Genomic DNA, 57,671 nt, shown 5'->3' with positions numbered 1-57,671 from the left:
GTACGCCGCCGTCGCGGGTTGCCTGGGCGCGGTGGCAGTTGCAGCGGGCGGCGGCCACTTCGGCACGGCGGCGCTGTCCGCCGCCATGTGCTATGCGCTGATCGCGGCGGGTGCCATCGGTCTCGGTCCGCTGTGGGCGGCGCAGTGGCTGCTCCGGCTGCCCGCCGCGGCGGCCGTCGGCCTGGTCGCGCTGGTGGCCCTGCCCGACTGGTGGCAGCGCGCCCGCCTCGACTCGCCAACGCACTGGTGGGCGTTCATCGCGCTGGCCGGGGTGGCGTGGGGATACCTCGTCATCGAGGGGCGGAACCACGGACTGTCCGCGTCGGCCTGCCTGCGCCGGTCCACCGGGGTGGCGGCCGTGGGGCTGGTACACGGCTTCCTGGTCAGCCTGATCGGGCTGGTGGTGGTCGCTCCCGCCTTCGCCGAGGAGGACGCGGCCCGCCCGCTGAGCGCACTTTGGACCGGGGCCGGCGGCGACCCGTGGGCGGTGCTGCTGCTGTCCAGTGCGTGGTGTCTGGCCATCGGGGTGTTCTCGCAGATCCTGTGGGACGACCGGCCCATCACGGCGCCGCTGCGGCACTTGTGAGCGGTCGAGCACGCGAGGGGCCATCAGGCATGTGCCAGGAAGGCCGGCGGACCAGGCCCGCTGGCCCACCGACCCGCTGAGGTCTAGAGGTGGTCGTGTTTGACGGCGGTGAGGAAGGCGGTCCACGCGGAGGTAGGGAGGGTGAGGTGGCCCTTCTCGGGGTGCTTGGAGTCGCGGAGGGCGATGGTGGTGGGGAGGTGGGCGTATTCGACGCACTCACCACCGTTGGTGCTATGGCTGCTCTTCGCCCATGCGTGACTCGCGCATTCGACGCAGTTCTCTCCGTGTGGGCCGCTGTAGCTGGACTTCGTCCATGCTGAGATGGCGCATTCCACGCACTCTGCTCCCTGCGCGGTGCTGTATGAACTCTTGACCCAGAGTGGCTGTCTCGTGTGGCGGGAAGCGTGCGGCTGTGTCATTGGACCTCTTAACCAAGCTGCTCGATGAGCCGCTGCATGAGGATGGTCGTCTGACTGGGGGAAGCGGACCAGGCCGCTGGCCCACCGACCTGCTGAGGTCTAGAGGTGGTCGTGTTTGGTGGCCGCGAGGAAGGCGGACCACTCGGTGGCGGGGAGGGTCAGGTGTCCCTTCTCGGGGTGCTTGGAGTCGCGGAGGGCGATGGTGGGGGGAAGGTGGGCACACTCAACGCAGTTGTCATGGTTCCCACTGTGACTGGACTTCGTCCACGTTGCGCTGGTGCACTCGATACAGTTTTCCCCGTGGCCGCCACTGTAGCTGGCTCTGGTCCATGCCGCGCTGGCACACTCGACACACTTGTCATGGTTTCCGCTGTAACTTGACTTGCGGAACTCCGGTTCGCTGCTCATACTCTGTCACTCTCTTGGGCTTTCATCAGTTCTGTAATGAACTCAACGGAACAGGACGGGGATAGGGCGGCGTTCTGGACGCTGCCGAAGACGACGTTGTAGCGGCGTAGCTCGTCTGGCTCTTCGGCTATCACCGTATCGGTAATGGTCTCCGAGTAAGCGATGCTGGGGTCCGCCGGATCGGGGAAGTCCAGGATGACGAATGTCGCCGCGGTGGCGGCGTGCGCCCCAGCGGAGAAGGGCAACACCAGAATCTCGATGTTGTCGCGAGTTGCCATGCGGATGAGATAACGCAGTTGAGCGTGCATCACGGCAGGTGTTCCGACCTGACGCCGCAGGGCGCCCTCATCGATGACAACCACGTACGTCGGTGGCTCCTGGTGTCGGTTAAGGATCTGCTGGCGCTGTATCCGCGCATCGACGAGCCTGGCGACGGTGTCCTCGTCTTGCACTTGCGCGCTTCGAAAGACCGCCGCTGCATACTCAGGGGTCTGCAAGAGCCCTGGAATCACCTGCACTTCGAAGTCACGGATCAGGGAGGCTTCCGCTTCGAAGTCGGGTAGTGCTCCCCGGAAGACGTCCCTGTACTTCGACCACCAGCCGCGCTGCTTCGCATCGCGGGCGAGGGCGTGCAGCCCGTTGCGTCGCTCCTGATCCTGCACGTTGTAGAGGTCGAGAAGCGCGTCGAGGTCGGCCGGAGATATCGACCGTCGCTGGGCCTTCTCATGCTTGATGATCGTCGAGTGTGCCCAGCCCAGCGCCTTTCCTGCCTGGAGCGACGTCATGCCTGCCGCTTCGCGCAAGCGTCTCAGTTCAGCGGCCAACCGGCGGCGACGGACGGTTGGGCTGTAGCTGCGCTGCATGTCCAAGATCCTAGGGGCAACCAATTTGCTCGGCACAGACTTCTTCGTTCCCTTGAAAATGGAAGTGTTCCAAGACATCATAGTTGAGCGGCACTGAGTCGTTTCTATTTGGTGGAACGGAACAAGAAGGGGTAATTGTGTCCAGTTTTGTAACTTTTAGTCATCGTTTGGCTACTATGTGTTGCGAATGGGTGGTGGATTGAGGTCATGACCCCCTTCGCGCTCAACACCGAGCACGTCCTCCCCGGCAACCTCACCGCGGTGCGCTCCGCCCGAGCGCTCGCCCGCGACGTCCTCACCGCCCACTACACCCCCGACCTCGTCGACACCGTCGCACTCTGCGTCTCCGAAGCCGTCACCAATGCCGTACAACACACCCGCTCCGGCGACCCCGGCGGAACCGTCACCCTGCGCTTCTACGCCCTCGGCGCCCGCACCGCCCTCCACGTCGACGTCCAGGACGACGGCCCCCTCAAGCCCGACGACCGTCCCGCCGTCTGCGACGCCGCCGCCGATCTGACCGCCGAGCGCGGGCGTGGCCTCTACCTCATCCACGAGCTGACCCGCTACTGGATGTACGTCCCCCGCCTCGACCACGGCTGCCTCTGCCTGACCTTCGACACCACCGAAGCGACCCGCCCGACGGAGGACCGTCATGAGATCCGGCGGTAGACCCGCCAGACCCCGCAAACCCCGCAGAACCCACCCCACCGGTCACACGTCGGCCCCGCCTCCACCAGGAGACGGGGCCGATTCGCGTTCTGGGTGTCGCCGGGCCGCTCAGACCACCCCGGCCGGGGCCAGACCCGCCGGGAGCCGGGCCGCTGCCGGGCGGTCCAGCAGGAACAGGGTGCGGGCCCGACCGTGCGCCCCCGCCGCCGGGACCTGGATCGGGCCGGCCTCGCCCAAGGCGAGGCGGACGGCGTCGGCCTTGGCCTCGCCCGAGCCCAGCACCCACACCTCGTGCGAAGCCTGGATGGCGGGCAGCGTCAGCGTCACCCGGGTGGGCGGGGGCTTGGGAGCGCCCCGAACCGCGACCACCGGGCGGTCCTCCTCGTGGACGGCCGGCAGCTCGGGGAACAGCGACGCGATGTGGGTGTCCGGGCCGACGCTGACCAGCGTCACGTCGAACTCCGGCACCGGGCCGTGCTCACCGAGCGCCGCGGCCGACGCCCGCAGCTCCTCGGCGTAGCGCTCGGCGGCGCCGTCCACGTCGTCACCGTCGGGGCCGTCGGACGCCGGCATCGCGTGTACCCGCGCCGGGTCCACGGCCACGTGGTCCAGCAGCGCGGCCCGCGCCCCGGTCTCGTTGCGCTCGGGATGGCCGGCCGGCAGGAAGCGTTCGTCGCCCCACCAGACGTCCAGCCGCCGCCAGTCGACGGCGTCGCGGGCCGGTGCCTTCGCCAGCTCCGCCAGCACCGCGGTGCCCATGCCGCCGCCGGTGAGCACCAGCGAGGCCGTGCCCCGCGCCGCCTGGGCGTCCACCAGGCGGGTGACCAGCCGGGCCGCCGTCGCCTTGGCGAGCAGGTCGGCGTCGGGGTGCACCACGACCGTCCGCGGCGACGGCGTCACGCACCCACCCCCGCCCGGTTCAGCAGGCTCGCCATGTGCCGGGCGGTCTGCTCGTAGATCTCGTCGGCGTCCAGCCGGCGCAGCTCCTCGGCGAGCGCCTCCGAGGCCCGGCGGCGCGGCAGCGCCACCTTCTGGTCGGGGTGGTCCGGCCGCGACAGCGTGGCCACCCGACCGTCCAGGCGGCGCACCGAGATGTCGCCGCCGCCGGTGATCAGCCGCACGCCGGTGATGCCCGGGCCGTTGGACTCCTTGCGTTCCACCGGCACGTCCAGCTGGTCCGACAGCCACGCGGCGAGCAGGTCGGCGCTGGGGTAGTGCGGCTCGGCGGTCACCTCGGCGGCGGTCACCCACGCCGACGGCTGGTCCATGGTGGAGGCCAGCAGCGCACGCCACGGGGTGAGCCGGGTCCAGGTCAGGTCGGTGTCGCCCGGCTGGTAGTGCGCGGTGCGGCTGAGCAGGTCGCCGACCGGGTCGGCGGCGCGCAGCGCGTCGGTGATGCGCCGCTGGGCCAGGCGGCCCACCGGGTCGGCCGCCGGGTCGGCCGGGCCGACCCCCGGCCACCACGCCACCACCGGCGCGTCCGGCACCAGCAGTGGCGTGACCACGGAGTCCGCGTGCTCGCCGAGCGGGCCGAACAGCCGCAGCAGCAGCGCCTCGCCCGGGCCGGAGGTGCCCGGCCGGCGGATCTCGGCGTCGATGGCGGGCTCGGCGTCGGGGTCGCGGCGGATCAGGGCCAGCACCCGGCTCGGGTGCTCCCGCCCGGCCTCGGTGGCGGCCCGCACCGCGTCGTAGTGGTCGGCCTCGTCGGTGACGATGACCAGAGTGAGCACCATGTTCATCGCGCCGCCGCCCACGCTGTGCCGCTCGGCGGCGAGGGCGTCGCTGATCTGCGCTGTCGTGGTGCGCGGAAGGTAGAGCGTCATCGGTGATCCTCCACGGTCCGGGCGGTGGAGCCGGTACGGGCGCCGCCCGGCGCCGTCCGGCGGGTGTTCGATCCGGGGACCGGCGGTCCTCCCCGGGCGCGCCGGCCCATCACGGCCGCCGCCACTGCCGCCCGTCGCGGGCCAGCAGCTCGTGTGCCGACGCGGGGCCCCACGTCCCCGACTCGTACTGCTCGGGCCGGCCGTTCTTGGACCAGAACTCCTCGATGGGGTCGAGGATCTTCCACGACAGTTCGACCTCCTCCTGGCGCGGGAAGAGCGGCGGGTCGCCGATCAGCACGTCCAGGATGAGCCGCTCGTAGGCCTCCGGGCTGGCCTCCGTGAAGGACTGCCCGTAGGTGAAGTCCATGCTGACGTCGCGGACCTCCATGGCCGCCCCCGGCACCTTGGAACCGAAGCGCAGCGTCACGCCCTCATCGGGCTGGATGCGCAGCACCAGCGAGTTCTGGCCCAGCTCCTCGATGTCGGTGTGGCTGAACACCTGGTGCGGGGCCCGCTGGAAGACCAGCGCGACCTCGGTCACCCGGCGCCCGAGCCGCTTGCCGGTGCGCAGGTAGAACGGCACCCCGGCCCACCGGCGGGTGTTCACCCCGAGCTTCATGGCCGCGTAGGTCTCGGTGGTGGAGTCCGGCGGGATGCCGTCCTCCTGGAGGTAGCCCACCACGGGCGCGCCGCCCTGCCAGCCCGCCGCGTACTGGCCGCGGGCCGTGCCCGTGGCGAGGTCGTCCGGCAGCGTGACGGCCGAGAGCACCTTCTCCTTCTCGGCGCGCAGCGCGTCGGCGCTGAACGAGACGGGCTCCTCCATGGCCACCAGCGCGAGCAGCTGGAGCAAATGGTTCTGGATGACGTCGCGCGCCGCGCCGATACCGTCGTAGTAGCCGGCCCGGCCGCCCACCCCGATGTCCTCGGCCATGGTGATCTGCACGTGGTCCACGTAGGACCGGTTCCAGATCGGCTCGAAGAGGGTGTTGGCGAACCGCAGCGCCATGATGTTCTGGACGGTCTCCTTGCCCAGGTAGTGGTCGATGCGGAACACCGACTGGGGCGGGAAGACGTCGTCCACCACCGCGTTGAGCTCGCGGGCGCTGTCCAGGTCGTGCCCGAACGGCTTCTCGATGACCACCCGGCGCCAGGCGTCGTCGGAGGACTCGGCCAGCCCGGAGCGCTTGAGCTGCTTGACCACCGTGGGGAACAGCTTGGGCGGCAGCGACAGATAGAAGGCGTAGTTGCCGCCGGTGCCGCGGTGCGCGTCGAGCTCGCGGACCGTGTCGGCCAGCCGGTCGAACGCGTCGTCGTCGTGCAGTTCGCCGGGCACGAACCGCATGCCCTCGCTCAGCTGGCGCCAGACGTCCTCGCGGAACGGCGTGCGCGCGTGCTGCTTGACCGCCTCGTGCGCCTCGGCGGCGAAGTCCTGGTGCTCCCAGTCGCGTCTGGCGAACCCGACCAGGCCGAACCCCGGCGGCAGCAGGCCGCGGTTCGCGAGATCGTAGATGGCGGGCAGCAGCTTCTTGCGCGCGAGGTCGCCCGTGACCCCGAACAGCACGAGCACGCTGGGGCCGGCGATGCGCGGCAGCCGCCGGTCCAGGAGGTTGCGCAGCGGGTTGGGGACCGCTCCCGGCATCACCGGTTCTTTCACGTCAACTCCCGTGTCTGGTTGGAGCGGGTGGGGTGGCCGCCGCGGGCCGGCCCGCGGCGGCCGGCGGTCAGGAGGCCGGCTCGGCCAGCGCCTGCCGGAGCCGTGCCAGGCCGGCCGCGCGGTCGCGCAGGTGCAGCCGGACGGCCGGGCGGCCACGGTCGCCCAGGGCACCGAGGTCGCCCAGCGCCTGCGCCATCTGGAGCCGGCCGAAGGTGTAGGGGCGGCCCGGCACCGGAAGGTCCGTCACGACGTCCCCGGTGATCTGGAGGAACACCCCGACGTCGGGTCCGCCCTTGTGGTACTGGCCGGTGGAGTGCAGGAAGCGCGGCCCCCACCCGAACGTCACCGGCCGGGACGTGCGGGCGGCGAGCGCGGGGCGCAGCTCCGCGGCGGCGGAGTCGCCCACCCGGTCCAGGTAGGCCAACACCGCGAGGTAGCCCGCCGCGGGCACCGCGCGCAGCAACGCCGTCAGCACGTCGCCGACGTCCTTGGCGCCCTCCAGCAGCGCGGTGTCCGCCGCGTAGACCTCGACCGCGCCGTCCACCAACAACGGTGTACCCGTGGGGAGCGGACCGTCACCCGCGCGCTCCAGCAGCGCCTTGGTGTTGTCCTTGGACTCCTGCACGTTGGGCTGGTTGAACGGGTCGATCCCCAGCAGCCGCCCGGCGATCGCCGTGGCGTACTCCCACGCCAGGAACTGCGCCCCCAGGGGGCCCGAGACGAGGGTGTCGGCCTGCTCCACGTTCGGGGTGCCCGACTCGGCGAACGCGACGAGATGGGTGTCGGGCCCCGGGGTGAAGCCGGGCGCCGCCACCGCCTCGACCACGACCGGGAGGAGCCCCCGGCCGCTCTTGCCGGTGGACTCGGCGACGAGCTGCTCGATCCAGTCGCCGAGGCCGACGGGAGCGGCGCCGGCGAGCACCACCTTGTCGTGCCCGGTGAACCCGCCCAGCGCCGCGCCCAGCTCCAGGGCAGGGTTGCCGTCCTCGGCGGCCAGGGACGGCACCAGCGCCTCGGCCTCGTCCAGCAGCGCCGCGACGTCCACGCCCGCCAGCGCGCTCGGCACCAGGCCGAACGCGGTGAGCGCGCTGTAGCGCCCGCCGACCTCGGGGTCGGCCAGCACGGTGGGGTACCCGCGCTCGGCGGCGAGACCGGCCAGCGGGGAGCCGGGGTCGGTCACCACGACGATCCGCTCGGCGGGGTCGATCCCGGCGTCCCGGAACGCCTGTTCGTAGGCGCGGCGATGGCTGTCGGTCTCCACCGTGCCGCCGCTCTTGGACGACACCACGAGCACGGTCGTGGCCAGCCGGTCGCCGATGGCCCGGCCGACCTGCTGCGGGTCGGTGGTGTCCAGGGTGGTGAGCCCGGCGCCGTGGGTGGCGGCGATGACCTCCGGGGCGAGCGAGGAGCCGCCCATCCCGGCCAGCACGACGTGGTCCAGCCCGGCGGCCCGCTTTTCGGCCACCAGACGGCCCAGTTCCGGCAGCAGCGCCCGCGAGGTACGCGGCAGGTCGACCCAGCCGAGCCGGATCGCGGCCTCGGGTTCGGCCTCCGGGCCCCACAGGGTGGCGTCCCGTGCGGCCAGCCGTGCGGCGACGCCGTCCTCGGCGAGGCGGGCCTTGGCCGCCTCCGCCGGGCCGCGGACCGCCTCGCGCAGCGTGACCGTGAGGTTCCCCGCGTGTACCTGATCACTGCTCAAAGCGACTGCTTCCCTTCTGCCTGTTGTGTTGTGGTCGCCGCCGGGAGCTATGCGTTGGCGTCGAGCTGCTGGGAGACTCCTTCGAGCAGTCCTTCCCAGGACTTCTCGAACTTCTGCACGCCCTCGTCCTCCAGCACCCGCACCACGTCGTCGTAGTCGACGCCGACCGCGGCCAGCGCGTCGAGGTCGGCCTGCGCCTGGGCGTATCCGCCGCGGACGGTGTCGCCGGTGATCTCGCCGTGGTCGGCGGTGGCGTGCAGCGTGGCCTCGGGCATGGTGTTGACCGTGTTCGGCGCGACGAGCTCCGTCACGTAACGGGTGTCGGAGTACTCGGGGTCCTTGACGCCGGTCGACGCCCACAGCGGGCGCTGCGGCCGGGCGCCGGCCGCGGCGAGCTCCTGCCAGCGCTGCGAGCCGAACACCTCCTCGTAGGCGGCGTAGGCCAGGCGCGCGTTGGCGATGGCGGCGCGGCCGCGCAGCTCGCGGGCCTCCTCGGTCCCGATCTTGTCCAGCCGCTTGTCGATCTCGGTGTCGACCCGGCTGACGAAGAAGGACGCGACGGAGTGGATCGCCGACAGGTCGTGGCCGTTGGCCCGCGCCTGCTCCAGGCCGGTCAGGAACGCGTCCATCACCGCACGGTAGCGCTCCAGCGAGAAGATCAGCGTGACATTGACGCTGATGCCCTCGGCCAGCGCCCGGGTGATGGCGGGCAGGCCCTCGGCGGTGGCCGGGATCTTGATGAAGAGGTTCGGGCGGTCCACCAGCCACCACAGCGCGCGGGCCTCGGCGACGGTGCGGTCGGTCTCGCGGGCCAGCCGCGGGTCGACCTCCAGGGAGACCCGGCCGTCCAGGCCGCCGGTGGCGTCGTACACCGGGCGCAGCACGTCGGCCGCCCAGCGGATGTCGTAGGTGGTGATGGCGCGCACGGCCTCCTCCACCGAGACTCCCCGGATGGCGAGGTCGTGCAGCTGCGCGTCGTAGGCGTCGCCCTCCTTGAGGGCCTTCTCGAAGATCGTCGGGTTGGACGTGACCCCGACGACGTCGCGCTCGCGGATCAGCTCGGCGAGGTTGCCGCCGCGAAGCCGCTCGCGGCTGATGTCGTCCAGCCAGACGGCCACACCCTCGTCGGAGAGGCGCCGCAGGGGGCGGTCAGAGTGCTCGGTCATGGTGATCTCTCCGTCGCGTATTCGGTCTCGTCCGGCGCGCGCCCGCATGCGACGCCCACCGAAGGCCGGAGGGCCCTCCCCGTCGGTGAAGGACCCTCCGAATAACCACTAGTTGCCGGTCGTTGTTCCGCTCTCGCCGCCCAGCCGGGCGATGCTCGCGTGGACCGCGGCGACCACCCGCTCCGGGGTGATGCCGAACTGCTCGTAGAGCGTCTGGTACGGCGCGGAGGCGCCGAAGTGCTCCAGGCTCACCGACTCGCCCGCGTCGCCGATCAGCTCGCGCCAGCCGAGCGCCACGCCGGCCTCGACCGACACGCGGGCCCGCACGTCGCTGGGCAGCACGGTCTGGCGGTAGGCCTCGTCCTGCTCGTGGAACCACTCCACGCTCGGCATCGAGACGACACGGGTGGGCGTACCCTCGGCCTCCAGCCGCTCGCGGGCGGCCAGCGCGATGGCGACCTCGCTGCCCGTGGCGATGATGATGGCCTGCGGCGTGCCGCCGTCGGCCTCGGCCAGCACGTAGCCGCCGCGCGTCGTGCCCTCGGCGCTGGCCAGCCGCTCACGGTCGAGGGTGGGCACGTTCTGCCGGGTGAGCGCGAGCGCGGCCGGGCGCTCGCCCTTCTCCACGATGGTGCGCCAGGCGACGGCGGTCTCGTTGGCGTCGGCCGGTCGGACGACGTCCAGGCCGGGGATGGCCCGCAGCGCCCACAGCTGCTCCACCGGCTGGTGGGTGGGGCCGTCCTCGCCGAGCCCGATGGAGTCGTGCGTCCACACATAGGTGACGGGGAGCTTCATCAGCGCGGCGAGGCGCACGGCCGGGCGCATGTAGTCGCTGAACACCAGGAAGGTGCCGCCGTAGGGCCGGGTCGGGCCGTGCAGCGCGATGCCGTTCAGGATCGCGCCCATGCCGTGCTCGCGGATGCCGAAGTGCAGGACGCGGCCGAACCGGTTGCCGGAGAACGCCTTGGTCGAGTACTCCTCCGGGATGAACGACGGCTCGCCCTTGGGCGTGGTGTTGTTCGAGCCGGCGAGGTCGGCGGACCCGCCCCACAGTTCGGGCAGCATCGGCGCGATCGCGCTGAGCACCTCGCCGCTGGCCTTGCGGGTGGCCATGCCCTTCTCGCTGGCCGGGAACACCGGGACGGCCTCGTCCCAGCCCTCGGGCAGCTTGCCGGCCGTGAGCCGGTCGAACAGCTCGGCGCGCTCGCCGGCGCCGGAGCGCCAGGCGGTGAGCAGCTTGTCCCACTCGCCGCGGGCGGCGCGGCCGCGGTCCACGGCGGCGCGGGCGTGCGCGAGCAGGTCCTCGGGCACGTCGAAGCGCTTGGCGGGGTCGAGGCCGAGGATGCGCTTGGTGGCGGCCACCTCCTCCGCACCGATGGCGGAGCCGTGGATGCCGCCGGTGTTCTGCTTGTTGGGCGCCGGCCAGCCGATGATCGTGCGCAGCCGGATGAACGAGGGCCGCTCGGTCTCGGCCTGCGCGGCCTGGATCGCGCGGTACAGCGCCTCGACGTCCTCGTGGTAGGAGCCGCCGGCCGTCCAGTCGATCTCCTGCACGTGCCAGCCGTAGGCGGCGTAGCGTGCGGCCACGTCCTCGGAGAACGCGATCTGGGTGTCGTCCTCGATCGAGATGTGGTTGTCGTCGTAGATGAGGATGAGGTTGCCGAGCTTCTGGGTGCCGGCGAGCGCGCTCGCCTCGTGGGACACGCCCTCCTGGACGTCGCCGTCGGAACAGATGGCGTACACGAAGTGGTCGAAGGGGCTCTCGCCGGGGGCGGACTCGGGGTCGAACAGTCCCCGCTCGCGGCGTGCGGCCATCGCCATGCCCACCGCGTTGCCGACCCCCTGGCCGAGCGGGCCGGTGGTCGTCTCCACGCCCGCGGTGTGCCCGTACTCGGGGTGGCCGGGGGTGAGGCTGTCCCACTGACGCAGCCGCCGGAGGTCGTCGAGGCTGAGCCCGTACCCGGCGAGGTAGAGCTGGATGTACAGGGTCAGACTGGAGTGGCCGCACGACAGCACGAATCGGTCCCGGCCGATCCAGGCCGGCCCGCTCGGGTCGTGCCGCATCACCTTCTGGAACAGCAGGTAGGCCGCCGGAGCGAGGCTCATCGCGGTCCCGGGGTGGCCGGAGCCCGCCTCCTCGACCGCGTCCATCGCGAGGGCGCGGACCACGTCGACGGCGCGTTGGTCCAGCTCCGACCAGTCGAGGGTCCTGGAGGTGTCGATGTTCACGCGGGCTCAGGGCTCCTTTCGCGCATCCAGGCCATTACGGGCGTGCCGCCCGCAGAACGTGAATGTCGGATCGTGGGTTGTGCGTCGGTCCGGTCCCGCCGGGGTGTGAGCGGCGCCGGGGCGGCCGGCCGGGGAGACCTGTCCGCCGGACCGTGCTCTCGCCTGACTCGACTGGTGGACTCGACGGGACGACCTTCTGTGAGCCTATCGTTCCGGCCAATCGTCCGGATGTCCGACGCGTCACGCCCGTGAGCTGGACGGGAGGAGCCGTGGCGCGCCGGGCGGGCGATCCCGGCCGCACGGAGCCCGGGACGGGGCGCGGGCGCCGGCACAGCTCAGCGTGGCTCCGCCGCGAACCGCCCCCCGGAGGGGACCGGGCGCGGCAAGTACTACAGTATGTCGTTGACCGGGTTTCGCGGAGCCCCGACGTGAGTCGTCGGGGCCGGTCCGCGCCCGGATGTGGCGAGCAGTGAAGTTTCCCTAAATTCTTCAGAGGTTCAGCGTGTCTGTGTCCGTAGATCGGATGTCTCCCGCCGCGCGTGCCGCGACGCGCGGACGACGGGCCGAGCGGCAGGTGGCCCAGGAGACGCGTTCGCGCGCGGTCGTCCGCGGCGCCGACCGGTCCGGCACGCGACGGCGCTGATGACGTTGCTGAACCGACCCCCGCACTCCGCATCGGCCTCGGCTGAGCCGGACTCCGGCCGCTCCGGCCGGCCGGCCTCGTTCGGCGACCACGTGCGCGCCTACGTCGCGCTGTCCAAGCCCCGCGTGATCGAGCTGCTGCTCATCACCACCATCCCGGTGATGTTCCTGGCGGCGGGCGGCGTGCCCCCGCTCGGCACCGCCGTGGCCACCCTGGTGTTCGGCGCGATGTCGGCGGCCAGCGCGAACGCGCTCAACTGCTACCTCGACCGCGATATCGACCAGGAGATGCGCCGCACCCGGCGCCGTCCCGCGGCCATGCAACTGGTCACCCCGCGCGGGACGGTGATCTACGGCCTGACGATGGGCGTGCTGTCCACCGTCGGCTTCGCCACCCTGGTCAACTGGCTGTCGGCCGCGCTGGCGCTGTTCGCGATTCTGTTCTACCTGCTGGTCTACACGCTGGTGCTGAAGCGCCGCACCGCGCAGAACGTGGTGTGGGGCGGGATCGCCGGCTGCATGCCGGTGCTGATCGGCTGGTCGGGCATCGCCAACTCGCTGGACTGGCCGCCCCTGGTGCTGTTCCTCGTGGTGTTCTTCTGGACCCCGCCGCACACCTGGGCCCTGGCGATGCGCTACCGCGAGGACTACGCGGCGGCGAACGTGCCGATGCTGCCCGTGGTGGCCGGCGACCGCCGCGTGGTGCTGGAGTGCGTGCTCTACAGCTGGGCGACGGTGCTGGTCTCGATCTCGCTGTGGCCGGTGGCCGGCACCACGCTGTTCTACCCGCTGGCCGCCGTCGTGCTCGGCGGGATCCTGCTCGTCCAGGCGCACCGGCTGCTCGCCCGGGTGCGTGCGGGCGTGTCCGGTGCGCAGCTGAAGACCATGGGCTTCTTCCACCTGTCCAACGCCTATCTCGCCCTGCTGTTCTCCGCGGTGACGATCGACCCGCTGCTCGCCGGCGTGCTCGCCTGATCCGTGCCCTTCGGCCCCCGCCCCGCCGGATGGCGGAGCGGGGGCCGTTCTGTCGCACAATGCCGGTATATCTGGCGCCATGTCCATGCAGACCTCTTCCACCGCGGAGATCGCCTGGGTCGACGGCCCGGACGGATACTCCCTCGGCCTGGACGGCGCCACGCTCGTGTGCCGCAACCCCAAGGGCCGGCAGCTGAAATCGGTCCCCAAGAAAGTGCGGGAATCGGCGGAGGCCGAGCAGCTCGCCGATCTCCTCCAGTGGCTGGAGCGCCACCAGCGGGAGTGCCGACGGCAGGTGGAGTCCTGGCTGCTCGGGTCGTTGCCGGTGCCCGCGGCCACCATCGCCGCGGTGTGGCCGGACCCGGCCTGGCGGGAACTGCTGGCCGACCTGTTCGCCGCCCCGGTGACCGCCTCCGGCGAACCGGACACCGGCACCGGCGGCTTCCTGCGCGGCGTGGACGAGCGGGGACGGCTCGGCGTCCTGGACCTGGACGCGGAGAGCGTCTGGCTGACCGCCGAGCGCGTGGTGGTCGCGCACCCCGCCCGGATCCCCGACCTGGAGGACGTCCGGGACTTCGCGCTGGAACTCGGCATCGAGCAGCGGGTGCCCCAGCTGACCCGCGAGGTGTACCACCGGCCCGGCGACCTGCCCCCGGACGCCACCAAGGTGACCACCTACGCCGGGGGCCGGTTCGGCGAACTCCGCGACGCCGTCGCCCGCGCCCGGCGGCTGGGCTTCGCGGTGCGCGGCGGTTACGCGGTGTGCCGCACCGTCGACGCCGGCCGGTACGTGCAGGCGCGGTACTGGCTCGGCTCCGACAGCCCCGACGCGCCCACGTCGACCGGCGACCTGCTCTGGGTGGACGCCGACGAGCGCCCCCTGCCGGTGGGCGAGGTCGGACCGGTCGCCTGGTCCGAGGGCATCCGCATGGCCGAGAGCATCCACGCCGGCGCCACCGGCAGCGGTGACAGTGAGGAGAACGCGTGACCACCACCGGCGACCGGCCCGCCTCGCCGCCGGCCGAAGCACTGCTCGACGCCGGGCTCGCCCCGCTCGCCGCACCGCACGCGGACACCGCGACCGACGAGGTCCGCGCCCGCCGCTACACCCACCCGGCGCTGCCCGGACGGTCGGTCGTCCGCCTGGCCGCCGACACGCTGGCTCCGGCCGAGGACGCCGCGATGCGGCACTTCGGCTTCGGGGAGCCCGAGACATCCGGCCCGCTCGCGCTCACCCGCCCCCGTGGACTGGGTTACCCGGAGTGGGCGCTCGTCCATGATCGCGGCAACGCCGGCCCCGCACTTGCGGCCGTGCGCCCGATGGAACGCGCCGCCAAGCTGGCGCGTTCGCGGCCCGGCGCTGCCGCCGAGGCGTTCGGCGAGATCGCCGTCACCCTGCCGCACACCCACCTGGCGGCCTTCTGGGAGCAGGCCGGCCGCGCTTTCCTGGCCGCCGACAGTCCCGGCCAGGCCAGCATCATGTTCGGCCGCGCCCGCGAGGCCGAACGTGTGTACAACATCCCCGTCGACGAGGCCACCCGCCGCGAGGCCGTCCTGGAGTTCGCGTTCGCCGGTGCGCTCAGCGTCAAGGCGCTCGCCGGGTACGTCACCGAACTCGCCCGCAGCTACGAGCCGGGCCCCGCCTACCAGCAGTTCCGGGAGCTGGCGCTGCGCCGGTCCCTCGGCGGCCTGCCGCCCTGGGCCGAGATGCCCGCGCAGCTGCGCTCCCTCGCTCGTGCCGCGGGCCGGGACGCCGCCGCGGAGGAGGAGCGGACGCTGCGCGAGCTGCTGGAGGTGCCCGCCACCGCCTCCGCACCCGCCGGGTTCTGGCGCAAGTGCCGCGCCACGCTCGTGGCGCTCGCCTCCGGCGACGCCGAGGTGCGCCGCATGCTGCTGCACCTGTTCCCCACCGCGGACACCGAGGGATTCCACGGCTGGTGGCTGGAGCTCCTGGACGACTGTGGCGCACTGGCGGACCTCGCCGACCCCGCGGCCGAGATCTCCGGGGGTGCGGCCGCGTGGCTGTCCCGCATGGTGGGGCACACCCGTAACGGGCGGGGGGCCGCCCCCGCGCGCCTGCACGAGCTGGTGCCCCGGATCGCCGGGCGGCTGGCCGCCGACGGCGTGCCGGTCCGGGTGGACGGCACCCGCGGCACCCGCGTCGGTCCGGTCGAGCTCGACCTGCTCGACCTGTGCCTGGCGCACGGTGTTCCCGTCGCGGGCCCGCGCGAGGGCCAGCGGCTCGAACTGGGGCACTGGCTGCTCGGCACCGGACGCGAGGCCGATCGCCGCGACCTCGCCGCCGTCGCGGCGGACCCGCGCTGGAGCCCCCTGCTGGTTCCGGCGGTGCGTTCCTACGCCACCAGCCACAAGGCCGACGCGCTTCTCGAACTCCCCGTCCTGCGCCCCCTCGCGATGGCCTACCTCGACGGGCTCATCGACCGTCTCTCGGGCGGCGGCGTGGCAGCCGCCCGAGAGACGCTGGAGACGCTCGGCCGGTCGGTCGGTCCTTCGGCGCTCGCCGGACTGCCCGGCCGCCGGGACGCCGTGGTGGCGGCCGACTACGCGCGGGTCCTCGCCCGCACCCTGCGCGCCGGCATCCTGGACGAGTACGGCTGGGAGGCGCTGGACGAGGCCGCTCGCGACCTCCTCGGCACCGGACCGCAACGTCCGGATATCACCGCCGTCGCCTCCTGGCCGGTGCTCACCCTGTGCACGGCGGCCAAGGCGATCGCGGTGGACGGCGGCGGCCGGGTGGCCGAGCACGCCCTCCGGCTGCCCGCGGACGCCCAAAGACCCGCGGCGGTGTACACCGGGGGCCGCTTCCTCGTCTGCTACACCATCGCCGGCAGGACGCACATGTACTGGTCGAGCGACCCCGGCACCGTCATCACCGAGCAGGACCGCGGCGCGGTCTACTCGTGGCAGGACCGGTGGCAGCGGGCACTCGGCGCGCCCCGGCTCACCACCGAGGGCGTCCGGTGGGCCGGCGGGCGGGCACTGTCCCCGGGGGAGCGGCCGGACGGGCGGGACCGGCACGTGCTCTCCGACGGCGCCACCTACTGGCGGGCCTCCGGCGAGAGCCGCGAGATCGATCCGGTCACCGGGGACGAGGGACGGGCCGGTCTGCCGGCGTTCCTGGCGGACCTCGCACTGCGGCCGGGGGAACGGCTGCAGGTCCACTGCTGCACGCTGGCGCCGCTGCCGAAGGGAGGCGAGGAGACTCCGCTCGGGCACGCGGACGGCCTGGTCGGGTTCGCCGTGCTCCGCGGCGGCACCGACGCCGGTGGCGAGGCCGCCTACCGGATCGTCGGCGTCGACGGGCGGACGGCCGAACTTCCGTGGAGCTTCCCGCGCGGGGTCGTCCCCGCTCCCTGGGGTGCGATGCGCTACCCGGGCGGCGGCGAGCTGGGGATCCTCTCGGGCACCAACGTCATCGTGCTGTACGCCGCCGACGGCTCCGGGCCGCTCTGGGACGCGCACCCCGGCCCCTACGACGACTACTGCGCCCAGCTGGGGACCCCGTTCCTGCCGGACCCGATGTTCTGGCACCACCTGCGGCCCCGCGACACCACGGCGTCGGCCGTGCTGCGCTCCGTCACCCGTGAGCAGGCCGCCGGGCTGCTGGAGACCGCGCGGGCCGAGATCGGCGAGGACCTGAGCACGACCCGCACGCCGGCCACGGCCAAGGCCGTCGCCGAGCTGCTGGGCGGCGACCCGCACCCGGGAGTGCTCGCGGGCGCGACCGGCGCGGTGGTGGCCACCGCTCGCGAGACGGTGCGGCACGACCGGTTCGTGCGCCGGCTCGCCGAGTCGGTACGCGGCGTCCAGGTGGACTCCGGGGAGCTCTGCGGGGCGCTCGGCGGGCTGATGGAGAACATTTCATGGGACCGGCACGACACCGTCCGGCAGATCGAGCACGTGCACGCCTTCCTGACCGGCGGGATCGACCCGGCCACCGCGGTGGACCAGCAGAAGAGCGGAGTGGACTGGACCGAGCTGCTGGGACGCGTCGGCGGCGCGGCCTGGCGGACGCTCGTCCCCGGCGTCAGCGAGCCGCAGCGCACCGCGCTGCGCGGGCTGCTCGACGCGTGGTCGGCCACCTGCTTCGCCGACCCCGGGGCGCGGCTCGCGCGTGGTCGCGTCTTCGCCGAATCGGGGGGCGACCACTACACGGCGGCCGTGGACCCGGCCGACCCGGAGCACCGCCGCGTCGATCTGGCGGTCGAGGTCGGTTCCGGGAACATGCGGACGTATCACGGGCACAACGGGTTCACGCGCCGGTACGTCGAGATCGGTTCCGGGGATCTGCCCGCGCCGCCGCGGCGTACGCTCGTGGACCGCGAGGAGATCGCGTTCAGGTGGGGGACCGCCGCGCAGCTCCGCACGCTGGTCGACGCGCTCGACGCGCAGGGGCCGCCGGAGTGGGACCTGGAAGCGGCGGGGGTGCTCGCCGAGCGAGCCGGGCTGTCCCCGGGCGCCGCCGCGCTGCTCCTGGCGGGCTGGCCGCAAGGGAACAAATGGGACGCCGACTTCTGCGGCAAGGAACTGCGCGGCGTCCTAGGGCTCACCACGGCCGAGGCGCAGGCCGCGCGCGACGAACTCGACCGGATCAGCGGGGCCGACCTGCTCGACCTGTACAGTGCCGCGCTTCCCGGCACGCCGGAGGAGATCGCCGAGCTGTGGCGGCCCGGCGGGCTGCGCGACCTGGCCGAGCGGCTCGCCACGGCGTGGGTCGAGCGATTCGGGCGCGGGACGCCACTGCCCACCGCGACCGTCGTCGCCGCGCAGAAGGTGCTCGGGCCGCGCGGCGTGCACCAGCGGCTGCGGATCGTGCGTTCCCCGGACGACACCGAGGCGCTGACCCGGGTCGGCCGTTCGTGGCCCGCTGTCGGCGACGACGGCCAAGTCGACCTCGACCGCGAAGGAGCGCCGCTGGAGGCCCCGCTCGTGGCCATCGCCGGCCTGCTGCCGTGGTGCTACGCCGAGTTGCCGGCCGCCGATCCGGTGCGCCTCGGTGTCCCGCGGACGCTGCACCTGCTGCGCGAGCGCCTGGCCGATCCGGAACTGCTGCTGGGAGCCGGTTGCCTGCGCTCGGGCAGCGAGCGGCGGAGCGTCGTCGAGGCGGCGTTCGGCACCACGCCCTACCGGGCCCCGGGCGGCGTGCGACTGCCCGACCCGTGCTACGACGACGGCCTCACCGTGCTCTACCTGGGGCGCGGGGACATCCGGCTGTGGTTCCGCCCGGCGCTGCTGGGCGACGACCGGCGCAGTCGGCTGCTGCGCGCCATGGTGGCCGACCACACGTGGGGAGGCCATCTGGACTCCGTCGACCTGGTGCGCAGTCCCGGATACGGCGCGATGGCCGAGCGGATCGCGGCGGCCCCGGACGACGGCTGCGACGCCGACCCCGCGGTCCGCGTACCCGGCCTGGTCGCCGAGACCGCCGCCGCGCACGGGATCTCGGCCGACGCGGCGCGACTGTACCTGCAACTGCTCGCGGTCCTCGAACCCACCGACCGCAAGGTGCGCGCCTGGAACGGCTGGACCCCGGCGCGGCACCGCACGGCCGAGGCGGAGCTGGTGGACGGAGGGCTCGCGGTCCGCGCCACGCGGTCCCGCGCCGGCCGCTCGCTCTTCCTGCCGGGCGGCTGGACCACCGCGAAGGCGCCGAACCTGCCGTTCGAGACGTGGAAGGCGCCGCTGTACGACCTGCGAGCGGACCCGGGCACCCAGCCTTCCGGGCCGCTGGAACGCTTCCTGCCGATGCGGCCGTACCCGGAGCTGTTCGCCGAGGCGGCGGAACGGGTGGCCGCGGGGGACGGGCCGCGTTAAGGCGGTGCTTCGGCCGGGACGGCGGACGAGGCAAGGCCACGCCCGCCGTCCCGGCCGGGCGTGGCCCGCGATGGCACGTGCGGTGGGAGCGCCGCCCGGCCGCGGGCCGCGGTCAGCCGGAGGTGAGGAAGTCCAGCACCGCCGGACCGGCGGTGTCGCGAAACTCCTCGAAGTAGGCGTGCCGGGCCCCCTCGATGAGGAACAGGCGCGCGCCGGGGATGCGCTCGGTGAGCGTGCGGGCGTTCACGGCCGGGGTGAGCAGATCCTCGGTGCCGTGCATGACGAGGGTGGCGGCGCGGATCGCCGGGAGGTGGTCCCAGGCGTCGTGGCGGGCGCTCGCGACCAGATGGCCGCGCCGCGCGTGCGGCGGGATGTCCGGGTCGCCGAGCGTCCCGTAGGGGCCCGGGTGCGCCGCCTGCCAGGCGGGGGTGTACATCAGGTCGATCAGCGCCCGCCGGGCCGCGTCGCGGTCGGGCGCCGCCAGCGACCTGCGCACCTCCATCGTCCGCTCGACGGCGTGCCGCCCGCCCGGCGAGGTGCAGCCGAGGACCAGCCGGCGGACCCGCTCCGGGTGGTGCACGGCGATCCACTGTGCGACCCGGCCGCCCATCGACGTGCCGTACACGTCGGCGCGGTCGGCACCGAGTTCGTCCAGCACCGCGACGGCGTCCTCGGCGAACAGCCGCGTGCTGTACGGCACGTCCGGCGCGTCGCTGTCCCCGGTGCCGCGGTAGTCGAGGGAGATGGTGGTGCGCGCCGCGGTGAAGTCGCCGCGCACGGAATCCCACCAGCGGTGGTTGTTGGCCTGTCCGGCGAGGAGGAGCAGGGGCGGGCCGGACCCCTCGGCCTGAAAGGCGATGTGCGCGCCGTCGGGGCCCTTCGCGAAGCTGGTCATCGCTCGGAGAGTGTAGAGGAGCCGCTTCTCCGGGCCGCGACCGGAGCCGAAGGGGACGGTGCTGTCGTCGGTGGCCGCTACCGTCGGCCCGGACGGATCAGGACAGCCTCCGTGGCGAGTGAACGGTTGATCAGTAGCCTCCGTGGCGAGTGAACGGCAGAGGACACCGTGCAGCAGACCCCCCAATCAGCCGAACGGCAACGCGCGGCCGTGCAGATCGAGCCCGCCGAGCGGCGGTACGCCCACGAGCTGGCGTTGCTCGCCGCCCACGACACCGGGCCCCGGCCGCCGGGCTGGCGGCTGACCCCACGGGCCGTGGTCACCTTCGTGGTGGGCAGCGGCGGGGAACGGCTGCGGCTCGCCGAGCCCGTCGACGGGCTGCCGGCCTCCCTGGAGATCACGCCCAAGTTCGTCGGCGACCGCGGCCTGGTGGAGCGCAGCGTGGTCACGCTCGCCGGCGAGCGCGGGCTGCTGCTGGTGGGCGAGCCGGGCACCGCCAAGTCGATGCTGTCGGAGCTGCTGGCCGCCGCGGTCAGCGGCAGCGGCACCCTCACCGTGCAGGGGACCGCCGGCACCACCGAGGAGCACCTGCGCTACGGCTGGAACTACGCGCTGCTGCTCGCCAAGGGGCCGACGCCCGACGCGCTCGCACCCTCGCCGGTGCTCACCGCGCTGCGCACCGGCCGGGTGGCCCGCGTCGAGGAGATCACCCGCTGCCTGCCCGAGGTGCAGGACGCGCTGGTGTCCATCCTCTCCGACCGGCGCATGGCGGTCCCCGAACTCGCCGGCCAGGACGGCGACGAGGCCGGGCACTTCCTCGCCGCGCCCGGGTTCAACGTGATCGCCACGGCGAACCTGCGGGACCGCGGGGTGTCGGAGATGAGCGCCGCCCTCAAGCGCCGGTTCAACTTCGAGGTCGTGCCGCCCATCGGCGACCTCGACGCCGAGGTCGAGCTCGTCCGCCGCCAGGCGGGCGCGGCACTGCACCGGCACGGTGCCGGGACCGCCGTGGACGACGCCGTGCTGGAAGCGCTCGTCACGGCCTTCCGCGACCTGCGCTCCGGCCGGACCGCCGAGGGCTGGCCCGTGGACCGGCCGACCACCGTCATGAGCACCGCCGAGGCGGTCAGCGTCACCACGTCGCTGGGCCTGCAGGCCGCCTACCTCGGCGTCGCCGACCCACTGTCGCTCCTGCCCGGCTACCTGCTGGGCACCGTGCGCAAGGACGACCCCGATGACCAGGGCCGGCTGCTGGCCTACTGGGACGGCACGGTGCGGCACCGCGCCGAGAGCGGCGCCCGGCTGTGGCGGCGGCTGTACGAGCTGCGGCACGTCCTGGGCGAGGGCGTTCCTGGAGAGTGAGCAGGAGGGGGCCTTGGACCCGGGGCTCTGCTCAGCCGGGCACCCGGACGGTCTTGGGTGTCCGTGTGCACCGCGTTCCCACCACGCCCGGCGCCGGCGGGACCCGCCCGTGTCCGGGAACGTGGAGACGCTTTCCGCGCGCCGCGGTCCCCGGGTCCGGCCGGGCCGTCCGGCGTCCCGCACCACCACCCTGGAGGCGGTGCCGCCCGGTGCCCGAGAGCGCGATTCCGCAGCGCACCCACTCGAACATGCCGACGATCACGCGCGCGACCTTGGAGACGAACAGGTGAACACCCCGGCGGACACACACCCGGGTCCGGCCGACGCCGTCCGGAAACCCGAAGACGGGCCGCTCACGGGCGGCCCCGACCCGGACGCGGCGGTGGACGCGCTCGTGGACTGCAGGCTCCCGCTGCTGATCGGCGTCCGGCACCACTCCCCGGTGCTCGCGGCGGCGATTCCGGAACTGCTCACGGCGGCCGATCCCGACGTCGTCTGCGTCGAGCTTCCGCTGGAGGCCGAGCCCTGGCTGCCCTGGCTCGCCCACCCCGACACGGTGGCGCCCGTCGCGCTGGTCGTCGGGCATGCCGAGGGCGGAACACCCGCCTTCTACCCGTTCGCCGATTTCTCGCCGGAACTCGCCGCCGTGCGGTGGGCCGCACGGCACGGGGTCCCGGTGCGCGCCATCGACCTCCCCGCCGGCGTGGCGGTGCACGGCGAGCCGGTCGCCCGGAGCGACCGCGCCAGCGGGCCGCTCGCCGCGGTCATGCGCGCCCGCGGCGTCACCGACGCCGAGGAGCTGTGGGACCGCATGGTGGAGGGGCCCGCCTACGGCGTCCACCCCGGCCGGATCCGCCGGGCCGCCCTCGCCATGGGCTGGCTGAACCGCTGCGACGAGCGGCTGCGCGGCGGTGTCACCCCACGCGACCTGGTGCGCGAGGCGTGGATGCGCCGCCGCCTGGCGGAGATCACCGCCGAGACGGGGGCCCGGCGTCCCGTGGCGGTGGTCGGATCCTTCCACGCAGCCGCGCTGCTGCCCGGCGTCGCCGACGCCGCGACGGCGGAGGAGCTGCCCCCGACGGCGGATGTGCCGGTCCCCGAGCCCGGCAGCCACCCGGCCACCGGCGTGACGACCGCGCTGATCCCCTACACGTTCGGCCTCCTCGACTCCCGCTCCGGCTACCCCGCCGGCATCCGCGACCCCGAATGGCAGCAGGACGTGTTCGCCGCCGGCGGGCGGCCGGACCTCGTCGAGACGGCCGCGGCCCGGCGGGCGGCCGGCATCGCCGCGCGGCTCCGCGCGGACGGGCACGTCGCCGGAGTGCCCGACACGGCAGCGGCGTTCCGGATGGCCCGGGACCTGGCCGCACTGCGCGGGCTCGCGGCACCCGGCCGCCGCGAACTCGTGGAGGGGCTGACCAGCGCGCTCGCGCAGGGCGAACCGCTCGGCCGCGCCCGCGCGGTCGCCCGTGCCGCCCACCAGGAGCTGGTCGGCGACCGGCGCGGCGCGCCCGCTCCCGCGGCCCCGGCCTCGGGGCTCCGCCGGCACGTCGAGGCGCTGCTCGCCGAGCTCGGCCTCCCGGGGCCCGGCGACCGGGGCGGCGAGCGGGAACTCCGCCTCGACCCGCTGCGGTCCGACCGCGACCGTGCCCGGCACATCGCGCTGAGCCGGCTGCGCGCGGCCGGAGTCGGCTACGCCGAGGAGCGCTCGCTCTCCGGGGTGGGCGGCGCCGAGGCCCTCGGCCGGGACTGGCGGGCCGCCTGGCGGGCCACCACAGCGGCGACCCTCGAACTGGCCGCCTGCTACGGGGTCACGCTGGAACAGGCCGCCCACGGCAGGCTCGCCGCGCAGGCCCGCGCCGACACCGGCACGCCGACCGGCGAACTCACCCCCGAGGCCGCCGGCCGGCTGCTGACCTCGGCGGCGGAGTGCGCGCTGCCCGGCCTCGTCGCCGGCCTCGTCGAGCGCATCGACACCGAGGTGCTGCCGCGCGCCGGATTGTCCGACGCCGTCGACCTGCACGACCACGTCGAACGCATCGTCTCGGGGCAGGTCCCCGGGATGCGCCGGGGAACGGCCGCCGGATCGGCGGACCCGCCCGGCCGCGAGGCGGATGACACGGCGGCCGGCGGCCCGGCCGCGCCGTTCACGGCGCTCGACCGGTTGCGTTCGCGGCTGGTGGAGTCCGCGGTGGGCGCGGTGGCCGGGGTGGCCGGCTCCACGGATCCGGCCGACGCCGCCGCGCTGCTCCGGGTGGTGCGGCTCGTCCAGAGCCAGGCCGACCGCCCGGGCGCGGTGGGCGCCGAACACCTGCTGTGGCGGCTGAACCGCCTCGCCCGCGACGGCGGCCCGCTTGCCCAGGGCGCCGGCGCCGCGGCGCTGGTCCTCATGGACGGCCTGCCCCGCGCGACCTTCGGCGCCCGCCTCGCCGGGTGGCTGGACGCGACCGACACCGCGCGATCCGGTTCCGCCACGGACGGGGGCAGCGGCGGCGCGGCCCTCGCCCACCGGCTGGCCGGCGCGCTCACCGTCGCGTCCCCGGTGATCGAGGGGGACCCGGGTGTCCTCGACCTGCTAGCGGCCCGGGTCGAGCACTGGCCCGACCCCGGCTTCCTCACCCGGCTTCCGGCGCTCCGCGACGGCTTCGAAACGCTGTCGACGGCCGCCCGCGACCGCTTCCTCGCAGCGGTGGCCGACCGCCTCGGCACGATCGACGAGGTCGACACCGACGTCACTCCCGAGCAGCGCGCCGCGTGGGCCGCCGCCGACGTCGCCGCCCGGGCGGCCGTGGAGGCGCTGCTGCCGGGCTTCACGGCCGACGCCGAGCGCGCCGCCGACGGTGCGGCGGGGTCGGTGCACCCCGACCCGCTGGCCGACCCGGACGCCGGGCACGACAATGCGGCGCCCAGGCGGCCCGGCGGCCTCGGCACAGCGGAACCTGGCCTAGGCGCGGAGGCGGTTCCGGCCGGGGGACCGCCCGATCGGCCGAACCGAGCGGACGAGCCGGTCCTGCGGCCGGATGAAACGGTCCTGACCGACGGCCGTGCCGAAGGGCTGGACGCCCAGCGGGCGGCCCGCCCCGGTCCACCCCCGCCGGGCCGCGGCGCGGAGGGCACCGGTGAACCGAAGCCGTCCGGCACGGGACGCGTGGCCGCTGCGTCGGCCCGCATCACCCCGGACTCGCAGGCCGGGCCGGTCGGTGGGGCAAGGACCGCGTCGGACGGAGGGCTGGAGCCCCGAGGCGGACATCCGGCCGACGACGCGGATGGCCCGCTGGAGGCGCTGCCGGGGGACAGCGGCCCGAGACGCGCAGCGGGTCCCTTGACACCCGCCGCCCCGGAAACGGCGGTGGGGGAGATGGGTCAGGAACCGGACGGGCCGGACGGCCCGCCAGGGGCGGAGCCGGGGGAAGAGGTCGCGAGCGAGCGGGTGACCTTCCCCGTCGGTGGCGGCGATCCGGCGGTCACTCCGGTGGTAGCGGCGGGAACCGGCGGGACTCCCCTCGGCCGCGAATCTCACCGGCATGCGCCGTCGGTGGCCGCGTCGAAGACGGCGGTGGGAGAGACGGCGCAGGAGCCGGACGGAGCGGGCGGCCCACCGAGGGCGGTGCCGGGTGAGGAGGAGCTTCCGGCCCGCCGGGCGGCCTCCCGGACAGGTGACAGCGGTCCGGCCGCCGCCCTGGCCGGAGATCGGACGGCCGGTGACGGGACGGCCAGGCGGCGTCCCGGACCCGATGTTGTCTCGCGGACCACGTCGGCCATCTCCCCGATCGACCGGTGGCGGCTCATCCTCGGCCGGCAGCGCGAGCGGACCTCCGGAATCGCGTGGCGGGCCGGTGCCGCGCTGGACGAGCTGTACGGGAACGGCCATGGCGAGGGCTCGCGCGGGAGCGGCGGGCTGCCGACGGGTACCCGCGGCGGGACGGAGGCGCCCCGCCCCGCCGCCCGCGAGTGGGCGGCGGAGCTGGAGGCGGTGTTCGGCAGCCGGGTCCGCGAGGAGGTCCTCGGCCGCGCGGCGGCGCGCGGGCGTGTCGACGCCCTGCTCAGTCTGGACCCGGAGCGGGTCACCCCCTCCGTCGACCTGCTGGAACAGGTACTGGCGCTGCGCGGTGCGCTGCCCGAGTCCCACCTCGCACGGCTGCGCCGCCTGGCGGACCGGCTGATCCGGCGGCTCACCGCCGAACTCGCCCGCCGGATGCGTCCCGCGCTCTCCGGCCTGGCGGTGCCGCGCCCCACCCGGCGGCCCGGTGGCCCCATCGACCTCGGGCGGACGGTGCGCGCCAACCTGCACACCGCGCGTCCCGGGCCGGACGGCACCCTGCTGCTCGTCCCGGAACGGCCGCTGTTCCGCACGCGCGCGCGGCGCAGCGCGGACTGGCACGTGCACATCGTCGTGGACGTGTCCGGGTCGATGGAGCGCTCCACCATCTACGCGGCCCTCGTCGCGTCGATTCTGCACGGCCTGCCCGCGCTCAGCGTGTCGTTCACCGCCTTCTCGACCGAGGTCATGGATCTGACCGACCGGGTGCCCGACCCGCTCGGCCTGCTACTGGAGGTCTCGGTCGGCGGCGGCACCGACATCGGCGCCGGCCTCGCCCACGTCCGCGGCCGGGTGCGCGTGCCCAGCCGCAGCATCGTCGCGCTGATCACCGATTTCGAGGAGGGCGGCCGGCTCGCCCGCACCCTCGCCGAGGTCCGCGCCCTGGCGGAAAGCGGCGCGCACCTGCTCGGACTCGCCGCCCTGGACGGCACCGGCGCGCCGGTGTACAACCGCGCGATCGCCGAACGCTTCGTCGCGGCGGGCATGCCGGTGGCCGCGCTGTCCCCCGAGGAACTGGCCGGATGGATCGGCGAGAAGGTGCGCGGGTGACGCGCGTGTTGCCCGGCGCCCGGTCACACACCGGTCCGCGTCGGTTCAACGGCGGCCGGGAGAGGTTCTTCCTCCCTCCCCGGAGCAGCCGCGCCACCTCACAGCCGGGTGCACAGCCAGCGCAGCGAAACGCGTGCCAGCGCGGCCATCGCGTGCGCCAGCCGCCGGCCGGCCGCCGGGCCCGCCGACGTGGCGGCGCGGAGCAGGAAGCCCGCGTGCAACGACGGCATCTCGTTGATCCGGCCCGGATCGAGATCACGGGTCAAGGGATGGCCGTCGGCGATCGCCCGCGGATCCACGCCGCCGAGCGAGGCGCCGGAGATCAGCGTGACCGCAGCGCAGTGCGTGCGCCCGACCCACGCGTGCGGCCAGTCGCCGACGTAGGCCCGATCCGCCGTCACCAGAACGTTGAAGGGGTACAGGTCCCCGTGCAGGAGTGTGTCACCGGCCAGGACCGCATTCTCCTCCAGAGCCACGAGAAGGCCGATGTGGTCCTCCGCCCACGATGACAGAGCCGCCAACCCGGCGGCGCCCGGCGCGTCCGCGAACTTCGGCCACCCTCCGAGACGCGGCCCGCGCAGGAGCCCCCCGTCGACCGGTGACGGAGTCAACGCCTCCGCGAGATCACTGATCGCCGTGAGTATCGCGTCCTGTTCGGTACCCCGCCACGGCTGGGCGGGCAGCCGCCCGGGAACCTCTTCGAACACCAGCGCCACCCAGTCCCCGTCGTCGCGCATCCAGCAGGCGCGGCACCGGCGCTCCGCTCGGCATCCTGCCGGAGACGACGATCTCCCGGCGGTGGAAGTCCGCCACCGCCGGGGCCGTGCGTGGGTCGGCGGCCTTGACGAAGACGCACCGGCCGTGGGCGACGCGGGCGGCCAGACCGTCGGAGAAGCCGCCGGGCCGGCTGATCGCCTCCACGACGCTGCCGCCGAGCAGCCGCTCGATCGAGGCCGCTGCGTCCCTGGGCGGCTCCGCCCAGTCGATCCGACCACTGCCGGTCGCCCGGACGCGCCCGAATCCGGCGGCTCACGTGTCATGGCCACCTTGAAGATGACGGAACTTCGTGATGGCGGCGGAATCCACGTGGCGCGAAGGGCATCGGCGCCGACCGCTCGCCTCCCCGGGCGGCCATCATCTCGCGAAGAGTTCCGGCAGGTGATGACGCCCAAGCCTGGGTGGCGGCCTGAGCGGGGCAAATCGCGTGTAACGCCGGTCGGCATGGCAGCGGCCGCATGCTGCCGATGAGATGCCCAGCAGGGGAGCCGTCAAGGTCGGGCGGTTCGTCGGATCGGACGAGGCCGTCGGCGTCGGACACGGCGGCCTCCGGGCATATGCCCGCCTCCGTGAACGCGGAGCGGCCGATGCCCGGCCGCGTTGCGGTGCGCGGGATCGTGCCCCGATCTCCGGTCGCCGGTCCCCGCGAACCGCATGATGCGCGCCTTTTCCGGGTTCGCGGCCTGCCGGGTCCACCAGGCGCGTGGCTCCTTCGTCGTGACGGAGGTTCGTACGCTGCGATGAGGCCCATGAGGGCGGGTGTCCGTCGGAGTCGCTCGCTGACGCCCCGGGTGGCCGTCATCTCGCGTAGGTGATGACGTCCATGCCCGGGGGCTGCACGCTGCCGATGAGATGCCCAGCAGGGCAGCCGTCAAGGTCGGGCGGTTCTCGGAGACGGCGGCTTCCGCTTCCGGGCGGGTGATATGCCTGCCTCCGTGAACGCGGAACACGGACCCGGCCGCGTCGTGGTGCGCGGGGTGCCCTGACCCCCGGTCCCTGCGAATCGCATGATGCGCGCCTTTTTCCGGTGCTCGCGGCCTGCCGGGCGCACCGGGCGCGCGGCTCCTTCGGCACGACGGTGGTTCGGATGCTGCGATGAGATCCGCGAAGGCCGGAGGCCGTCGACGCTGCCCGCCGACGTCCCGGGCGGCCATCATCTCGCGGGGAGCCCTATGACCACTGCTCGTGACTGTCCTCGGTGTATCGTCGCCGGGCTGTTCTTGGACGTGCTCGTCACCTTCCCGCGCGCGTGGTGGCGTCCACGCCCCTGGAGCAGCAGGGCCACCGCCCGGGCACCCCGATCACAACGAACCTCATGATGTGCGACTTCTCCCGATGCTCGCGGCCTGTCGGCCCGTCGGCCGCATGGCTCCGGAATGACGGAGGTTTCTACGCTGCGATGAGTCCGTGAGTGCCGGGGTCCGTCGGCGCTGCCCGCCGATGTCCCGGGCGGCCGTCATCTCGCGGGGAGCCCCATGACCGCTGCTCGCGACGGCCCGCCGTGTATCGTCGCCGGGCCACTGCTCGACACCACCCCGCACCTGTGGTGACGTCCAGGCCGCTGGAAAAGCCGTGCGGTACGGCCACCGCGAACCGCGTGACGTACGATGCTCGCCGCCTAGCGCGGCCGGGACCGGCGTGCGGCGGCAATACCCGGCCGGTCCGCCCGGCACGGAGCGCAGCCGCCGATGAGATCCGCGAAAGCGGAAACCGTCGCCGCCACCCGCTAACCTCCCGGGCAGCCGACACCCCGCGGAGACCTACATGACCGCCAGCCCCGACCGCCCGCGTATCGCCGCCGGACTGCTCGCCGGACTGCTCGCCGCCGCCCCGGCGCGGGTGCGCCGGCGGCTCGACGCCGAACCCGACGTCGCCGAGGGCTGGGAGTGGCGGCGGGAGGGCGACGGGTGGGAGATCGCGGCCGGCGCTGAAACGGTGCGGCTGGCCGGGGCGCTGCTCACCGGGACGGAGCAGGTCTGCTGCGGCTGCCTGCTGAGCCCGCGGTGCCTGCACCTGCTGGCGGTCCTCAGCGTCCTGGAGGCGGCGGAGCAGGCCGCCGACGCCGCCGCCGAACCGTCAGGGGACGGCGCGGCGGATTCGGCCGCCCCGGCCGGTCCGGTCGCGCCGCGGCTGGACACGGCCGTCGACCTCTCCGCCGACGCGCTCGCCGCCGCCCGGCTGGCCTGGGAAGCCGCCGCCGATGTGCTCGCTACCGGCGTTCGCGCCACCGACTCCCTGCATCGCGCGGAACTCCTGCGCGCCTCCGCGCTCTCCCGCGCCGCCCGCCTTCCGCGGCTCGCCGCCCTCTGCGCCGCGGCCGCCACCGGACTGCGCGACCAGCCCACACCCCGGTTCTCGCTCGACGGCCACGCCGCCACGCTCGCCGAACTCCTCGACGTGGCGTGGCGGCTGGGCGGCGGTCCGGACCGGCCGCGGCCCGCCCCCACCCGGGCGGAGGTCGGCACCGGGCGGCGTGACTACGCCGAACTCGGCTCCCTCAGGCTGTACGGGCTGGCGAGCGAGAGCGTCGTGACCCGCTCCGGTTACGCGGGCGTGGTCAGCCACGTCGTGTCGGCGGACGGCGACGGCTCACCCGTGCTGTGGCGGATCGGCGACGTCGTCCCCGGGCGCGCGGACCGGGTGCGGGCGGTCTACCGGACCGGGGTCGCCTTCGGCGGGCTCTCGCTCGCGCACCACGAACTCGGCAGAACCGGGGTGTTCGCCCAGCGGGTCACCGCCAGCCCCGACGGACGGCTCGGTTCCGGCACCGGAACCACCGCGAGCGGTTCGGCCGGAGTGACCTGGTGGCAGCCGCCGCTCACGGAGCTGTGGACGGAGCCGCTCGCGGCCCAGCTGACCCGCGCGCTGGCGGCCGTCGCCACCCCGGGCGGCCGGACCGGCGCCGACCTGCTGTTCCTGGACGCCACCGTCGCCGGTTCCGGCGACCACGGCGAACTGCTCGCCGTCGAGGGCGGCACCAGCCGGGTGCTGCGCACTCCGCCACCGGCAACGCTGCACCGCACGCTCGCCGCCAACCTGACCCGGCTCGCGGCGCTGCCCGGACTGCCGCTCCGGCTGGTGGCGCGGCCGGTGCGCGGCCGACCGGGGCTGATCCGTCCGGTGGCGGCCGCCGTGCCCGCCGGGCAGCGGCTTCCCGCGGCGTGGGCCGGCCGGATCAATCTCGACCTCGACGAGATCGCCGCCGGTCACCTGACCGCGCCCGCCGGACGGGCGGCGCCCCCGCCTCCCGCACACTCCGCCCCGGACGCGGGGGCGCCGGTCGAGCCGCCGCTCGACCGCTACGAACGCACCCTCCGCCGGCTCGCCGAGGGCGGTCGCGCCGCCCTCATCGGCGCCGGCGCCACCGCCGCCCGGCTGCGCCGCGCGCATCTGCCCACCGCCGCCGACCTGCTGGCCGAACTCGCCGCCGCGGCGCGCGAGCGCCGCCGCACCGCGACGGGAGAATCCGTGGCCCCCGGCCCCGACCGGCTGGCGCTCGCCTGGCTGGCGGCCATGACCTACGCCGACGCCGCCCGCGCGTCCCTCGACCAGCGGGCGTGGCTGGCGGTACCGGCGTAGCCGGCGCCGCCGGAGCCTCCCGCGCGGCCACATCCGGCCATCCGCCGGTGTTTCGGGCCTGCCCGGGCGTGTTTGCCGTGGCCACCGGCCGTCCCCGCTGTCACGTGAGTGGGCGACCCGTTACGCTCATGGGCTATGCCCGCTCTTGACACGAAAGCGATCCTGGAGGGGCGCAAGCCCGGCCGCCACTCCGTGGGATTGATCATCGGCATCACGATCAGCGTGCTGTGCGTGATCGTTATGCTCGCCTACCTGCTTCTGGGTGGCCTGGCCGGTGGCGGTGCCACCGGCGCCCTCGGCTTCGTCATCAGCCTGGTCGCGGCCATCATCCCGGTCACCATCCTGATACCGCTCATCCTGCTGCTGGACCGGCTGGAACCCGAGCCCGGCTCCATGCTGCTGTTCGCCTTCCTCTGGGGAGCGGGCGTCGCGGTGCTGGTCTCGCTCATCCTCAACACGATGGGCATGGAGCTGTACACAGTGCCGCTCTTCGGCGCCGATCTGGGCTCCTACCTCAGCGCCGCCGTCGGCGCGCCGCTGGTCGAGGAGAGCGCCAAGGGGGTCGTCCTGCTGCTCCTGCTCTGGCGGCGGCGGCACGAGATCGACTCCTACACCGACGGCGTCGTGTACGCCGGGATGGTCGCCACCGGGTTCGCCTTCACCGAGAACATCTCCTACTTCCTCAGCTCGTTCTTCGAGCAGGGGGTCGGCGGCCTGGTCTTCACCTTCGTGCTGCGCGGTCTCATCGCCCCCTTCGGCCACCCGCTCTACACGGCGATGATCGGCCTGGGCGTCGCCCACGTGGCCATCAACCGCGGCGCGGCACGGTTCTTCGCCCCGGTGGCCGGCTGGTTCGCCGCGATGCTGCTGCACGGGCTGTGGAACGGCTCCACGATCTTCGGCTACCTCGGCCTGGGCGTCGCCTACGTGGTGCTGTTCTGCGTGCTCGTCTCGCTGATCGGCATCGCGGTGCAGGACCGCCGCCGTCAGGTCTCCGCGATCTCCCGCTACCTGCCGCCCTACATCCCCACCGGACTGGTCACCCCGGCCGACATCCAGATGCTCAGCTCGATGGGCGGCCGGCGGCGCGCCCGCTCCTGGGCGCAGCGCACCGCCGGTCAGCGCGGGCGCAAGGCGATGGAGGACTACCAGCTGGCCGCGACCGAGCTCGCGCTGCTGCACCAGCGGCTCGACCGCGGCGTGGCCCGGCCCGAGTGGTGGCACCGCCGCGACTCGTTCCTGGCCCTCATGCACGTGGCGCGCGAGGCGTTCATGGGCCGCGTGCAGCAGCCGGTGGCCCCGGTCTGGGCCTCGGCGCCGACCGACTCCGGCTTCCTGAAGCGGTCGGACTTCGCGCACGTGATCGAGCGCGCCCAGGCGCAGCGTGCGGCGGGAGGAGCCCCGCACCCCGGTCCGGGCCAGCAGCCGCCGGCTACCGGGTGGCCGCCTCCCCAGCAGCCGCCGCAGCCGCCGAACCGGCCGCCGGGGTGGTGACGCGCACCCGTTCCGCGGTGCCGAAGTACACCCGCAGGATCGCGGCCCACACCAGCATCGATCCGAGCACGTGCAGCACCACCAGCCATTCGGGCAGTGCCAGCAGGTACTGCACGTAGCCGACGACCCCCTGACCCAGGATCGCGGCGACCAGCAGCCACGCCTGGTTGCGGAGCGGACGCCCGGCGCCGGTCCGGATCAGCAGGACGACCAGGGCGATCGCTCCCAGGACGGTGAGCCACGCCAGGGCGGAGTGCAGCCGGGTCACCGCGACCAGGTCGAATCCCCAGCGCGGCGCCTCGGCGTCGCCCCCGTGCGGGCCGGTACCCGTGACCACGGTGCCGGCCACCAGCAGCAGGAATCCCACGCCGACCATGGCGGCGGCTACCCGGCGGACCAGCGGGGAGACGGTGAGCCGCAGCTCTCCCTCAGGCTCGCGGCAGCGCACGTAGAACGCCATGGTCAGGACCACGACCAGCGTCGACAGCAGGAAGTGCGCCCCCACCGACGCCGGATGCAGGTCCGACCACACCGTGATGCCGCCGACCACGCCCTGCCCCAGCACGCCGAGCGGGATGATCGTGGCCAGCCGCAGCAGGTCCCGCCGCCGCGGCCGTAGCCGCAGCGTCGCCACGAACACGATCACCCCGACGGTGAGCACCAGGAACGTGAGCATCCGGTTGCCGAACTCGATCGCGGCGTTCAGTGCCGCGTGCTCGACCCCGAGCGGGACGTAGCTGTCCGGAGTGCAGCGCGGCCACTCCGAGCACCCGAGACCGGACGACGTCACCCGCACCGTTGCCCCGGTCACCGCGATACCGGCGTTGACGACGACGTTGCCGAGCGCCCACCAGCGCAGCGACGCCGTCGTCGGCTGCCAGATCGTCCGCGCCAGCGCGACGAGCGCCAGCACGCCCGCGGCGGCGAACACGATCTGCCACGCCCACAGCGGCAGGTTGAGGATCTCGATGCTGTCCTGCGCGGCTGCGGACGCGCCCGTGACCACGGTCGGAGAGGGGATGCCGTTCATACGACAGATCGTAGTAGGTCCCTCCGGGACGGCCCGGTGACCCCACCGAGCGCGACGACGTGCGGTGACTCCGGGCCGGGCCAGCGAAACGGCGCCGCCTTGTCCGGCAACGCCGCTTCGCAGGGACCCCTGCGCTTCGCAGGGACCCCTGGAAGTATTTCGCTGGAAGAACGATTCCGGCCCGGACATTTCCGCGCCGCCGCCGCTACCGGTCCGTCCGGGTCGCTCCCACGCTGGCCGCCACCACGCACGCCACCGCGGTCCACTGCCAGAGCGAGAGGAACTCGCCCAGCACCACCAGCCCGACCAGCGCCGCCGCCGCGGGTTCCAGGCTCATCAGGATCCCGAAGACGCGCGGCGGCATCCGGCGAAGCGCCTGCATCTCCAGCGTGTAGGGGACGACCGAGGACAGCAGGCCGACCGCCAGGCCGAACAGCAGCAGCCGCGGATCCAGCAGAGCCGTGCCGCCCTCCGCGATGCCGGCCGGGGCGATCAGCAGCACCCCGACCATGCTGGCGACCCCGAGTCCGGACGTGCCCGAGAACCGCTGGCCGGTCGCCGCGCTCAGCAGGATGTAGGCCGCCCAGGCCACGGCCGCCAGCAGCGCGAAGGCCACGCCCGCGGCCGTGATGTCACCGCCGTCGTCGAACCCCAGCAGCAGCACACCGACCGCCGCCAGCGCCACCCACACCAGGTCGATCCTGCGCCGCGACCCCAGCACGGCCACCGTCAGCGGGCCGAGGAACTCGATGGTGACCGCGATCCCGAGCGGGATGCGGGCGAAGGACTGGTAGATCGCGTAGTTCATGGTGGCCAGCGACACCCCGAACCCGACGACCACCAGCCAGTCGGCGCGGGTGCGGCCCCGCAGCGCCGGCCGGGCCAGCAGGAGGAGGAGCACCGCCGAGGTGAGCAGCCGCAGCCACACGACGGCGCTCGGCGGCAGGCTGTGGAACAGGTTCTTCGCGATGCCCGCCCCGAACTGCACGGACAGGATGCCGATCAGCACCATCCACGTCGGCGGAATCGCCGCGCCGGCGGTGCGCGCCGCCTCCGCGGTGCGCGGCAGCCACAACCAGAGGGATCGGGGGGAGCCGTTCGCGGCGGTGGTGACACTCACAACCGGTCATCCTACGAAGGGCGGCTTTTCGGGGCGAGGAGCCGACGGGTTCCCGGCGACGTGTTTCCGGGAAAGGTTGATCACACCCCTGGTGGGCCGGTGCCGCGCCGCCCGGTCGTACGCTCGACCGACCGCCCCGGCGCATCGCGCCCGAAGGAACGGAGACGAGAGGTCATGGCGTTTTCGGTGAACTCCGAGGTCGGCCGGCTCCGCCAGGTCATCGTGCACCGGCCCGATCTCGAACTGCAGCGGCTCACCCCGAGCAACAAGGACCGGCTGCTGTTCGACGACGTGCTGTGGGTCCAGCGGGCCCGGGAGGAGCACGACGCCTTCGCCGATATCCTGCGCGACCTCGGCGCACGGGTGCACGTCCTCCACGTGCTGCTGCAGGAGGTCCTGGAGATCCCCGAGGCGCGCAGCTACATCCTGGACCACGTCCTGGACGAGCGCTTCCACGGCCCGCTCGCCATCGACGCCGTGCGCGGCGCGCTCGACGCCATGGACGCCGTGACGCTGCGGCGCCACCTCATCGGCGGCATCACCAAGCGCGAGACGCTGGAACGCATGGCGGAGCCCAAGTCGGTGTGGTTCCACACCCTCGGCATGGACGACTTCGTCCTGCCCCCGCTCCCCAACCACCTCTTCACCCGCGACACCTCGTGCTGGATCTACGGCGGAGTCTCCATCAACGCCATGCGCAAGAAGGCGCGCATGCACGAGACCACCCACTACGAGGCCATCTACCGGTGGCACCCGATGTTCGCCGAGGCCGACTTCGAGGTCTGGAACCCGGGAAGCGCGTGGGCGCCGGCCACCATCGAGGGCGGCGACGTGATGCCGGTCGGCAACGGCTCGGTGCTGGTCGGGCTCAGCGAGCGCACGCAGCCGCAGACCGTGGAGATGCTCGCGCAGGACCTGTTCGCCCGGGGCGGTGCCGAGCGGATCCTCGGCATCTGGATGCCCAAGGCCCGCGCGGTCATGCACCTGGACACGGTGATGACGAACGTCGACTACGGGGTCTTCACCAAGTACGCCGGTCTCGGGATGCTGCCGTCCTACACCATCGAGCCCGGCGACAACGAGAAGGAGCTGAAGGTCACCGACCACCCGCCGGAGGAGATGCACCGCGCCATCGCCCGTGCCTGCGGGGTGGACGACATCAAGGTCCTCACCCCCACCCAAGACGTGTTCTCCTCCGAACGCGAACAGTGGGACGACGCCTGCAACGTCTTCGCGGTCGCGCCCGGAGTGGTGCTGTCCTACGAGCGCAACGACGCGTCCAATGCCTACCTCCGCAAGAACGGCGTGGAAGTGATCACCATCCGCGGCAGCGAGCTGGGCCGCGGCCGCGGCGGCCCGCACTGCATGACCTGCCCGATCGAACGCGACGGGTAAAAAGCGGCGAGCCGCCGAGCGTCCGGAGCCGTCAACGCCTCTGTGCGTAGCCTTTTCTGCGTCGGCGGTGGAGGGGAGCGAGAAGGTGAGCGCGACGGGAAACGCTGGCGGCGAGCCGCCGAGCGTCCGGAGGCGTCGACGCCGATCGCCGGAGGCTGGTTCGCGTTGGCGGTGGAGGGGAGCGAGATGGTGAGTGCGACGAAGGAAACGTCACGGCCGGTCAGGTGGTCTTCCCGCTGCCCTTGCAGAAGTAGCACCTGCCGCCGCCGTTCGGGTCCTTCCCGCTGCCGCTGCACCGGGGGCAGTCCCGCTCCGCGACGACTCCGTGTGCCGCCAGTGCCTGGATCTCGGCACGGCGCCGCTCTCGCTCCCGGTAGTCGGTGACCAGCCGCTGCAGCGAGCCGTCACCGCCCATCTCGGCGAGTCGGCCGGCGAGGTTGGTGTCACCGTCGTGGTGCGTGCGGACGAAACCGGCCACGACCACCGCCTCGCCGATGCTGGCGTCCGTTGCCGACATGATGATGCTCGTGGGGGTGGCTGCGGCCCGCTGGGTGTCCTCGGTACTCGTCATCGAGCCTCCAAGTCACGCTGCGTGGCCGACTCGATACTAACAGGTCAGCCCCCCTGAGAAGGGGGCTAACGCTCGGACGCGGGTCGGCGGATGGTGGCCGCTCAGGCGGTCGCCACCCGTGCGGTCGTCACGGTGGTGGGGGCGGGAATGGGAAGCCCTTCCTCGCGCATGCCTTCCAGATGGAACTGGATGGCCTCTTGCATTTCCGCGATGGTTTCCTCCACGGTGTCACCGAGCGCCACGCAGCCCAGCAGGTCCGGGCACCATGCGCCGTACCCGTCCGGGGTACGTTCGATCAGAACCAGGTAGTCGTTCATGAGTGCCGCCTCCATCACAGACCTGCCTGCTAAAGCTATCCGCGGGCGGTCTATTCCCAGCGGAAGAACCGGCTCGCAAGCACCGCCCCCACCACCGTCCAGACCGCGAGGACGAGCAGCGGCACCACCGGCGGCCCGCCGCCCTCGGTGAGGACCGCGCGCAGGCCGCCGGCCAGCGCCGTGATGGGCAGGGCCGCCGCCACGGGCTGGATCGCGTCCGGGTAGCGGTCGACCGGGAACAGCACGCCGCCGAGGCCGAGCAGCACGACGTAGACCAGGTTGGCGGCCGCGAGGGTCGCCTCCGCGCGCAGGGTGCCGGCCAGCAGGAGCGCGAACGAGCTGAACGCCGCGGTCCCGAGCAGGATCAGCGCTCCGGCGGCGAGCGCACCGAGCGGTCCCCCCGTGGGCGACCAGCCCAGAGCGAGGGCGACCGCGGAGATGACGGTGATCTGGATCGTCTGAACGGCCAGCACCGCGAGCGTCTTGGCGCTCAGCAGGCCGAACCTGGGCAGCGGCGTGGCGCCGAGCCGCTTCAGCACGCCGTATCGGCGTTCGAATCCGGTGCCGATGGCCTGGCCGGTGAACGCCGTGGACATGACGGCCAGCGCCAGGACCCCGGGCGCCAGGAAGTCGATCCGGGAGCCGCCGCCCACGTCGATCAGCGTGGTGGTGCCGAAGCCGACGAGCAGCAGCACCGGGATCACCATGGTGAGCAGCAGTTGCTCGCCGTTGCGCAGCAGTACCCGCAGTTCCATCCCGGCCTGGGCCAGGATCATGCGCGCCAGCGGCGCGGTGCCCGGGCGCGGGGCGAAGGTGCCGGGGGTCCGGCCGGGTGTGGCGGCGGACGTGGAGGTGGAGTCGGTCATGATTCGCGCAGGTCCCGGCCGGTGAGTTCGAGGAAGACGTCTTCGAGGGTACGCCGCTGGACGCGCAGTTCCTCGGGGAGGATGCCGTGCGCCGCGCACCACGTCGTCAGCGTGGCCAGGAACTCCGGCCCCAGCCCGGCCGGGTCGGCGGTCACCACCACGTACTGCCCGCCGGCCAGCGCGGTGACCTGCGAGGTTCCCGGCAGCGCCCGCTCCAGGCTCGCGACGTCCAGATCGGCCGTGGCGCGGAACCGCAGCTCCTGCTGGGCGTCGGTGAGGGCCGCGGTGCTGCCCTCGGCCACCACGCGGCCGTGGTCGATGATGACCACGTGATCGGCGAGCCGCTCGGCCTCCTCCATGTAGTGCGTGGTCAGCACCACGCCGACCCCGGACGCCCGCAGTTCGGTAATCAGGTCCCAGGTGGCGCGGCGGGCCTGCGGATCGAGCCCGGCGGTGGGCTCGTCCAGGAAGACGAGTTCGGGACGCCCGATGACGGCCGCGGCAAGGGACAGCCGCTGCTGCTGGCCACCGGAGAGGCGGCGGAACGGGGTACGGACCACCGAGGTGAGCCCGAGCCGGTCCAGCAGCAGGTCGGGCGGCACCGGGTCGGCGTGGAAGGCTGCCATGAGGCGCAGCCACTCGCCGGCGCGCGCGCCGGTGGGCACCCCGCCGGACTGCGGCATGACGCCGACCCGGGGCTTGAGGGCCCGGGCGTCGGCGCACGGGTCCAGCCCGAGCACCCGCACCCTGCCGGAGTCCGCGCGGCGGAAGCCCTCGCAGATCTCGATCGTGCTGGTCTTGCCCGCGCCGTTGGGGCCGAGCAGGGCGGTCACGGCGCCGCGGGCTGCGGTGAACGACAGGCCGGCCACGGCGGTCGTCCCGCCATAGCGCTTGACCAAGTCGGTTACCTCGACCGCGGCTGTCTCCATGCCGCAAAGTGTAGGTCCGTCGCGGCGTCCTAACGCACCGGGTGCGACCATGGGCGAGTACTTCGTCCGGCGCGCCACAGTTGTCCGGATGGTGGGACGATCGTCTTGGAATCCGAGATCATCGGCCGACGCCGCCGATTCGCACTGCGGCGACGCGGCCGGGGCCGCGCAGGAAATCGCCGGTAAGGCAAGGCTTGCCTGCGTGATCCACGGCATGAAACGCGGTTTGCCTGCCGGGACTGATTTACGCCACACTGATGTTGTGAAAAACATGGGCCGTGATCAGCGGACGTGGGGAAGCGCCGTGCCGGGCGCCTCCCGGCCGTCCCCTGCCGAGCACGGGGCCGAGACCGGCACCCGCGCCCGGGTGGCACGGCTCATCCTGGAGCACGGCCCGATCACCGCGGCCACACTGGGGGAGCGGCTCGGACTGACGCCGGCGGCCATCCGCCGCCACCTTGACAACCTCATGCAGGAGGGCATGGTCGAAGCGCGCGACGCCCGCCCCCGCGGACGGCGCGGGCGGGGCCGCCCGGCCCGGGTGTTCGCCATCACCGGCGCCGGCCGCGACACCTTCGGCCACGGCTACGACGACCTCGCCACCAACGCGCTCCGGTTCCTCGCCGAGAAGGCCGGGCCCGCCGCCGTGAGCGAGTTCGCCCGCCGGCAGGTGGCCGACCTCGAACGCCGCTACCGGCCGATGCTCGCCAAAGTGCCGCCGCAGCAGCGCGCCCGGCTGCTCGCCGAGGCGCTGTCCTCCGACGGCTACGCCGCCTCCGCCGGCGAGGCCCCGGCTCCGGGCGGCGGCGAGCAGCTCTGCCAGCACCACTGCCCGGTGGCGCACGTCGCCGCCGAGTTCCCGGAACTGTGCGAGGCCGAGATCGAGCTGTTCGCCCGCCTCCTCGGCACACCGGTCCGCCGCCTCGCCACCATCGCGCACGGCGACGCCGTCTGCACCACCCACATCAGCCCCCGCGACATCAACATCCCGGAAACGAAGGCCGGCCCGGACGCCGAACCGGGCGGCCGTCGCCAGACCAGGACGTCCCGTCCAGGAGGATCCGCGTAATGACGTCTACCGCGCACCCCGAGCTCGAAGGGCTCGGCACCTACGAATACGGCTGGGCCGACCCCGACGTGGCCGGCGCCTCCGCTCGCCGTGGCCTGAACGAGGAGGTCGTCCGCGACATCTCGGGCAAGAAGCACGAGCCGGAGTGGATGCAGAACCTCCGCCTGAAGGCGCTGCGGCTGTTCGGCAAGAAGCCGCTGCCCGCCTGGGGTGCCGACCTGTCCAAGATCGACTTCGACAACATCAAGTACTTCGTCCGGTCCACGGAGAAGCAGGCCGCCTCCTGGGAGGAACTGCCCGAGGACATCAAGAACACCTACGACAAGCTGGGCATCCCCGAGGCGGAGAAGCAGCGGCTGGTCGCAGGCGTCGCGGCGCAGTACGAGTCCGAGGTCGTCTACCACCAGATCCGCGAGGACCTGGAGGCACAGGGCGTCATCTTCCTGGACACCGACACCGCGCTGCGTGAGCACCCGGAGCTGTTCAAGGAGTACTTCGGCACCGTGATCCCGGCCGGCGACAACAAGTTCGCCGCGCTGAACACCGCCGTGTGGAGCGGGGGCTCCTTCATCTACGTGCCCAAGAACGTGCACGTGGAGATCCCGCTGCAGGCCTACTTCCGGATCAACACCGAGAACATGGGCCAGTTCGAGCGGACCCTGATCATCGTCGACGAGGGCGCCTACGTCCACTACGTCGAGGGCTGCACCGCGCCCATCTACAAGTCCGACTCGCTGCACTCCGCGGTCGTCGAGATCATCGTCAAGAAGAACGCGCGCTGCCGCTACACGACCATCCAGAACTGGTCGAACAACGTCTACAACCTGGTCACCAAGCGCGCCGTCGCCTACGAGGGCGCCACCATGGAGTGGATCGACGGCAACATCGGCTCCCAGGTCACCATGAAGTACCCGGCCGTGTACCTCATGGGCGAGCACGCCAAGGGCGAGACCCTGTCCATCGCGTTCGCCGGCGAGGGCCAGCACCAGGACACCGGGTCCAAGATGGTGCACTGCGCTCCCAACACCTCCTCGACCATCATCTCCAAGTCGGTGGCGCGCGGCGGTGGCCGCGCCTCCTACCGCGGGCTGGTCCAGGTGCAGGAGGGCGCGGCGCACTCCAAGTCCACGGTGAAGTGCGACGCGCTGCTGATCGACACCGTCAGCCGGTCCGACACCTACCCCTACGTCGACGTCCGCGAGGACGACGTCGAAATGGGCCACGAGGCCACCGTCTCCAAGGTGAGCGAGGACCAGCTCTTCTACCTGATGAGCCGCGGGCTGGACGAGGACGAGGCCATGGCCATGATCGTGCGCGGGTTCGTCGAGCCCATCGCGCGCGAGCTGCCCATGGAGTACGCGCTGGAACTGAACCGGCTGATCGAGCTGCAGATGGAAGGAGCGGTTGGTTAAGCATGGCCAGCCCCAATCTCGGAATCACGGAGCACAGCCACGGGGCCGGGGAGATCCCCATCTCCAAGCTCGACACCCACGGCTCGTTCGACCTCAACGACTTCCCCGTGCCCAACGGCCGCGAGGAGGAGTGGCGGTTCACCCCGCTGCGGCGCCTGCGCGGGCTGCACGACGGGCGTGAGATCGCCGATGGCGTGGTGAAGGTCGACGTCCAGGCGCCGGCCGAGGTCGGCGTGGAGACCGTCGCCCGTGACGACGCCCGGCTCGGCCGGTCCTTCCTGCCCACCGACCGCGTCAGCGCCCTGGCCTACCAGGCGTTCACCGAGGCCACCATCGTCACCGTGCCGGCCGGCGCCACCGCCGCCGACCCCGTGTTCGTGCGGACCACCGGCGTCCGGCAGGGCGACGCCTACGGCCACCTGCTGGTCCACGTGCGGCCCAACGCCGCCGCCACGGTGGTGCTGGAGTACGCCGGCGCCTCGGTCTACGCCGACAACGTCGAGTTCGTCGTCGAGGACGGCGCCCGGCTCGACGTGGTCAGCCTCCAGGACTGGGACCGCGACGCCGTCCACGTGTCGCACCAGTACACGCGCGTCGGCCGCGACGCCCGGTTCCGCAGCTTCGTGGTCACCCTCGGCGGGGACCTCGTCCGGCTCTCGCCCAAGGTCGGCTACACCGGCCCCGGCGGCGACGCCGAGCTGCACGGGCTGTACTTCACCGGCGCCGGCCAGCACCACGAGCACCGCTCGCTCATCGACCACAACGTCTCCAACACCCGCAGCCGCGTCGAGTACAAGGGCGCGCTGAGCGGCGAGGACGCGCACGCCGTGTGGATCGGCGACGTGATCATCGGTGAGGGCACCCAGGGCACCGACTCCTACGAGCACAACCGCAATCTGGTGCTCACCGACGGCACCCGGGTGGACTCCGTCCCCAACCTGGAGATCTTCACCGGGGAGGTCGAGGGAGCCGGCCACGCCAGCGCGAGCGGACGGCTGGACGACATCCACCTGTTCTACCTGCAGTCGCGCGGCATTCCCGCCGCCGAGGCCCGCCGCCTGGTGATCCGCGGGTTCTTCGCCGACCTCATCAACCGCATCGAGGTGCCGGAGCTGCGGGAACGCATCATGGCCGAGGTCGAGGAGAAGCTGGCACTGCATGAGTGACGGAACGTTCGTCCGGGCGTGCGCCCTCGCCGACATCCCCGACGAGGGGGCGCTCGGCGTCGAGATCGACGACACCCCCGTGGCGCTGGTGCGCAGCGAGGGCGAGGTCTACGCGGTGAGCGACATCTGCTCGCACGCCGAGGTGAACCTCTCCGAGGGCGAGGTCGAGGACGGCACGATCGAGTGCTGGCTGCACGGCTCCTGCTTCGACCTGCGCTCCGGAAAGCCGATCAACCCGCCGGCGACCCGCCCGATACCCACCTACCCAGTGAAGATCGACGGCGAAGACGTGCTCGTCTCGCTGGACCCGAAGGATGCTTGAGGCTGAACACTGATGACCAAGTTTGAGATTCGCGGACTGCGCGCCGACGTCCTCATCGGCGCCGAGGAGCGCCAGGAGATCCTCAAGGGCGTCGACCTCACCATCAACTCCGGTGAGACCCACGCCATCATGGGTCCCAACGGCTCCGGCAAGTCCACCCTGGCCTACGCGATCGCCGGCCACCCCAAGTACGAGATCACCGCGGGAGAGGTGCTCCTCGACGGCGAGAACGTCCTGGAGATGAGCGTCGACGAGCGCGCCCGGGCCGGCCTCTTCCTGGCCATGCAGTACCCCGTCGAGGTCCCCGGCGTCTCCATGTCGAACTTCCTGCGCAGCGCCGTCACCGCGGTGCGCGGCGAGGCGCCCAAGCTGCGGGTGTTCTCCAAGGAGCTGCGCCAGGCCATGGGCAACCTGTCCATCGACGACGCCTTCGCCTCCCGCGGCGTCAACGAGGGATTCTCCGGCGGCGAGAAGAAGCGCCACGAGATCCTGCAGCTGGAACTGCTCAAGCCGAAGGTCGCCATCCTCGACGAGACCGACTCCGGCCTCGACGTCGACGCCCTCAAGGTGGTGTCCGAGGGCATCAACCGCGCCCGGGCCACCGGCGAGGTCGGCGTCATGCTGATCACCCACTACACCCGCATCCTGCAGTACGTGCGCCCCGACCACGTGCACGTCTTCGCGAACGGCCAGGTCGCCGAGTCCGGCGGCCCGGAGCTCGCCGACGTGCTGGAGTCCGAGGGCTACGAGCGATTCGTGAAGGCAGGCGCTTCCCAGTGACCCGCAGCGAGCTGGGGCTGCTCGACGTGGACGCGATCCGGGCCGATTTCCCGATCCTGGGCCGGACCGTCCGCGACGGGCGCCCGCTGGTGTACCTCGACTCCGGGGCGACCTCGCAGAAGCCCCGGCAGGTCCTCGAAGCCGAGCGGGAGTTCTACGAACGGCACAACGCGGCGGTGCACCGCGGCGCGCACCAGCTCGCTGAGGAGGCCACCGACGGTTACGAGTCGGCGCGCGCCACCATCGCCGCCTTCATCGGGGCCGACGCCGACGAGGTGGTGTTCGCCAAGAACGCCACCGAGGCGGTCAACATCGTCGCCTACGCCATGAGCAACGCCGCCACGGCCGGCGAGGAGCTGTCCCGGCTCCGCGTCGGCCCGGGCGACGAGATCGTCGTCACCGAGATGGAGCACCACGCCAACCTGGTGCCGTGGCAGGAGCTGTGCCGCCGCACCGGCGCCACCCTGCGCTGGTTCGGCGTCACCGACGAGGGGCGCCTGGACCTGTCCGACCTCGACGGCCTGGTGAACGAGCGCACCCGGATGGTCGCGCTCACCCACCAGTCCAACGTGCTCGGCACGGTCAACCCGGTGCGCGAGATCGCCGAGCGGGCCCACCAGGTGGGCGCGCTGGTGCTGGTGGACGGCGCCCAGTCGGTGCCGCACCTGCCGGTCGACGTGCGCGAACTCGGCGTGGACTTCCTGGTGTTCTCCGGGCACAAGATGCTCGGCCCCAACGGCATCGGCGTGCTGTGGGGGCGGCGCGAGCTGCTCGCCGCCATGCCGCCCGTGATCACCGGCGGCTCCATGATCGGGGTGGTCCACATGGACCACTCCACGTGGGCCGACCCGCCGCAGCGATTCGAGGCGGGGGTGCCCATGGCGCCGCAAGCCGTGGGACTCGCCGCGGCGTGCGACTACCTCGGCGCCATCGGCATGGCCGAGGTCGCGGCGCACGAGCACGCGCTCACCGAGTACGCGCTCAAGCACGTGGCGGCCCTCGACGGGGTCCGGATCATCGGCCCGGCCGAGGCCGAGGACCGCGGCGGCGCGGTGTCGTTCACCGTGGACGGCATTCACCCGCACGACGTCGGGCAGGTCCTGGACGACCGGGGCGTGGCCGTGCGGGTCGGGCACCACTGTGCGTGGCCGCTGCACCGGCGCTTCGGGATCGTGGCGACCACCCGTGCCTCGTTCTACCTGTACAACTCGTTCGCCGACATCGACGCGCTGGTCGAGGGGATCCAGGCCGCGCAGCGCTTCTTCGGCACCGGCCCGGCGCGTTAGGAGGGCCGTCGAACCGATGCAGCTGGAGACGATGTACCAGGAGATCATCCTGGATCACTACCGCAATCCCCACAACAAGGGGCTGCGGGACCCCTACAACGCCGAGGCGCACCACATCAACCCCACGTGCGGGGACGAGGTGACGCTGCGCGTGACCCTCGCGCCCAGCGGCGAGGTCCTCGACGGCAACGCCACCGTCAAGGACGTCTCCTACGACAGCCTGGGCTGCTCGATCAGCCAGGCCAGCGCCTCGGTGCTGACCGACCTGCTGATCGGCCGCAGCGTCGACGAGGGGATGCGGGTGCTGGAGGAGTTCACCGCGCTCATGCACTCCAAGGGGCACGGCGAACCGGACGAGGACGTGCTGGAGGACGCGGTGGCCTTCGCCGGCGTGTCGAAATACCCTGCACGTATCAAGTGCGCCCTGCTCGCCTGGATGGCGTGGAAGGACGCGACCGCCAAGTCACTGGCCACAGAGAAGGAGGGCGCCTCATGACCGAGAACCAGACCGCTTCGGCCGCGAGCCCCGCGGAGGGCGACGAGGCGCTGCGCGAGGAGATCGAGGAGGCGCTGAAGGACGTCATCGACCCCGAGCTGGGGGTCAATGTGGTGGACCTCGGCCTTCTCTACGGGTGCTCCATCGACACCGACGTCATCACGCTGGACATGACGCTGACCAGTGCGGCCTGCCCGCTCACCGACGTGATCGAGGACCAGGCGAGCAGCGCCCTGGCGGAGTTCGAGCGCGAGGTGCGGGTCAACTGGGTGTGGATGCCGCCGTGGGGCCCCGACAAGATCACCGAGGACGGCCGGGACCAGCTGCGGATGCTCGGCTTCAACGTGTGAGCCCCGCCCGATGCCGTGGCGGCACCTCGGCGGTGTGACGCCGTGCCGCGGTGGCCGCCCGGTGGCCCGCCCCCGAACGGGGTCGGGCCACCGGCATGTCAGGGGTGCGGCGGCAGCTCGACCGTCCGGGTCGACTCCACGACCGTGAAGCCCAGCCGGTCGTAGCCGCCGCGCGCCGGATTGCCTTCGGTCACCGCCAGGCGCACCTCCGTGCCGCCGTCGGCGGCGGCACGGGCCAGCGTGTAGCGCAGCAGCAGGCCGCCGAGCCCGGCGTAGGCGGGCGTCGGGTCGCGGAACAGCAGGCTGATCCATGGCCGGCCCTCATGCTCGTGGACCAGGATCGCCGCGACCACCCGACCGGCGGTGCCGTCCTTGCGCACGTCACCGGCGGCGCGCTCGGTGACCAGCGCCGAGCTCGGCAGCAGCGGGCCCATGATCCGGCCGGCGAGCAGTGGGCCCAGCTCGGCGGCGACCGCCTCCGTGTCGGACATCGCGCGGTGGTCCGGGTGGCCGGGGCCGAACGCGGCCCGCCACGCCGGCATCAGATCGGCCGCGGGCCGGTCGCACGCGGTCACCCGGCGGCCCGGACCGGGATCGGGGGCCGCCCACGCGGCGGGCGGCGGGTCCGTCACCAGATCCCGGCGCATGAGATGCGCGTGCCGGACCTCACGGGCGCCGTCGGCCACCAGCCGCGCGCCGAGCTCGGTGGGCACGGCCACCGCCCAGCCGGCGAGATGGTCTTGGATCGCCGCCACCGGATCGGCGGCGAACACCGCCAGATCGCGCGCGAACGGGCGGCCGAGGCGTTCGCCGGCCAGGAAGCGCAGCACCGGCCGGCCCGCTGCGTCGGTGATCGTGGTCGGCCCGGGCGACGGCCGGCCGGCGGGAGCGTCAGTGCGCGGCATAGAGGGTGGGCCGCAGTTCCGCCACGATATCGGTGTCGCCGCGCTTGGTGAGCAGGTCGAGGAGGTGGTCGGCGTCCACCAGGGCGGCGTCGTCCTCGCTGATCCGGCGGGCGATGATCTCCAGCGCCTCGTCGGTCGTGGCGGGAGCGGTGTAGCCGATGAGGTGCAGTGCCTTGCTGGTCGGCCCGTGCTCGGTGAGATCCGCGCCGGGCAGCCGCCGGGCGTCGAGCTGGTCGCCGTTGACGGTGATGAACACCCGGTCGCCGGGCTGCGCGGAGAGGCGGCGCAGCAGCGGGCGCAGCGAGTCGAACGCGGGCTGGTCGCGCCACACCAGCACCAGCAGATCGGCGCCGGGAGCGGTCAGGCAGAGCAGCCGGCCGGGCTGCAGCCCCAGGTGCGTCGCGTAGCCGGGCGGGACGGTCACCGGCGCGCCGTTGAGGTGGTCGGCGCTGACGTCGACCCGGTGCCACCAGCGGCCGTCCGGCGCCCGGAAGCAGCGCGGCGATGTCGTGACGTCGAGCTGCGGTTCCTGGCGCGGCGGCGCCACGCTGGGCCGCCGCCGGATGGGCAGCCCGTTGGCCGTGGTGGAGCCCGCCGAGCCCGGCTGCACCGCGCCGTGCCCGGCGAACTCGGCCGTGGGGGCGGGCGGCGCCAGCGGCACCGACTCGTCCACCACCACGTAGCCGTCGAGCAGGCTCACGCCCGGGGTGCTCAGCAGCCAGGCGCGCAGCGCCTGCGGACGCAGCCCCAGCTTCGCCAGCCGGACACCGGCCTCGGTGAGGGTGGGCCGGCCGGCCACGAGCTGGCGGGTCTGCCAGCGCAGCTGGTGCGGGTCGGTGGCGACCAGCCAGCCGTCGTGCAGCCGCCGGTCGGTGAACAGCGTGATGACCACCCGCCACAGCGGGGTGCCCAGGGCGGGGATCTCCACCGGGTGGTCGGGGTGGGCGCCGATGAGGTGGTCGATCGTGGTGGCGACGCCGAGCCGCTCGGACAGCTCCCGCTGGTGCGCGGTCACCGGGGCGCCGTCGGGGGAGGCGAGCCAGTGCAGCAGGCGCTCCTCGACGGTGCGCTGGGCGTTGCGGATCTCGCCGATGTCCACCTGGATCTGGTCGGCGAGCACCCGGATGCTGACCGGGTCGGCCGCGAACAGCCGGGCCGAGGCGACGGCGCGTTCCAGCTCCCCCCATCCGGCGAACAACTGGTCCAGCAGCTCCACGAGCGGGTGCTCGCCCGGCGCGGTGACGGTGCGGGCGGGCTCGGGGGCGGCAGCGGGGGACTCAGCGCGCAGCTCCGCCCGCAGTGCCTTGGGCGGGCCGAACGCCGGCCGGCGCAGCGTGCGCCCCGGACCGAGCAGCGAGCTGCGCGGCCGGCGGCCGTTGAGGCCGTCGGCCGTGGCGGCACGGGCCGGGCGCGGCCGCTGGGTCTCCTCCACCGGCTCGGCCTCGCCGTCGCGGTTGGCGCGCAGGGCCCGCAGGGTGCGGATGGCCCGGGTCGCCGGGCTCTGCGGAGGTTCCTCGCCGTTCTCCGCGGTCTCGGCGCCGGTGGCGCTGGTCAGGTAGGCGAGGGCGCTGCGCACGTGCTCGGGCGCGGTGGTCGGCATCCAGTTGGCGATGGTGCGGACGGCCTCGATGACGAGCGCGGGGGAGGGGGTAGGGCCGCCGCTGGTGTCACGGGTGAACGGGTGCACGGCCCGCCACATCACCATGCTGACCACTTCGAGCAGCCCGCAGTTGTCGGGGTACCCCCAGTCGCGCATGGCGGCGGGGGAGGCGGCGACCAGCTGGTCCCAGCCGCCCGCCGTGGCGAGGACCGCGCCGCGCACGGGCTCGGCGATCTCGTCCATGTCGACCGACAGCGCCCGCAGCGTCGGCATGAACTCGCCGAGGGTGAGGTGGTCCCACTGCTCGACCGCCAGGCGGGCGAGGCAGTGCGCGAGCCAGGTCGGGCCGGCGATGTCGAGCACGCGCGGCAACGGCAGCGAGCGCCACCAGCCTTCCACCAGCCGGGAGTGTCGCAGGATCTCGCACACGTCGCTGGACTTGCTCCAGCGCAGTGCGGGGGCGAGGTCGGTGAGGCAGATCGGGGAGACGGCGTTCATCTGCTGGGGACCTCGACCTCCTGGGCGTCGGCTCGCGAACCGTTGGGGGCGGCACGGGCGTCTCGGGTGTGCGCTACACATTACGCGCCCCCGTGCGGACGTGGATGCCGAGACGTGCTTTCGGCCTCATCGTCCCACCGCATGGGTGGCACGTCAGGTGTCGCGGCCGTCCGCGGTCACGTCGCGGTGCCGACCTCCCGCAGATCGTACGTGCGCCGACGGCTCCTGGGTAGACCCGGCCGGGCGGGCCGCACCGGCGGCCCCGGGACCGGGAAGGCGCGGCTCACCGGCCGGGGCACCGGGCAGATAGCACCAAATTCAACAAACATGTGGCCGAAGTCACAAGTAGAGTGTGGCCGCCCGGTCACCAGGTGAGACCGGGTGACGCCGCCGCCGGCGTCCGGCACGTGGGCCGGCGAGGCCGGTGGCCGGGAGAAGCGGACCGGACATCGTACCGGAGCCGCCGTGCCGGGCCACTGGCGCGCCGGATGTCCACGGCCCGGTGAGCGCGGGGCGCCGCGGGGCGGCCGAGAGTCCCGTTGCCCTGGTCAGCGCTATGCTGGACAGGTCGTCGTATCCCGCCCCTTCACCCCGACGGCCCGCCGGGGCGCCGCGGAGGGGGCCGGTGACCTGCATCCCCCCGTGATCGTGGCGTCGCGCACACCGTGCCGGCCCGCATGATTGGTAGCCGTGACTGACCTGGACACACATCCCCCTGGAAGCGCTCAGGCGGACGCCCCGGCGGTCATACGGTCCTACATCGCCATCGGCGACAGCATCACCGAGGGGCTGGACGACCCGCGCGCGGACGGCAGCTACCGCGGTTTCGCCGACCGGCTCGCCGAACACCTGGGTGCCGGCGTCCCGGACTTCCGCTACGCCAACCTCGCGGTTCGCGGCCGGCGGATGCGGCACATCTTCGGCGAACAGCTCGACCAGACGCTCCGCTCGCGGCCGGACCTGGTCACGGTGCACGCCGGCGGTAACGACGTGCTGCGGCCCAACACCGACCTCGACCTGCTCGCCCGCGAGTACGAACGCGGCATCCGGCGGCTCCGCACGGCCGGCATCCGGGTGGTCATCCTGTCCGGGCACGACACCGGGTGGATCCCGGTGCTGCGCGTGTACCGGGGGCGCATCGCGGTGTTCAGCATGCACCTGCGCGCCATCGCCGAGCGCAACGGCTGCGACATCGTCGACCTGTGGGCGATGTCCGCGCTGAACGACCCGCGGGCCTGGAGCCCGGACCGGCTGCACTTCAACGGCACGGGGCACCGCATCGTCGCCGCCCGCATCGCCGAACTGCTCGGCCACCCCTTCGGCGGCCCCGAGGAGTGGATGCGGCCCTGGCGGACCCCGCCGCCCGCGGTGCCGCTCGTCGTGCGCCGCCGCGACAACGTCCGGTGGGCCCGCGACCACCTGGTGCCGTGGCTGAGCCGTCGCGCGCTGGGCCGGTCCTCGGGAGACGGCCGACTGCCCAAGCGCCCGCGCCTGGTCGCGCTCAGGGACGAGCCATGCGGTGGAGGCGACTGAGGGGCCTCACTCCCGTGCCAGGCTGCGGATGAGGTCGCCGACCCGTACCACGCCGACGCACTGGCCGAACTCGTTCACCGCGATGAGGTCGTCGTACACCCGCTCCTGGCCGGCGCCGGCCGCCCGCAGCGCGGCCATCGCCGGGATGTCGCGGGCCACGGTACGCGGCGAGTCCGCGAGCCGCGCGGCCGGCCGTTTGGCGTGCAGCGCGTGCCCGTACGGCCCGGTCACCGCCAGCAGGAACCGCGTGCGGTCCAGCGAAGCGACCGGCCGCTCCCGGACGTCGACCAGGACGACGCTGGTGAGGGCGGTGTCCGCGCTGAACACGTCCAGCACCTCCTCGGCCGTGGTGGCCTCGCTCATGGTCACCGCGGGCACCACGAACTCCGACACCCGCGGGCCGAGGTCCAGCCCGGGCGCGGTCGACACCAGCGCGGTGTCGGGGAGCGGTGTCACCCGGTCGCCCGGCGCCCAGCCGTCGTCGGCGAAGAACGGCCCCTCGGCGAGCCGGACCCCCGCCCGCCGCAGCGCCACGAGCTGCGTCACCGTGCTGACCCCGGCCGCCAGCGGGAAGATCCCGGAGCCGCGCCCAATGCGGGCCAGCCCCTCGACCACGGCGGTCAGGCGTTCGTCGCCGGGCACCCCCGCCACGTAGGCCGGATCCACCCGGAACACGAAGGGGGCGATCCGCAGCAGCAGGTCCGGCTCGACGGACGCGGTGCCCAGGGCGCACCGGAACCCGGCCTCCCGAAGGTGGGCGACGCCGCGCACCAGCCGGTCGCGCGGCAGGTCGCGCAGCTCCGCGCCGACCATGAGCGTGACGTCGCGCGGCCGCCGTCCGGCGCGGCGCAGCCCGTGCTCGACCAGCGTGAACGGCTCGGGGCCGACGGTGAGCAGCGGCGCCGGTATCGGCAGCACCAACGGCAGCAGCGTCTCGCGCCCGGCGGCACGCCGGGCCAGCCGGGCGAGCCATTCGGCCTGGGCCGCTGCGTCCTGGGCGGGGGGAGCGGCCGCCGCGGGTTCGGCCGCCACGGCGAGCACGGCGCCGGAATCGAGGTCGACGATGGGACGGAACCACAGGGCGTCATCCGGCTGGTCACCGTGGACACCCTCGCCGCCGGCCGGCGCGCCGGCGCGCGGGTCGGAGGCTGGGAGAGGTTCTCGGCTGGGCGACACCCGCCCATCATGACGCCGGTCAAGATCACTGACCAGGGGCGACGGGAGTGACATGAATCCAGTTCACGTATTGTTCGCCGTCGCGCGCCGCCGCATTCACCCGCCGCCGGGGCGCTGGAGCGGGGCGTCACCGTGCCCGCGCGAGCCGTCACACCAGGGCGCCGCCCCACCCGGAAAGCGATGGGCGCCCGGTCGGCTCTGCCGACCGGGCGCCCATCGCATTCCAGGCGATCCGCCTACAGCGGGATGTTGCCGTGCACCCCCCGCGCCGACGGCGCGGTGACGATGGCCTCCGCCAGGGCCGTCCGGGTCCGCTCCGGCGCGATCACCTCATCGATCACCCCGAGCTCGCGGGCCCGATCCAGACCTCCGGCCTGCTTCTCCTGCTCGGCGGCCAGCTGGGCCTCCAGGGCCGGACGCTCCTGCTCCGGGACCGCGGCGAGCTTCTTGCGGTGCAGGATGCGCACGGCCGCCACCGGGCCCATCACGGCGATCTCCGCGGACGGCCAGGCGAACACCCGGGTGGCGCCGAGCGAGCGGGAGTTCATCGCGATGTACGCGCCGCCATAGGACTTCCGGGTCACCAGCGTCACCCGCGGCACCGTCGCCTCGGCGAACGCGTGCAGCAGCTTCGCGCCGCGCCGCACCACACCGTCCCACTCCTGGCCCACACCGGGCAGGTAGCCCGGCGTGTCCACCAGGACGACGAGCGGGACGCCGAACGAGTCGCACATCCGCACGAAACGGGCGGCCTTCTCCGCCGACTTGGAATCCAGGCAACCCCCCAGCCGCAGCGGGTTGTTCGCGACCACCCCCACCGTGCGGCCACCGAGCCGGCCGAGCGCGGTCACCATGTTCGGCGCGTACTTCGCCTGCAGCTCGACCGACTCCTCGCCGAGCGGGGAGTCCAGCACGCCGTCCACGAGCGGCCGGACGTCGTAGGCCCGGCGCGCCGACTCCGGCAGCACCCCGCCGAGGTCGACGTCGGCCACCTCCGCCGTCCGCAGCTGGCCCTGGTGGCCGAGCAGCAGCGCCAGCCGCCGCCCTTGCACCATGGCGGCGGTGTCGTCCGGAGCCGTGACGTGCACGACCCCGCTGCGCCGCCCATGCGCGTCCACGCCGCCCAGCTCCTCGGCGGTGATCTGCTCGCCGGTCACGCTGCGCACCACATCGGGGCCGGTCACGAAGACCTTGCCGCCCTGCGACATGACGACGATGTCGGTCAGCGCCGGACCGTACGCCGCCCCGCCCGCGGCCGGGCCCAGCACCACCGAGATCTGCGGTACGACACCCGAGGCCCGCGTCATGGCGGCGAACACCCGGCCGACCGCGTGCAGGCTCTCCACCCCCTCCGCCAGCCGGGCGCCGCCGGAGTGCCACAGCCCGACCACCGGAATCCGCTCACGCACCGCGTACTCGTAGGCGACCTCGATGGCCGCGCACCCCGCGGTGCCCATGGCGCCGCCCTGGATCCGGGCGTCGTTGGCGAACGCGACGGCGGGCATCCCACTGATCCGGCCCACCGCGGACAGCGCGGCGCTGTCGTCCTCGGCGGTGATGAGCCGCAGCGAGCCCTCGTCGAAGAACGCGGTGAGCCGGACGTGCGGGTCGCGCGGATCCTGCGGTCGGGCGGTCGCCGAGGTCGCGGCCGGCGCCTCGACCACTCGGTTGTCGGTGACAGTCACGTGGGCCAGCTCCTTCGAGGAAGCGGTCGGGTCGCCTCCGTGGCGAATGAACGGAGGGATGCGAGCGGAACGGTGGCCGCCGCCCGGGACGGGTCTGGAGAACACGATGATGACCGGACGGGCGCTCCCGCGGCCGGTGGGCGCGCGGGACGCCGGCGACGCGGCGCGCCGGCCGGCACGCCGCGTTCGGCGACGGACGCCGCGGTGGTCGCGGCGCCCGGAGTCCGGTGCGGCGCTCCGCGCCCGGTCAGGGGCGGCGGAAGGCGATGGCGATGTTGTGACCGCCGAAGCCGAACGACTGGTTGAGAGCGCCGACGGCGCCGGCCGACAGCTCGCGCGGCTTGTCGCGCACCACGTCGACCACGACACCCGGGTCGAGCTCGTTGATGTTGATGGTGGGCGGGATCTGGCCGTGGTGCAGGGCCAGGACCGTGGCGATGGACTCCACCGCGCCGGCACCGCCCAGCAGGTGGCCGGTCATGGACTTGGTCGAGGTGACCGCCACCTCATCGGCGGCGGAGTCGCCGAGCGCCTCGCGGATGGCGACCGTCTCGCCGACGTCGCCCGCGGGCGTGGACGTGGCGTGCGCGTTGACGTGCGCGATGTCGCTCGCCTTGAGGTCGGCGTCGGCCAGCGCGGCCAGGATGGCCCGCCGCTGCCCGTCCTGGTGCGGCTGCACGAGGTCGTAGGCGTCGCAGGTGGCCCCGGAGCCGGCGGCGACCGCGTAGACCCGGGCGCCGCGCGCCCGGGCGTGCTCGGCGGACTCCAGCACGCCGATGCCGGCGCCGTCGCCCATGACGAAGCCGTCCCGGTCGGCGTCGAACGGGCGCGACGCGCCCTGCGGGTCGTCGTTGCGGGTGGAAAGCGCGCGCATCGCCGCGAAGGACGCGAGGTTCAGGGGGTGGATCGCGGCCTCGGTGCCGCCGGCGATGACGATGTCGGCGCGGCCGGACCTGATCATCTGGATGCCGTTGGCGATGGCCTCGGCGCTGGACGCGCACGCGCTGACGGGCGCGTGCGCACCGGCGCGAGCGGTGAACTCCAGCGCCACCGCGGCCACCGGCCCGTTCGGCATCAGCATCGGAACCGTGAAGGGCGAGACCCGCCGCCAGCCCTTCTCACGGAAGGTGTCGTACTGGTTGAGGATCGTCAGGATGCCGCCGATCCCGCTGGAGACCACGGCGCCCAGCCGCTCCGGCTCGACCTCCGGCGCGCCGGCGTCCTGCCAGGCCTCGTGCGCGGCGATCAGCGAGAACTGCTGGGTGCGGTCGAGGCGGCGCAGCCGGTGCCGCTCCAGCTTCGTGGACGGCTCTTCGACGGCGCGACCGGCGAACTGCACCGGCAGTTCGGCGGCCCAGTCCTCCTCGATCGTCTGGATACCGGACCGACCTTCGAGGAGCGCGGACCAGGTAGTGGCGACGTCACCTCCCAGCGGGGTGGTGGCGCCGAGGCCGGTGACGACGACTTCGGTAGTACTCATTGGTCGATCGCCCTTCTCGTTGGTCGATCCCCGACCTCGAAAGTCGGTGGAAGTGCGGTGGCTGGTGGACCTGGTGGACTCGGCGCCGCGGCGGCGGGCCGCGGTGCCCGCCGCCGCGACGGCGGGCACCCGGGCGACGTCCTACTTCTGGATGAAGGTGATGACGTCCTGGACCGTCTTGAGGTCCTTGAGCTGGTCGTCGGGGATCTCGACGCCGAACTTGTCCTGGGCGGCGACGGCGATCTCCACCATCGACAGGGAGTCGATGTCGAGGTCGTCGACGAAGCTCTTCTCCGGGGTGACCTGGTCGGCCGGGACGCCGGCGACCTCGTCGATGATCTCCCCGAGGCCGGCCAGGATCTCCTCTTCGGTGTGCGTCGCCATGTGCGGTCTGCTCCTTCGTTTCTGTCGTTCGTTCACCGCGGCGGCCCGGCGCATGCCGAAGTGCCGCCTGCGTGGGTTCTAGGGAATCCGCAGCACCTGGGCCGCGTAGGTAAGACCGGCACCGAATCCCAGGGTGAGGACGGTGCTTCCCGAGGGCAGCTCGCCACGCCCGACCATGCGCGAGAGGGCGAGCGGGACCGACGCGGACGAGGTGTTGCCCGCCGTGACAATATCGCGGGCGATGATCGCCTGCGGCGCGCCCAGCTTCCTGGCGATCGCCTCGATGATGCGCAGGTTGGCCTGGTGGGGCACGAACGCGGTCAGCTCCTCGGGCCGCACGCCGGCCCGCTCCAGCGCCTTGAGGGCCACCGGGTACAGCTCGGTGGTGGTCCACCGGAAGACGGTCTGGCCCTCCTGGTAAAGGTAGGCGTGGTCGCGCAGGTGGATCTTGTCGGCGCGGTCGCCGGAGCTGCCCCAGACCACCGGGCCGATCTCGGCGGTGGCGCTGGCGCCCACCACCGCGGCGCCGGCGCCGTCGGCGAAGATCACACAGGTCGAGCGGTCGGTCCAGTCGATCCAGTCCGACAGCTTCTCCGCGCCGATGACCAGCACGTTGCGGGCCGAGCCGCCGTGCACGGCGTCGTTGGCCAGCGACAGGGCGTAGCAGAACCCGGCGCAGGCGGCGTTGACGTCGAACGCCCCGGGGGAGGTGATGCCGAGCCGGGCGGCGACCGTGGCGGCGGCGTTGGGGATCTGGTCGCGCTGCGTGCAGGTGGCGACGATCACCAGGTCGATGTCCTCGGCGGCCAGCCCGCTGGCGGCCAGCGCCTTGCCACCGGCGGCAACGGCCATGTCGGCCACCGTCTCGTCCTCGGCCGCGATCCGCCGCTCCTTGATGCCGACGCGGCTCTGGATCCACTCATCGGAGGTGTCGACCGTCCGGGCGAGGTCGTCGTTGGTGACCACCTTGCTGGGCTGGTACTCGCCGAAGGCGAGAACGCGTGCGCCGGCTGGCGCGGGTGCGGTGTTCATCAGGCGGCACCTTCCGGGTCGGCGGGGGTCAGGCCGGCGTGCTCCTTGACCAGGCCGCGGGCCCGGTCGAGGTCGTCGGGGGTCTTCACCGCGAGCAGTTCGACGCCGCGCAGCGCGCGCTTGGCCAGGCCCACCAGGGTGCCGGCGGGCGGAAGCTCGATGATGGCGGTCACCCCGAGGTCGGCCAGCGTCTGAGTGCAGGCGTCCCAGCGCACGGGCGAGCTGATCTGGGAGACCAGACGGTCGAGGTATTCACGGCCACTGGTGACCACGGTGCCGTCGCGGTTGGACAGCAGCCGGGTGCGGGGGTCGGCCACGGTGACGTCCTGGGCGACGGCGCGCACCCGCTCCACCGCGGGCGCCATGTGGTGGGTGTGGAAGGCGCCCGCCACGGAGAGCGAGCGCAGCCGTGCCCGGGCCGGCGGCGCCTCGGCGAACGCGGCCAGTTGCTCGGTGGTGCCGGCGGCGACGATCTGCCCGGAGCCGTTGTCGTTGGCGGCGGTCAGCCCGGCGGCCTCGACGGCGGCGAGGACCTCGTCGCGGTCGCCGCCGAGGACCGCGGTCATCCCGGTGGCGGTCGCGGCGGCGGCCTCGGCCATGCCGCGCCCGCGCTCCCGGACCAGCCGGAGCGCGTCCTCGGGGGAGAGCACCCCGGCGATCCCGGCGGCGGCGAACTCGCCGACGCTGTGCCCGGCCACCGCGTCGATCGAGTCCGGCGCGGCGTCGAGGCCGTCGAACAGCGCCGCGGCGGCGGCGAGCCCGGCGCTCACGAGCAGGGGCTGCGCGACGGCGGTGTCACGGATCTCCTCGGCGTCGGCGGTGGTGCCGTACCGCGCCAGATCGAGTTCGGTGACGGACGACCATCGGTCGAACCGCTCGGCCATGCCGGGCAGTTCGAGCCATGGGGACAGGAAGCCGGGAACCTGGGCGCCTTGGCCGGGAGCGACGATTACAAGCACGACATCCACCTTGCCCTGTAGAACATCACCAGCTTGATGAGGACTGGCACGAAGTTTAGGACGTGCGGTTTGTATGATCCCTACAAAACGGCCGTTCTCCGCGCCGGAATCGCGTGTCGCATGTCACGTTCTGACCGGCCGGTAGCCGGACCGCGGTCCATCCGGCGCCCGTCCGCGCCCGCCGGAGTGCCACCCTGGAGTCGTGATCATCGAGCCCACCGACCTGACGCCACAGCCCACCGGCACGGGAGCCGACGCGCCCGCCCACGCCGTCACCGGGCACCGTCCGGAGCGCCGCGGCGATCGGGGCGGTGCCGCGAACGGCTCCGGCGGAGCCGGGGTGTGCGCGGACCGGCCGGACACCCCGGACAGCGTGCGAGCCGAGACCGTGCGCCGGCTGGAGCGCGCCATGGGGGCGCTCGGCACCGCGGCCGTGGCGCGCATGGAGAGCCGGCTCTCCTGGTTCCGCGCCATGTCCGCCGAGGACCGCTCGTGGGTCGGGCTGGTGGCGCAGTCCGGCGTGGCGGCGTTCGTGGACTGGTTCAAGAACGCCAACCGCGGCCGTCCGGCCATCACCGTCGAGGTGTTCGGCACCGCGCCACGGGAGCTCACCCGCTCGGTGTCGCTGCAGCAGACCGTCGAGATGATCCGCGTCATGATCGACGTGGTGGAGGCGCAGGTCGACGACCTCGCCGCGCCCGGCGGCGAGCAGCAGCTGCGTGAGGCCGTGCTCCGCTACACCCGTGAGGTGGCGTTCAGCTCGGCGCGGATCTACGCCCGCGCCGCCGAGGCGCGCGGCGCCTGGGACGCCCGGCTGGAGGCGCTGATCGTGGACGCGCTGCTGCACGGCGACCGCGAGGAGGGCCTGCACACGTGGGGGTCGGCATTGGGCTGGTCGCGCACGCCCGTGCTCGCGGTGGCCGGACACGTGACCGACGCGGACGGCGAGCCGGTGCTGGACGAGATCCGGATGCTCGCCCGGCGCGCGGGGCACGACGTGCTGGCCGGGACCCAGGGCGACCGCGTGGTCGTGGTCATCGGCGTCGGCGAACAGCACGGCGCCGATCCGATGGCGGCGGCGAGTCCCCTCGCCGGTCTGTTCGGCCCGGGGCCGGTCGTGGTCGGGCCACCGGTGCCCGATCTGCCGTCCGCCGGACGTTCGGCGGGAGCCGCGATCAGCGGGCTGCGCGCCGCCCTCGCCTGGCCGGATGCGCCCCGGCCGGTCTCCGCCGAGGATCTGCTGCCCGAGCGCGCCCTGGACGGTGACGCCGCCGCCCGCCGCCGGCTCGTCGAGGGCGTCTTCCGGCCGCTGCAGCGCGCCGGTTCGCCGTTGCTGGACACCCTCGCGGTGTACCTGGAACA

45 protein-coding genes (2 of these 45 running past the window's edge) are annotated in these 57,671 nt (G+C 73.4%); 20 read left to right on the top strand and 25 right to left on the bottom strand.

The window, feature by feature from the left end; all coding sequences use genetic code 11:
- Positions 1–586 carry the end of a hypothetical protein gene (locus ACFQRF_RS22505; protein ID WP_379873146.1) on the top strand. Its footprint begins 884 nt before the window's first position, so only the last 586 of its 1,470 coding nucleotides appear in the window; the start codon falls outside the window, past its left edge; the stop codon is at positions 584–586.
- A gap of 83 nt (positions 587–669) precedes the next feature.
- Here ACFQRF_RS22505 and ACFQRF_RS22500 read toward each other — a convergent pair whose 3' ends face one another.
- The 3 genes from ACFQRF_RS22500 to ACFQRF_RS22490 all read right to left on the bottom strand — a co-directional run bounded on the left by ACFQRF_RS22500 (position 670) and on the right by ACFQRF_RS22490 (position 2,276).
- Positions 670–921: a DUF397 domain-containing protein gene (locus ACFQRF_RS22500; protein WP_379873145.1), complete on the bottom strand. Its 252-nt coding sequence runs from the start codon at positions 919–921 to the stop codon at positions 670–672.
- 183 nt (positions 922–1,104) lie between these two features.
- On the bottom strand, positions 1,105–1,413 hold the full coding sequence (locus tag ACFQRF_RS22495; protein ID WP_379873144.1) for a DUF397 domain-containing protein: 309 nt from the start codon (positions 1,411–1,413) through the stop codon (positions 1,105–1,107).
- Positions 1,410–2,276, bottom strand: a complete 867-nt coding sequence (locus ACFQRF_RS22490) for a helix-turn-helix domain-containing protein (protein WP_379873143.1) — start codon at positions 2,274–2,276, stop codon at positions 1,410–1,412. The genes ACFQRF_RS22495 and ACFQRF_RS22490 overlap by 4 nt, the downstream gene beginning before the upstream one ends.
- A gap of 207 nt (positions 2,277–2,483) precedes the next feature.
- Between ACFQRF_RS22490 and ACFQRF_RS22485 the strand changes: the two genes are divergently transcribed.
- Complete coding sequence (locus ACFQRF_RS22485) at positions 2,484–2,948, top strand: ATP-binding protein (RefSeq protein WP_379873142.1); 465 nt, start codon at positions 2,484–2,486, stop codon at positions 2,946–2,948.
- Positions 2,949–3,056: 108 nt separating this feature from the next.
- Here ACFQRF_RS22485 and pgl read toward each other — a convergent pair whose 3' ends face one another.
- The 6 genes from pgl to tkt all read right to left on the bottom strand — a co-directional run bounded on the left by pgl (position 3,057) and on the right by tkt (position 11,441).
- Positions 3,057–3,848: a 6-phosphogluconolactonase gene (gene pgl, locus ACFQRF_RS22480; protein WP_379873141.1), complete on the bottom strand. Its 792-nt coding sequence runs from the start codon at positions 3,846–3,848 to the stop codon at positions 3,057–3,059.
- Positions 3,845–4,771: a glucose-6-phosphate dehydrogenase assembly protein OpcA gene (locus tag ACFQRF_RS22475; protein WP_379873140.1), complete on the bottom strand. Its 927-nt coding sequence runs from the start codon at positions 4,769–4,771 to the stop codon at positions 3,845–3,847. The genes pgl and ACFQRF_RS22475 overlap by 4 nt, the downstream gene beginning before the upstream one ends.
- A gap of 109 nt (positions 4,772–4,880) precedes the next feature.
- Positions 4,881–6,410: a glucose-6-phosphate dehydrogenase gene (gene zwf, locus ACFQRF_RS22470; protein WP_379873237.1), complete on the bottom strand. Its 1,530-nt coding sequence runs from the start codon at positions 6,408–6,410 to the stop codon at positions 4,881–4,883.
- Positions 6,411–6,492: 82 nt separating this feature from the next.
- Complete coding sequence (locus ACFQRF_RS22465) at positions 6,493–8,124, bottom strand: glucose-6-phosphate isomerase (RefSeq protein ID WP_379873139.1); 1,632 nt, start codon at positions 8,122–8,124, stop codon at positions 6,493–6,495.
- Between the two features lie 47 nt (positions 8,125–8,171).
- Positions 8,172–9,290, bottom strand: a complete 1,119-nt coding sequence (tal, locus tag ACFQRF_RS22460; RefSeq protein ID WP_379873138.1) for a transaldolase — start codon at positions 9,288–9,290, stop codon at positions 8,172–8,174.
- Positions 9,291–9,398: 108 nt separating this feature from the next.
- The gene (gene tkt / locus ACFQRF_RS22455; RefSeq protein WP_379873236.1) at positions 9,399–11,441 is read right to left on the bottom strand and encodes a transketolase; all 2,043 of its coding nucleotides are present in this window, start codon (positions 11,439–11,441) and stop codon (positions 9,399–9,401) included.
- A 720-nt stretch (positions 11,442–12,161) separates the two neighbouring features.
- Here tkt and ACFQRF_RS22450 point away from each other — a divergent pair.
- The 3 genes from ACFQRF_RS22450 to ACFQRF_RS22440 all read left to right on the top strand — a co-directional run bounded on the left by ACFQRF_RS22450 (position 12,162) and on the right by ACFQRF_RS22440 (position 18,971).
- On the top strand, positions 12,162–13,136 hold the full coding sequence (locus ACFQRF_RS22450) for a heme o synthase (protein WP_379873137.1): 975 nt from the start codon (positions 12,162–12,164) through the stop codon (positions 13,134–13,136).
- 79 nt (positions 13,137–13,215) lie between these two features.
- Positions 13,216–14,124, top strand: coding sequence for a DUF4132 domain-containing protein (locus ACFQRF_RS22445; protein ID WP_379873136.1), 909 nt, complete (start codon positions 13,216–13,218; stop codon positions 14,122–14,124).
- Positions 14,121–18,971 carry a hypothetical protein gene (locus ACFQRF_RS22440; RefSeq protein ID WP_379873135.1) on the top strand — a complete coding sequence of 1,617 codons (4,851 nt, stop codon included), beginning with the start codon at positions 14,121–14,123 and terminating at the stop codon, positions 18,969–18,971. Before ACFQRF_RS22445 ends, ACFQRF_RS22440 begins: the two co-directional genes overlap by 4 nt.
- A gap of 112 nt (positions 18,972–19,083) precedes the next feature.
- Here ACFQRF_RS22440 and ACFQRF_RS22435 read toward each other — a convergent pair whose 3' ends face one another.
- Complete coding sequence (locus ACFQRF_RS22435) at positions 19,084–19,866, bottom strand: alpha/beta fold hydrolase (protein WP_379873134.1); 783 nt, start codon at positions 19,864–19,866, stop codon at positions 19,084–19,086.
- 168 nt (positions 19,867–20,034) lie between these two features.
- Here ACFQRF_RS22435 and ACFQRF_RS22430 point away from each other — a divergent pair, with 168 nt between their 5' ends.
- Positions 20,035–21,228, top strand: a complete 1,194-nt coding sequence (locus ACFQRF_RS22430; protein ID WP_379873133.1) for an ATP-binding protein — start codon at positions 20,035–20,037, stop codon at positions 21,226–21,228.
- 286 nt (positions 21,229–21,514) lie between these two features.
- Complete coding sequence (locus ACFQRF_RS22425) at positions 21,515–26,098, top strand: DUF5682 family protein (protein WP_379873132.1); 4,584 nt, start codon at positions 21,515–21,517, stop codon at positions 26,096–26,098.
- A 98-nt stretch (positions 26,099–26,196) separates the two neighbouring features.
- On the opposite strand, the gene ACFQRF_RS22420 is transcribed toward ACFQRF_RS22425, so the two are convergent.
- The gene (locus tag ACFQRF_RS22420; RefSeq protein WP_379873131.1) at positions 26,197–26,835 is read right to left on the bottom strand and encodes a protein kinase family protein; all 639 of its coding nucleotides are present in this window, start codon (positions 26,833–26,835) and stop codon (positions 26,197–26,199) included.
- Between the two features lie 1,804 nt (positions 26,836–28,639).
- On the opposite strand from ACFQRF_RS22420, the gene ACFQRF_RS22415 reads away from it, so the two are divergent.
- Both ACFQRF_RS22415 and ACFQRF_RS22410 read left to right on the top strand, forming a co-directional pair.
- A complete protein-coding gene (locus tag ACFQRF_RS22415; RefSeq protein ID WP_379873130.1) occupies positions 28,640–30,454 on the top strand; it encodes a hypothetical protein in 1,815 nt (604 codons plus the stop codon).
- A 135-nt stretch (positions 30,455–30,589) separates the two neighbouring features.
- Positions 30,590–31,948 carry a PrsW family intramembrane metalloprotease gene (locus ACFQRF_RS22410; protein WP_379873129.1) on the top strand — a complete coding sequence of 453 codons (1,359 nt, stop codon included), beginning with the start codon at positions 30,590–30,592 and terminating at the stop codon, positions 31,946–31,948.
- Here the strand turns inward: ACFQRF_RS22410 and ACFQRF_RS22405 are convergent.
- On the bottom strand, positions 31,887–32,978 hold the full coding sequence (locus ACFQRF_RS22405; RefSeq protein WP_379873128.1) for a COX15/CtaA family protein: 1,092 nt from the start codon (positions 32,976–32,978) through the stop codon (positions 31,887–31,889). The two genes, ACFQRF_RS22410 and ACFQRF_RS22405, sit on opposite strands and share 62 nt — an antisense overlap.
- Before the next feature lie 205 nt (positions 32,979–33,183).
- The gene (locus tag ACFQRF_RS22400; RefSeq protein ID WP_379873235.1) at positions 33,184–33,990 is read right to left on the bottom strand and encodes an EamA family transporter; all 807 of its coding nucleotides are present in this window, start codon (positions 33,988–33,990) and stop codon (positions 33,184–33,186) included.
- A 282-nt stretch (positions 33,991–34,272) separates the two neighbouring features.
- Between ACFQRF_RS22400 and ACFQRF_RS22395 the strand changes: the two genes are divergently transcribed.
- Complete coding sequence (locus ACFQRF_RS22395) at positions 34,273–35,493, top strand: arginine deiminase (protein WP_379873127.1); 1,221 nt, start codon at positions 34,273–34,275, stop codon at positions 35,491–35,493.
- A 220-nt stretch (positions 35,494–35,713) separates the two neighbouring features.
- Here ACFQRF_RS22395 and ACFQRF_RS22390 read toward each other — a convergent pair whose 3' ends face one another.
- From ACFQRF_RS22390 to ACFQRF_RS22375, 4 genes are all read right to left on the bottom strand, one after another.
- Positions 35,714–36,064: a hypothetical protein gene (locus ACFQRF_RS22390; protein WP_379873126.1), complete on the bottom strand. Its 351-nt coding sequence runs from the start codon at positions 36,062–36,064 to the stop codon at positions 35,714–35,716.
- Between the two features lie 101 nt (positions 36,065–36,165).
- Positions 36,166–36,381: a type II toxin-antitoxin system HicB family antitoxin gene (locus ACFQRF_RS22385; RefSeq protein ID WP_379873125.1), complete on the bottom strand. Its 216-nt coding sequence runs from the start codon at positions 36,379–36,381 to the stop codon at positions 36,166–36,168.
- Positions 36,382–36,431: 50 nt separating this feature from the next.
- Positions 36,432–37,247, bottom strand: coding sequence for an ABC transporter permease (locus ACFQRF_RS22380; protein WP_379873124.1), 816 nt, complete (start codon positions 37,245–37,247; stop codon positions 36,432–36,434).
- A complete protein-coding gene (locus ACFQRF_RS22375) occupies positions 37,244–38,176 on the bottom strand; it encodes an ABC transporter ATP-binding protein (RefSeq protein ID WP_379873123.1) in 933 nt (310 codons plus the stop codon). The genes ACFQRF_RS22380 and ACFQRF_RS22375 overlap by 4 nt, the downstream gene beginning before the upstream one ends.
- A 271-nt stretch (positions 38,177–38,447) precedes the next feature.
- Between ACFQRF_RS22375 and ACFQRF_RS22370 the strand changes: the two genes are divergently transcribed.
- Genes ACFQRF_RS22370 through ACFQRF_RS22335 form a run of 8 tightly spaced genes read left to right on the top strand, consistent with a single transcriptional unit; the run spans position 38,448 to position 45,057 of the window.
- Positions 38,448–39,245 carry a helix-turn-helix transcriptional regulator gene (locus ACFQRF_RS22370; protein ID WP_379873122.1) on the top strand — a complete coding sequence of 266 codons (798 nt, stop codon included), beginning with the start codon at positions 38,448–38,450 and terminating at the stop codon, positions 39,243–39,245.
- Entirely contained in the window at positions 39,245–40,657 is a 1,413-nt protein-coding gene (gene sufB / locus ACFQRF_RS22365) for a Fe-S cluster assembly protein SufB (RefSeq protein ID WP_379873121.1), read from the top strand. The genes ACFQRF_RS22370 and sufB overlap by 1 nt, the downstream gene beginning before the upstream one ends.
- Positions 40,658–40,659: 2 nt before the next feature.
- Positions 40,660–41,823 (top strand): Fe-S cluster assembly protein SufD, encoded by a 1,164-nt coding sequence (gene sufD, locus ACFQRF_RS22360; RefSeq protein ID WP_379873120.1) that lies wholly within the window; start codon positions 40,660–40,662, stop codon positions 41,821–41,823.
- Complete coding sequence (locus ACFQRF_RS22355) at positions 41,816–42,145, top strand: non-heme iron oxygenase ferredoxin subunit (RefSeq protein WP_379873119.1); 330 nt, start codon at positions 41,816–41,818, stop codon at positions 42,143–42,145. The genes sufD and ACFQRF_RS22355 overlap by 8 nt, the downstream gene beginning before the upstream one ends.
- Before the next feature lie 12 nt (positions 42,146–42,157).
- Positions 42,158–42,925 (top strand): Fe-S cluster assembly ATPase SufC, encoded by a 768-nt coding sequence (gene sufC / locus ACFQRF_RS22350; protein WP_379873118.1) that lies wholly within the window; start codon positions 42,158–42,160, stop codon positions 42,923–42,925.
- On the top strand, positions 42,922–44,211 hold the full coding sequence (locus ACFQRF_RS22345; RefSeq protein ID WP_379873117.1) for a cysteine desulfurase: 1,290 nt from the start codon (positions 42,922–42,924) through the stop codon (positions 44,209–44,211). Before sufC ends, ACFQRF_RS22345 begins: the two co-directional genes overlap by 4 nt.
- A gap of 16 nt (positions 44,212–44,227) precedes the next feature.
- Entirely contained in the window at positions 44,228–44,707 is a 480-nt protein-coding gene (gene sufU, locus ACFQRF_RS22340) for a Fe-S cluster assembly sulfur transfer protein SufU (protein WP_379873116.1), read from the top strand.
- Entirely contained in the window at positions 44,704–45,057 is a 354-nt protein-coding gene (locus ACFQRF_RS22335) for a metal-sulfur cluster assembly factor (protein ID WP_379873115.1), read from the top strand. The genes sufU and ACFQRF_RS22335 overlap by 4 nt, the downstream gene beginning before the upstream one ends.
- A 98-nt stretch (positions 45,058–45,155) precedes the next feature.
- On the opposite strand, the gene ACFQRF_RS22330 is transcribed toward ACFQRF_RS22335, so the two are convergent.
- Together ACFQRF_RS22330 and ACFQRF_RS22325 are read right to left on the bottom strand one after the other, a co-directional pair.
- Positions 45,156–45,962: a GNAT family N-acetyltransferase gene (locus ACFQRF_RS22330; RefSeq protein ID WP_379873114.1), complete on the bottom strand. Its 807-nt coding sequence runs from the start codon at positions 45,960–45,962 to the stop codon at positions 45,156–45,158.
- Positions 45,949–48,060 carry a hypothetical protein gene (locus tag ACFQRF_RS22325; protein ID WP_379873113.1) on the bottom strand — a complete coding sequence of 704 codons (2,112 nt, stop codon included), beginning with the start codon at positions 48,058–48,060 and terminating at the stop codon, positions 45,949–45,951. The genes ACFQRF_RS22330 and ACFQRF_RS22325 overlap by 14 nt, the downstream gene beginning before the upstream one ends.
- A gap of 759 nt (positions 48,061–48,819) precedes the next feature.
- On the opposite strand from ACFQRF_RS22325, the gene ACFQRF_RS22320 reads away from it, so the two are divergent.
- Positions 48,820–49,593, top strand: coding sequence for an SGNH/GDSL hydrolase family protein (locus ACFQRF_RS22320; RefSeq protein ID WP_379873234.1), 774 nt, complete (start codon positions 48,820–48,822; stop codon positions 49,591–49,593).
- 6 nt (positions 49,594–49,599) lie between these two features.
- On the opposite strand, the gene ACFQRF_RS22315 is transcribed toward ACFQRF_RS22320, so the two are convergent.
- The 6 genes from ACFQRF_RS22315 to ACFQRF_RS22290 all read right to left on the bottom strand — a co-directional run bounded on the left by ACFQRF_RS22315 (position 49,600) and on the right by ACFQRF_RS22290 (position 56,234).
- Entirely contained in the window at positions 49,600–50,769 is a 1,170-nt protein-coding gene (locus ACFQRF_RS22315; RefSeq protein WP_379873112.1) for an EAL domain-containing protein, read from the bottom strand.
- A gap of 236 nt (positions 50,770–51,005) precedes the next feature.
- The gene (locus ACFQRF_RS22310; protein WP_379873111.1) at positions 51,006–52,454 is read right to left on the bottom strand and encodes an acyl-CoA carboxylase subunit beta; all 1,449 of its coding nucleotides are present in this window, start codon (positions 52,452–52,454) and stop codon (positions 51,006–51,008) included.
- Positions 52,455–52,701: 247 nt separating this feature from the next.
- A complete protein-coding gene (locus ACFQRF_RS22305; protein WP_379873110.1) occupies positions 52,702–53,934 on the bottom strand; it encodes a beta-ketoacyl-[acyl-carrier-protein] synthase family protein in 1,233 nt (410 codons plus the stop codon).
- Positions 53,935–54,075: 141 nt separating this feature from the next.
- Positions 54,076–54,318, bottom strand: coding sequence for an acyl carrier protein (locus ACFQRF_RS22300; protein WP_379873109.1), 243 nt, complete (start codon positions 54,316–54,318; stop codon positions 54,076–54,078).
- Positions 54,319–54,396: 78 nt separating this feature from the next.
- On the bottom strand, positions 54,397–55,350 hold the full coding sequence (locus ACFQRF_RS22295; protein ID WP_379873108.1) for a beta-ketoacyl-ACP synthase III: 954 nt from the start codon (positions 55,348–55,350) through the stop codon (positions 54,397–54,399).
- A complete protein-coding gene (locus ACFQRF_RS22290) occupies positions 55,350–56,234 on the bottom strand; it encodes an ACP S-malonyltransferase (protein WP_379873233.1) in 885 nt (294 codons plus the stop codon). Before ACFQRF_RS22290 ends, ACFQRF_RS22295 begins: the two co-directional genes overlap by 1 nt.
- A gap of 415 nt (positions 56,235–56,649) precedes the next feature.
- On the opposite strand from ACFQRF_RS22290, the gene ACFQRF_RS22285 reads away from it, so the two are divergent.
- Positions 56,650–57,671, top strand: partial view of a PucR family transcriptional regulator gene (locus ACFQRF_RS22285; RefSeq protein ID WP_379873232.1) — the 5' portion only. 184 nt of this gene lie beyond the right edge of the window; the window shows 1,022 of its 1,206 coding nt (coding positions 1–1,022); it begins with the start codon at positions 56,650–56,652; its stop codon lies off the right edge, out of view.

This window comes from Marinactinospora rubrisoli (assembly GCF_042664915.1).
In the GTDB taxonomy this organism is placed as follows: domain Bacteria; phylum Actinomycetota; class Actinomycetes; order Streptosporangiales; family Streptosporangiaceae; genus Marinitenerispora; species Marinitenerispora rubrisoli.
Note: the sequence above shows the minus strand (reverse complement) of the source record. Positions and strands in the feature narration are given on the sequence as shown.

Excerpts from the sequence above, each read along its gene's own strand:
- ACFQRF_RS22495 (WP_379873144.1), bottom strand. The coding sequence starts at position 1,413 with ATGAGCAGCGAACCGGAGTTCCGCAAGTCAAGTTACAGCGGAAACCAT.
- ACFQRF_RS22490 (WP_379873143.1), bottom strand. The coding sequence starts at position 2,276 with ATGCAGCGCAGCTACAGCCCAACCGTCCGTCGCCGCCGGTTGGCCGCT.
- ACFQRF_RS22485 (WP_379873142.1), top strand. The coding sequence starts at position 2,484 with ATGACCCCCTTCGCGCTCAACACCGAGCACGTCCTCCCCGGCAACCTC.
- ACFQRF_RS22475 (WP_379873140.1), bottom strand. The coding sequence starts at position 4,771 with ATGACGCTCTACCTTCCGCGCACCACGACAGCGCAGATCAGCGACGCC.
- zwf (WP_379873237.1), bottom strand. The coding sequence starts at position 6,410 with ATGCCGGGAGCGGTCCCCAACCCGCTGCGCAACCTCCTGGACCGGCGG.
- tal (WP_379873138.1), bottom strand. The coding sequence starts at position 9,290 with ATGACCGAGCACTCTGACCGCCCCCTGCGGCGCCTCTCCGACGAGGGT.
- tkt (WP_379873236.1), bottom strand. The coding sequence starts at position 11,441 with ATGGACGCGGTCGAGGAGGCGGGCTCCGGCCACCCCGGGACCGCGATG.
- ACFQRF_RS22450 (WP_379873137.1), top strand. The coding sequence starts at position 12,162 with ATGACGTTGCTGAACCGACCCCCGCACTCCGCATCGGCCTCGGCTGAG.
- ACFQRF_RS22445 (WP_379873136.1), top strand. The coding sequence starts at position 13,216 with ATGTCCATGCAGACCTCTTCCACCGCGGAGATCGCCTGGGTCGACGGC.
- ACFQRF_RS22435 (WP_379873134.1), bottom strand. The coding sequence starts at position 19,866 with ATGACCAGCTTCGCGAAGGGCCCCGACGGCGCGCACATCGCCTTTCAG.
- ACFQRF_RS22420 (WP_379873131.1), bottom strand. The coding sequence starts at position 26,835 with ATGCGCGACGACGGGGACTGGGTGGCGCTGGTGTTCGAAGAGGTTCCC.
- ACFQRF_RS22415 (WP_379873130.1), top strand. The coding sequence starts at position 28,640 with ATGACCGCCAGCCCCGACCGCCCGCGTATCGCCGCCGGACTGCTCGCC.
- ACFQRF_RS22410 (WP_379873129.1), top strand. The coding sequence starts at position 30,590 with ATGCCCGCTCTTGACACGAAAGCGATCCTGGAGGGGCGCAAGCCCGGC.
- ACFQRF_RS22405 (WP_379873128.1), bottom strand. The coding sequence starts at position 32,978 with ATGAACGGCATCCCCTCTCCGACCGTGGTCACGGGCGCGTCCGCAGCC.
- ACFQRF_RS22400 (WP_379873235.1), bottom strand. The coding sequence starts at position 33,990 with ATGGTGCTGATCGGCATCCTGTCCGTGCAGTTCGGGGCGGGCATCGCG.
- ACFQRF_RS22395 (WP_379873127.1), top strand. The coding sequence starts at position 34,273 with ATGGCGTTTTCGGTGAACTCCGAGGTCGGCCGGCTCCGCCAGGTCATC.
- ACFQRF_RS22390 (WP_379873126.1), bottom strand. The coding sequence starts at position 36,064 with ATGACGAGTACCGAGGACACCCAGCGGGCCGCAGCCACCCCCACGAGC.
- ACFQRF_RS22385 (WP_379873125.1), bottom strand. The coding sequence starts at position 36,381 with ATGAACGACTACCTGGTTCTGATCGAACGTACCCCGGACGGGTACGGC.
- ACFQRF_RS22380 (WP_379873124.1), bottom strand. The coding sequence starts at position 37,247 with ATGACCGACTCCACCTCCACGTCCGCCGCCACACCCGGCCGGACCCCC.
- ACFQRF_RS22375 (WP_379873123.1), bottom strand. The coding sequence starts at position 38,176 with ATGGAGACAGCCGCGGTCGAGGTAACCGACTTGGTCAAGCGCTATGGC.
- ACFQRF_RS22370 (WP_379873122.1), top strand. The coding sequence starts at position 38,448 with ATGGGCCGTGATCAGCGGACGTGGGGAAGCGCCGTGCCGGGCGCCTCC.
- sufB (WP_379873121.1), top strand. The coding sequence starts at position 39,245 with ATGACGTCTACCGCGCACCCCGAGCTCGAAGGGCTCGGCACCTACGAA.
- sufD (WP_379873120.1), top strand. The coding sequence starts at position 40,660 with ATGGCCAGCCCCAATCTCGGAATCACGGAGCACAGCCACGGGGCCGGG.
- ACFQRF_RS22355 (WP_379873119.1), top strand. The coding sequence starts at position 41,816 with ATGAGTGACGGAACGTTCGTCCGGGCGTGCGCCCTCGCCGACATCCCC.
- sufC (WP_379873118.1), top strand. The coding sequence starts at position 42,158 with ATGACCAAGTTTGAGATTCGCGGACTGCGCGCCGACGTCCTCATCGGC.
- sufU (WP_379873116.1), top strand. The coding sequence starts at position 44,228 with ATGCAGCTGGAGACGATGTACCAGGAGATCATCCTGGATCACTACCGC.
- ACFQRF_RS22335 (WP_379873115.1), top strand. The coding sequence starts at position 44,704 with ATGACCGAGAACCAGACCGCTTCGGCCGCGAGCCCCGCGGAGGGCGAC.
- ACFQRF_RS22330 (WP_379873114.1), bottom strand. The coding sequence starts at position 45,962 with ATGCCGCGCACTGACGCTCCCGCCGGCCGGCCGTCGCCCGGGCCGACC.
- ACFQRF_RS22325 (WP_379873113.1), bottom strand. The coding sequence starts at position 48,060 with ATGAACGCCGTCTCCCCGATCTGCCTCACCGACCTCGCCCCCGCACTG.
- ACFQRF_RS22305 (WP_379873110.1), bottom strand. The coding sequence starts at position 53,934 with ATGAGTACTACCGAAGTCGTCGTCACCGGCCTCGGCGCCACCACCCCG.
- ACFQRF_RS22300 (WP_379873109.1), bottom strand. The coding sequence starts at position 54,318 with ATGGCGACGCACACCGAAGAGGAGATCCTGGCCGGCCTCGGGGAGATC.
- ACFQRF_RS22295 (WP_379873108.1), bottom strand. The coding sequence starts at position 55,350 with ATGAACACCGCACCCGCGCCAGCCGGCGCACGCGTTCTCGCCTTCGGC.
- ACFQRF_RS22290 (WP_379873233.1), bottom strand. The coding sequence starts at position 56,234 with ATGGCCGAGCGGTTCGACCGATGGTCGTCCGTCACCGAACTCGATCTG.